General features: G+C 41.7%; 52 protein-coding genes and 2 pseudogenes (2 of these 54 only partly in view). 43 read left to right on the top strand and 11 right to left on the bottom strand.

Annotation, left to right across the window (positions count from 1 at the left end; genetic code table 11):
• A protein-coding gene (locus tag ACZ5XR_RS24920) for a PhoX family protein (RefSeq protein ID WP_464499160.1) crosses the window boundary here: on the top strand, positions 1-1,500 show its 3' portion. It extends 438 nt beyond the left edge of the window; 1,500 of the gene's 1,938 nt are visible here — the last part of the coding sequence; its start codon lies beyond the left edge, outside the window; the stop codon is at positions 1,498-1,500.
• An 85-nt stretch (positions 1,501-1,585) separates the two neighbouring features.
• On the opposite strand, the pseudogene ACZ5XR_RS24915 reads toward ACZ5XR_RS24920, so the two are convergent.
• Both ACZ5XR_RS24915 and ACZ5XR_RS24910 read right to left on the bottom strand, forming a co-directional pair.
• Positions 1,586-1,939: pseudogene (locus tag ACZ5XR_RS24915) on the bottom strand (cytosine permease); the annotation flags it as partial.
• A 411-nt stretch (positions 1,940-2,350) separates the two neighbouring features.
• On the bottom strand, positions 2,351-4,264 hold the full coding sequence (locus ACZ5XR_RS24910) for a sigma 54-interacting transcriptional regulator (protein WP_464499159.1): 1,914 nt from the start codon (positions 4,262-4,264) through the stop codon (positions 2,351-2,353).
• A gap of 261 nt (positions 4,265-4,525) precedes the next feature.
• On the opposite strand from ACZ5XR_RS24910, the gene ACZ5XR_RS24905 reads away from it, so the two are divergent.
• The 5 genes from ACZ5XR_RS24905 to ACZ5XR_RS24885 are packed head-to-tail and all read left to right on the top strand — an operon-like array spanning position 4,526 to position 10,333.
• On the top strand, positions 4,526-5,200 hold the full coding sequence (locus ACZ5XR_RS24905) for a class II aldolase/adducin family protein (protein WP_464499158.1): 675 nt from the start codon (positions 4,526-4,528) through the stop codon (positions 5,198-5,200).
• Positions 5,201-5,230: 30 nt separating this feature from the next.
• On the top strand, positions 5,231-6,256 hold the full coding sequence (locus ACZ5XR_RS24900) for a zinc-dependent alcohol dehydrogenase (protein ID WP_464499157.1): 1,026 nt from the start codon (positions 5,231-5,233) through the stop codon (positions 6,254-6,256).
• A gap of 23 nt (positions 6,257-6,279) precedes the next feature.
• Entirely contained in the window at positions 6,280-7,551 is a 1,272-nt protein-coding gene (locus ACZ5XR_RS24895) for a ribulose-bisphosphate carboxylase large subunit family protein (protein WP_464499156.1), read from the top strand.
• 55 nt (positions 7,552-7,606) lie between these two features.
• Positions 7,607-8,914: an MFS transporter gene (locus ACZ5XR_RS24890; RefSeq protein ID WP_464499155.1), complete on the top strand. Its 1,308-nt coding sequence runs from the start codon at positions 7,607-7,609 to the stop codon at positions 8,912-8,914.
• A 24-nt stretch (positions 8,915-8,938) separates the two neighbouring features.
• On the top strand, positions 8,939-10,333 hold the full coding sequence (locus ACZ5XR_RS24885) for a four-carbon acid sugar kinase family protein (RefSeq protein WP_464499154.1): 1,395 nt from the start codon (positions 8,939-8,941) through the stop codon (positions 10,331-10,333).
• A 69-nt stretch (positions 10,334-10,402) separates the two neighbouring features.
• Here the strand turns inward: ACZ5XR_RS24885 and ACZ5XR_RS24880 are convergent, their stop codons facing one another.
• Together ACZ5XR_RS24880 and ACZ5XR_RS24875 are read right to left on the bottom strand one after the other, a co-directional pair.
• Positions 10,403-13,063 carry a phosphoenolpyruvate synthase gene (locus ACZ5XR_RS24880; protein WP_464499153.1) on the bottom strand — a complete coding sequence of 887 codons (2,661 nt, stop codon included), beginning with the start codon at positions 13,061-13,063 and terminating at the stop codon, positions 10,403-10,405.
• A gap of 992 nt (positions 13,064-14,055) precedes the next feature.
• Positions 14,056-14,394 carry a DsrE family protein gene (locus ACZ5XR_RS24875; RefSeq protein WP_464499152.1) on the bottom strand — a complete coding sequence of 113 codons (339 nt, stop codon included), beginning with the start codon at positions 14,392-14,394 and terminating at the stop codon, positions 14,056-14,058.
• Between the two features lie 215 nt (positions 14,395-14,609).
• Between ACZ5XR_RS24875 and ACZ5XR_RS24870 the strand changes: the two genes are divergently transcribed.
• A complete protein-coding gene (locus ACZ5XR_RS24870) occupies positions 14,610-15,290 on the top strand; it encodes a TerC family protein (RefSeq protein ID WP_464499151.1) in 681 nt (226 codons plus the stop codon).
• A 450-nt stretch (positions 15,291-15,740) separates the two neighbouring features.
• Positions 15,741-16,664: an HPr(Ser) kinase/phosphatase gene (gene hprK, locus ACZ5XR_RS24865; protein WP_464499150.1), complete on the top strand. Its 924-nt coding sequence runs from the start codon at positions 15,741-15,743 to the stop codon at positions 16,662-16,664.
• Between the two features lie 7 nt (positions 16,665-16,671).
• Here hprK and ACZ5XR_RS24860 read toward each other — a convergent pair whose 3' ends face one another.
• The 3 genes from ACZ5XR_RS24860 to ACZ5XR_RS24850 all read right to left on the bottom strand — a co-directional run bounded on the left by ACZ5XR_RS24860 (position 16,672) and on the right by ACZ5XR_RS24850 (position 18,732).
• Positions 16,672-16,821, bottom strand: a complete 150-nt coding sequence (locus tag ACZ5XR_RS24860) for a hypothetical protein (protein WP_464499149.1) — start codon at positions 16,819-16,821, stop codon at positions 16,672-16,674.
• 87 nt (positions 16,822-16,908) lie between these two features.
• Positions 16,909-17,805, bottom strand: coding sequence for a PhzF family phenazine biosynthesis protein (locus ACZ5XR_RS24855; RefSeq protein WP_464499148.1), 897 nt, complete (start codon positions 17,803-17,805; stop codon positions 16,909-16,911).
• Between the two features lie 249 nt (positions 17,806-18,054).
• Positions 18,055-18,732 carry a helix-turn-helix transcriptional regulator gene (locus ACZ5XR_RS24850; protein WP_464499147.1) on the bottom strand — a complete coding sequence of 226 codons (678 nt, stop codon included), beginning with the start codon at positions 18,730-18,732 and terminating at the stop codon, positions 18,055-18,057.
• A 157-nt stretch (positions 18,733-18,889) separates the two neighbouring features.
• On the opposite strand from ACZ5XR_RS24850, the gene ACZ5XR_RS24845 reads away from it, so the two are divergent.
• The 30 genes from ACZ5XR_RS24845 (at position 18,890) to ACZ5XR_RS24700 (ending at position 46,851) form a co-directional block, all read left to right on the top strand.
• The gene (locus ACZ5XR_RS24845; RefSeq protein WP_464499146.1) at positions 18,890-19,228 is read left to right on the top strand and encodes a hypothetical protein; all 339 of its coding nucleotides are present in this window, start codon (positions 18,890-18,892) and stop codon (positions 19,226-19,228) included.
• Positions 19,229-19,243: 15 nt separating this feature from the next.
• On the top strand, positions 19,244-19,705 hold the full coding sequence (locus tag ACZ5XR_RS24840) for a DUF2231 domain-containing protein (RefSeq protein ID WP_464499145.1): 462 nt from the start codon (positions 19,244-19,246) through the stop codon (positions 19,703-19,705).
• 15 nt (positions 19,706-19,720) lie between these two features.
• Positions 19,721-20,164 carry a COG4315 family predicted lipoprotein gene (locus ACZ5XR_RS24835; protein WP_464499144.1) on the top strand — a complete coding sequence of 148 codons (444 nt, stop codon included), beginning with the start codon at positions 19,721-19,723 and terminating at the stop codon, positions 20,162-20,164.
• Between the two features lie 440 nt (positions 20,165-20,604).
• On the top strand, positions 20,605-21,297 hold the full coding sequence (locus ACZ5XR_RS24830; protein ID WP_464499143.1) for a FadR/GntR family transcriptional regulator: 693 nt from the start codon (positions 20,605-20,607) through the stop codon (positions 21,295-21,297).
• Between the two features lie 25 nt (positions 21,298-21,322).
• Positions 21,323-22,642, top strand: coding sequence for an FAD-binding oxidoreductase (locus ACZ5XR_RS24825; RefSeq protein WP_464499142.1), 1,320 nt, complete (start codon positions 21,323-21,325; stop codon positions 22,640-22,642).
• Positions 22,642-23,967 carry a (Fe-S)-binding protein gene (locus tag ACZ5XR_RS24820; protein WP_464499141.1) on the top strand — a complete coding sequence of 442 codons (1,326 nt, stop codon included), beginning with the start codon at positions 22,642-22,644 and terminating at the stop codon, positions 23,965-23,967. Before ACZ5XR_RS24825 ends, ACZ5XR_RS24820 begins: the two co-directional genes overlap by 1 nt.
• The gene (locus ACZ5XR_RS24815) at positions 23,964-25,421 is read left to right on the top strand and encodes an FAD-linked oxidase C-terminal domain-containing protein (RefSeq protein ID WP_464499140.1); all 1,458 of its coding nucleotides are present in this window, start codon (positions 23,964-23,966) and stop codon (positions 25,419-25,421) included. The genes ACZ5XR_RS24820 and ACZ5XR_RS24815 overlap by 4 nt, the downstream gene beginning before the upstream one ends.
• Positions 25,422-25,788: 367 nt before the next feature.
• Complete coding sequence (locus ACZ5XR_RS24810) at positions 25,789-27,969, top strand: malate synthase G (RefSeq protein ID WP_464499139.1); 2,181 nt, start codon at positions 25,789-25,791, stop codon at positions 27,967-27,969.
• 218 nt (positions 27,970-28,187) lie between these two features.
• The gene (locus tag ACZ5XR_RS24805; RefSeq protein WP_464499138.1) at positions 28,188-28,355 is read left to right on the top strand and encodes a hypothetical protein; all 168 of its coding nucleotides are present in this window, start codon (positions 28,188-28,190) and stop codon (positions 28,353-28,355) included.
• Positions 28,356-28,404: 49 nt separating this feature from the next.
• Positions 28,405-28,743 carry a hypothetical protein gene (locus ACZ5XR_RS24800; RefSeq protein ID WP_464499137.1) on the top strand — a complete coding sequence of 113 codons (339 nt, stop codon included), beginning with the start codon at positions 28,405-28,407 and terminating at the stop codon, positions 28,741-28,743.
• A gap of 2 nt (positions 28,744-28,745) precedes the next feature.
• Complete coding sequence (locus ACZ5XR_RS24795; protein WP_464499136.1) at positions 28,746-29,753, top strand: hypothetical protein; 1,008 nt, start codon at positions 28,746-28,748, stop codon at positions 29,751-29,753.
• 15 nt (positions 29,754-29,768) lie between these two features.
• On the top strand, positions 29,769-30,011 hold the full coding sequence (locus ACZ5XR_RS24790) for a hypothetical protein (protein WP_464499135.1): 243 nt from the start codon (positions 29,769-29,771) through the stop codon (positions 30,009-30,011).
• Positions 30,012-30,284: 273 nt separating this feature from the next.
• Positions 30,285-30,980 carry a FadR/GntR family transcriptional regulator gene (locus ACZ5XR_RS24785; protein ID WP_464499134.1) on the top strand — a complete coding sequence of 232 codons (696 nt, stop codon included), beginning with the start codon at positions 30,285-30,287 and terminating at the stop codon, positions 30,978-30,980.
• 263 nt (positions 30,981-31,243) lie between these two features.
• Positions 31,244-32,020, top strand: coding sequence for an alpha/beta fold hydrolase (locus ACZ5XR_RS24780; RefSeq protein ID WP_464499133.1), 777 nt, complete (start codon positions 31,244-31,246; stop codon positions 32,018-32,020).
• 39 nt (positions 32,021-32,059) lie between these two features.
• Positions 32,060-32,968, top strand: a complete 909-nt coding sequence (locus tag ACZ5XR_RS24775) for a fumarylacetoacetate hydrolase family protein (RefSeq protein WP_464499132.1) — start codon at positions 32,060-32,062, stop codon at positions 32,966-32,968.
• Positions 32,969-33,051: 83 nt separating this feature from the next.
• Entirely contained in the window at positions 33,052-33,306 is a 255-nt protein-coding gene (locus ACZ5XR_RS24770) for a hypothetical protein (protein WP_464499131.1), read from the top strand.
• A 180-nt stretch (positions 33,307-33,486) separates the two neighbouring features.
• Positions 33,487-34,770, top strand: coding sequence for a metal-dependent hydrolase family protein (locus ACZ5XR_RS24765; protein WP_464499130.1), 1,284 nt, complete (start codon positions 33,487-33,489; stop codon positions 34,768-34,770).
• 87 nt (positions 34,771-34,857) lie between these two features.
• A complete protein-coding gene (locus ACZ5XR_RS24760; RefSeq protein WP_464499129.1) occupies positions 34,858-35,085 on the top strand; it encodes a DUF1450 domain-containing protein in 228 nt (75 codons plus the stop codon).
• Positions 35,086-35,262: 177 nt separating this feature from the next.
• Positions 35,263-35,952, top strand: coding sequence for a hypothetical protein (locus ACZ5XR_RS24755; RefSeq protein WP_464499128.1), 690 nt, complete (start codon positions 35,263-35,265; stop codon positions 35,950-35,952).
• 117 nt (positions 35,953-36,069) lie between these two features.
• Positions 36,070-36,609: a GNAT family N-acetyltransferase gene (locus tag ACZ5XR_RS24750; RefSeq protein WP_464499127.1), complete on the top strand. Its 540-nt coding sequence runs from the start codon at positions 36,070-36,072 to the stop codon at positions 36,607-36,609.
• Positions 36,610-36,761: 152 nt separating this feature from the next.
• Positions 36,762-37,940, top strand: a complete 1,179-nt coding sequence (locus ACZ5XR_RS24745) for an N-acetylmuramoyl-L-alanine amidase family protein (RefSeq protein ID WP_464499126.1) — start codon at positions 36,762-36,764, stop codon at positions 37,938-37,940.
• Between the two features lie 344 nt (positions 37,941-38,284).
• Positions 38,285-38,455, top strand: a complete 171-nt coding sequence (locus tag ACZ5XR_RS24740; protein ID WP_464499125.1) for a hypothetical protein — start codon at positions 38,285-38,287, stop codon at positions 38,453-38,455.
• A gap of 258 nt (positions 38,456-38,713) precedes the next feature.
• Positions 38,714-39,328 (top strand): MerR family transcriptional regulator, encoded by a 615-nt coding sequence (locus ACZ5XR_RS24735; protein ID WP_464499124.1) that lies wholly within the window; start codon positions 38,714-38,716, stop codon positions 39,326-39,328.
• A 438-nt stretch (positions 39,329-39,766) separates the two neighbouring features.
• Positions 39,767-39,892 (top strand): hypothetical protein, encoded by a 126-nt coding sequence (locus ACZ5XR_RS24730; protein ID WP_464499123.1) that lies wholly within the window; start codon positions 39,767-39,769, stop codon positions 39,890-39,892.
• 415 nt (positions 39,893-40,307) lie between these two features.
• On the top strand, positions 40,308-40,592 hold the full coding sequence (locus ACZ5XR_RS24725; RefSeq protein WP_464499122.1) for a hypothetical protein: 285 nt from the start codon (positions 40,308-40,310) through the stop codon (positions 40,590-40,592).
• Between the two features lie 196 nt (positions 40,593-40,788).
• On the top strand, positions 40,789-41,409 hold the full coding sequence (locus ACZ5XR_RS24720; RefSeq protein WP_464499121.1) for a YARHG domain-containing protein: 621 nt from the start codon (positions 40,789-40,791) through the stop codon (positions 41,407-41,409).
• Positions 41,409-42,194 carry an N-acetylmuramoyl-L-alanine amidase family protein gene (locus tag ACZ5XR_RS24715; protein ID WP_464499120.1) on the top strand — a complete coding sequence of 262 codons (786 nt, stop codon included), beginning with the start codon at positions 41,409-41,411 and terminating at the stop codon, positions 42,192-42,194. Before ACZ5XR_RS24720 ends, ACZ5XR_RS24715 begins: the two co-directional genes overlap by 1 nt.
• A gap of 814 nt (positions 42,195-43,008) precedes the next feature.
• Positions 43,009-44,157 (top strand): cell division protein FtsZ, encoded by a 1,149-nt coding sequence (ftsZ, locus tag ACZ5XR_RS24710; RefSeq protein ID WP_464499119.1) that lies wholly within the window; start codon positions 43,009-43,011, stop codon positions 44,155-44,157.
• Between the two features lie 198 nt (positions 44,158-44,355).
• Complete coding sequence (locus tag ACZ5XR_RS24705) at positions 44,356-44,844, top strand: DinB family protein (RefSeq protein WP_464499118.1); 489 nt, start codon at positions 44,356-44,358, stop codon at positions 44,842-44,844.
• 306 nt (positions 44,845-45,150) lie between these two features.
• On the top strand, positions 45,151-46,851 hold the full coding sequence (locus tag ACZ5XR_RS24700; protein ID WP_464499117.1) for a pyruvate oxidase: 1,701 nt from the start codon (positions 45,151-45,153) through the stop codon (positions 46,849-46,851).
• A 279-nt stretch (positions 46,852-47,130) separates the two neighbouring features.
• Here ACZ5XR_RS24700 and ACZ5XR_RS24695 read toward each other — a convergent pair whose 3' ends face one another.
• Complete coding sequence (locus ACZ5XR_RS24695) at positions 47,131-47,457, bottom strand: hypothetical protein (protein WP_464499116.1); 327 nt, start codon at positions 47,455-47,457, stop codon at positions 47,131-47,133.
• Positions 47,458-47,670: 213 nt separating this feature from the next.
• Here ACZ5XR_RS24695 and ACZ5XR_RS24690 point away from each other — a divergent pair, with 213 nt between their 5' ends.
• The gene (locus tag ACZ5XR_RS24690; protein WP_464499115.1) at positions 47,671-51,897 is read left to right on the top strand and encodes a tetratricopeptide repeat protein; all 4,227 of its coding nucleotides are present in this window, start codon (positions 47,671-47,673) and stop codon (positions 51,895-51,897) included.
• Between the two features lie 135 nt (positions 51,898-52,032).
• Here ACZ5XR_RS24690 and ACZ5XR_RS24685 read toward each other — a convergent pair whose 3' ends face one another.
• The 3 genes and pseudogenes from ACZ5XR_RS24685 to ACZ5XR_RS24675 form a co-directional block, all read right to left on the bottom strand.
• Positions 52,033-52,725 carry a DUF421 domain-containing protein gene (locus ACZ5XR_RS24685; protein ID WP_464499114.1) on the bottom strand — a complete coding sequence of 231 codons (693 nt, stop codon included), beginning with the start codon at positions 52,723-52,725 and terminating at the stop codon, positions 52,033-52,035.
• Positions 52,726-52,969: 244 nt separating this feature from the next.
• Positions 52,970-53,131, bottom strand: a pseudogene (locus ACZ5XR_RS24680) (LCP family glycopolymer transferase); the annotation flags it as partial.
• Positions 53,132-53,379: 248 nt separating this feature from the next.
• Positions 53,380-53,862 carry a sigma-70 family RNA polymerase sigma factor gene (locus ACZ5XR_RS24675; RefSeq protein ID WP_464499113.1) on the bottom strand — a complete coding sequence of 161 codons (483 nt, stop codon included), beginning with the start codon at positions 53,860-53,862 and terminating at the stop codon, positions 53,380-53,382.
• A 321-nt stretch (positions 53,863-54,183) separates the two neighbouring features.
• On the opposite strand from ACZ5XR_RS24675, the gene ACZ5XR_RS24670 reads away from it, so the two are divergent.
• The 4 genes from ACZ5XR_RS24670 to ACZ5XR_RS24655 all read left to right on the top strand — a co-directional run.
• Positions 54,184-54,996 carry an alpha/beta fold hydrolase gene (locus tag ACZ5XR_RS24670; protein ID WP_464499111.1) on the top strand — a complete coding sequence of 271 codons (813 nt, stop codon included), beginning with the start codon at positions 54,184-54,186 and terminating at the stop codon, positions 54,994-54,996.
• Positions 54,997-55,066: 70 nt separating this feature from the next.
• Entirely contained in the window at positions 55,067-55,855 is a 789-nt protein-coding gene (locus ACZ5XR_RS24665; protein WP_464499110.1) for an IclR family transcriptional regulator, read from the top strand.
• 297 nt (positions 55,856-56,152) lie between these two features.
• Positions 56,153-57,430: an MFS transporter gene (locus ACZ5XR_RS24660; protein ID WP_464499109.1), complete on the top strand. Its 1,278-nt coding sequence runs from the start codon at positions 56,153-56,155 to the stop codon at positions 57,428-57,430.
• A 167-nt stretch (positions 57,431-57,597) separates the two neighbouring features.
• On the top strand, positions 57,598-57,671 hold the 5' end (the start) of the coding sequence (locus ACZ5XR_RS24655) for a cupin domain-containing protein (protein WP_464499108.1). It continues 463 nt past the right edge of the window; 74 of the gene's 537 nt are visible here — the first part of the coding sequence; it begins with the start codon at positions 57,598-57,600; its stop codon lies beyond the right edge, outside the window.

Raw genomic sequence — 57,671 nt, 5'->3', positions numbered from 1 at the left:
GAATACCAGACTATTGATGCTGCAGGAAAGTCGGCATATGGAATCGTCCCTGCTTCGATGTCATTATCTACTATGGAACAGGATAAAGAAACCGGTGAATTAACACCGAAAGCAGTTAAGAAAATTGATTTTTCAAGTGTGAATGGTCTTTGGATTCCATGTAACGGTTCCCTATCACCATGGAATACCCATTTAGGTTCCGAAGAGTATGAGCCGGATGCACGCCGATTTGAATTAGAACCTGCTTCATCTGTAAGATCTCAGGTTGAAAGCTTTGACCAGCTATATTTTGGAGATAAATCGAAAGCTAATCCTTATTTCTATGGTTTTATTCCAGAAATTAAAGTAGACAATCATGGAGATGCTTCCGTTTCTAAACATTACAGTATGGGACGTTTTTCTCATGAGTTAACGAAAATGATGCCTGATAACCGCACAGCCTTCTTTGGTGATGACGGCTCCTACACAACCATGTTTATGTATGTAGCTGATAAAGACAAGGACCTTTCAGCAGGGACCCTTTATGCAGCAAAATTCCACCAAACTGGTACGGAAAATGGCGGTTCTGGTAACTTGGAATGGATTAAATTAGGGCACGCTTCTGACAAGGAAATCAAAGCGATCATTGATAGCGGCGTGAAATTCAGCGATATTTTTGAAACTTCTGATGTGCCTAAGGAAGGATTTAAGGCGGTTAAGCAATACTCTTATGGCTCGACAGAATACTTGAAAGTAAAGCCGGGTATGGAAAAAGCTGCTGCGTTTTTAGAATCCCGCCGTTATGCTGCAACGCTTGGTGCTACCTCTGAATTTAATAAAATGGAAGGTGTCACTTTAAACGAAAAGGATAAGAAAGTATACATTGCAATATCGGATCAGAGCAATGGAATGGTTTCAAATCCAGCAGACCCGACGGATGATATGCAACTTCCAAAAATCAAGTCTGGTGTAACCTATCAACTTGATTTAACCGATAGTCAAAAGGACAGCACGGGGAAAGAGATTAATAGTGAATATGTTGCTGCTAAAATGTCTGGATTAGTCGTTGGTAAAGATATGCCAACCGCAGATGCTTATGGAAATACAGCAGATGTGAATTCAGTAGCAAATACGGATAACCTAAGCTACTCCGAAGCATTAAGAACCTTATTCATTGGTGAGGACAGCGGTATGCATACAAATAACTTTGTATGGGCTTATAATATCGATACCAAGCAATTATCGAGAATTTTATCCGTTCCTGCTGGTGCAGAAGCTACAGGTTTGTTTGCTGCAGATAACCGTAATGGTCACTCATACATTATGAGCAACTTCCAGCATCCTGGTGATGAATTGGAAGGTAAGAAAATTACAGCCGTAGATAAAGTAGAATTAGAAAGGGCAATGGAAAGAGAAATTGGTATTGATCGTACTGGTGGTGTAGGCTATATTTCAGGTCTGTCTTCACTTGAAGACTTGCAAAATACGAATCGTGATGTAAATAGCGTATTTAAAAAATAAATAATTATCTACCAAAGATTTGAAATAAATGAAAGCCATAGCCTTTATCAGGCCTATGGCTTTCATTTATTCTTAATCGGTTTGTTTACAGAGCCTTCTCTCGGGGCTCAAATTCTTGCAGCTCTGATGCTAATTTTTTCTTCATTGGGAAGTAGTATAAGTCAGCTGGAACAATCAATCCTACGACCCATGCCAGATCGGCTCCGCCGAATGCTTTAGCGATTGGACCGACATATAAGGTCGTGTTGATAAAAGGAATTTCTGCAATAATGGATGCCAAAAAGGCTAACAAAGTAACCATATTCACTTTTCCATATTTTCCGTTAACATCAAAAATGTCCTTTACACTATACTTGCCGTGGCGAAGAAAATAGTAGTCTACCAAGTTGATCGCAGTCCAAGGAATTAAGAAGTAACTCATAAACCATATAAACTCTAATCGATTTCGGTCAGTATCGGGCTAGATAGATGACTAGATTTTTATTTTCAAAGCGCATTCGGTCACCAAGAAGCCTTCTAGATGCCCGGTTTCTTAAATTCGAAAGGATTTCGGTCATCTAGAAGCTTGATAGATGCCCGATTTCTTATATTCGAGAGGATTTTGGTCATCTAGAAGCTTTATAGATGACCGGTTTCTTATATTCGAAGGGATTTCGGTTATCTAGAAGCAGGCTAGATGCCCGGTTTGTTATTTCCAACCAGGTTAACTAGACTATAGGCGACCTTTCTTAAGAAGAAGCTGGTCATTTCTTCATTAATCTTTTTATAATTTCAAAAGTGTCCTTCAAGCTCGATGAAGGACACTTTTGTTGTTTCGAAAACTGATTTGGGTCTTTCATGTTATATAGAACTATAATTCTTTCAATTTTCTCCACAGTGTTGCCCTGCTGATACCTAGTTTTTGAGCAATTAAGTCCTTGTTTCCATTAAACTTCTCAAGATTTTTAAGGATTACTTGTTTTTCAATGTCTCTAAGAGATCCATCTAAAATAGGGTAATGGTCTGCCTGGTCCACTGAACCATCCCGTTTAGGCTCATTATGTTCCTCCAAATCTTGTATTATTTCTTGTAAAATGACTTCCTCGCTCATTTCAGCCTGGAACAATACAACAAGTCTTTCTAAAACATTCTCTAATTCCCGAATGTTCCCTGGCCATGAATACCTTGAAAAAGTATCGATTATTTCATTGGGCAGAGTCGGTATGGCAGATCCGTAACGTTGGCAAATTTTTTCTAGTAATCTATCAATAAGTAATGGTATATCCTCCTGGCGTTGGCGAAGGGGAGGAAGTGGGATGTTTAAGACGTTTAGACGATAATATAAGTCAGCCCGGAATCTCCCTTCCTTTATATCTATTTGTAAGTCACGGTGTGTGGCGGCGATGACTCGAACATCTACTTTAATAATAGAGCTTCCGCCAATCCGCATAATTTCTCGTTCTTGAATTACCCGTAAAAGACGCGATTGCAATTCAAGCGGCATTTCTCCGATTTCATCGAGGAAAATCGTTCCGGTATGGGCAAGTTCAAATATACCGGCTTTACCATTACGATTTGCACCTGTAAAAGCCCCGGCTTCATAACCAAATAACTCACTTTCAAGTAGATTACTAGGCAGTGCACCGCAGTTTATCGGTACAAAAGGGCGATTCTTCCGATGACTTTGGTTATGAATACTTTGTGCCACCAACTCTTTTCCTGTGCCCGTCTCCCCCTGTAAAAGAATGGTAGAATCTGTTTTGCTAAAATGGATCACTTTCTTCATCACATTTTGCATTTTAGGAGCAACCGCCACCATTTCGGATAGGTCTTGTTTTGCCATAAACCCTGTATCGGTTAACTGTCTGCGGATTTTCCGCTCCAGTTTTTGAATTTGGGTGATATCTTGAAAGGTGACAACCCAGCCAATTTTGTCCTCATCCACCCAAATCATCCGTTTAGATATCGTCACGACGGAGTCATGAAGTTTGGCGATCTTCCCGTTTATTTCCTCTTTCTTTTGAATTAACTCAAACAGTTCCTTTTCGGTCCCGAGAACGTTTTCAATCTTCTGATTGATAAACCCTTCCCGTTCATGATTGAGGAGATGAAGGGCTCGGCTGTTGGCTAACACAATTTTGTCTTCGTTAGAAACGATAAAGATGCCATCTTGAGCAGTCTCAAGAATCATCCGTAATTGTTCACTAATCTTTCTTTCCTGAAAACCGGCAAAGATTAGATTTTCTGCAATGTCTAATGCTTCTGAAACGCTTCCTTTTGATGGCATTAATTTAATGCCTGGTAAGCCAAATTGTTTGGCGTAGTCAATCGACATTCCATCGCCTACGATAAAATCTACTTGATCCGCAATCGCTTCTCTTACTCTTATGTCTAAATCATGCTCGTACGAGAAGACAGGATATATTTTTATATCGATATAACGGCCAAGTTCGCGGTAATCACAAATGATGTTTTCTACACCTATTAGGCCAATGCGTTGATATCTTGTTTTTAATGAGTGCACGGATCGGAGGATATCAAGTACAGTCATTTTTACTTCTACAACTGGAATGTTCACTTTTTGTCTTAATAGAGTAGCTTGACCGCCGCGCGTGATAATAACCTCTGCACCAAGATTTTCTTCCTTTTTGGCGATTGGAATGGTTTCATGAAATGAAAAGTCTCGATCACTATCAGGAGCATAAATTTTGATTTGGTCGCCGATGGCTGTTCGTACGACGTCAGCAAATTCTCTTGATGGTGCGATCACAACAATTTTGCTCATAACAGCCTCCTTGTTATTACGGTGGTTTCAAAATGAAACGTAGGATTTCAATTTAATACAATTATATCATAATAGATCAACCTATTTGTTCGTTCTAAAATGAAAACGCTCTCCCTTTTTTAATAGTGAAAAAATAAAAAAATCACCTTTAAATAAAGGGTTTTCATGAATAATTCATAAAAAATTCAGGTGGTGTTCACAGTTTTTCGATAAGTTGGCACGCTTCTTGCATATTAAGATAAGTGAAAGGGAGGTTAAATTATGAATGAGGATCAACTGAAGATTTCCGGGCAGCTAATCGATACAGGAAAGTATTTGTTGGATCATCAACTTGCTTGGGGGACATCGGGTAATATCAGCGCACGCTTAGATGATAAGCGAATGCTCATAACGGCTTCAGGTACAGAAATGGGAAATCTCAAACCAGACGATTTTGCTTTATGTAATTTTGAGACAGGCTCATGGGAAGGAAACCGGAAGCCATCTAAAGAAGTGCCCATGCATACTGGAATCTATCAGGTGCGAAAGGATGCCAATGTGATCCTTCATTCTTCACCTTTTTATACAACACTTATTGCTTCAAGTGAAGAACCTATTGTTTCTGAGTTGTTTGTAGAAACGATGTATTACCTTGAAGATATCGCATATGTGAATTATTACCATCCAGGTACGGTGGAGCTGGGCGAAGCCGTTAAGAATAAAGCGGAAGAAGGACATGTGATTATTTTGAAAAATCACGGAGTCATCCTTTTTGATGATTCGTTTTCCGATTGTCTTATGCGTTTAGAAACACTGGAAATGGCATGCCGTATGATTGTAACGGCAAAGTCAGCAGGGATTAAGTTTACGAAAATACCAGATCATGTGGTCAGAGATTTCTTAGAAAGTGGCAGATATAAACCACGGAAACTGGTCAATCGAAAGCAGCATTTATAAAAAATTATATTTTAAGGAAGTGCAGTCAACATGAAAGCGATTATGATCGATCGCCCTTATTCAGTAGTAGTTACAGATGTTAATAGTGCTCCACTTGGGGAACACGAAGTTCGAATTCAAGTGAAAGCAGCAGGAATTTGTGGTTCCGATATTCATGCTTATAAAGGTCTTCATCCATTTCGTAAGCCGCCAGTCATCATTGGTCATGAGATCTCTGGAGTAGTCGTTGAACATGGTCGTTTAGTTACTCGTGTAAAAGTGGGAGATCGTGTAACAGTGGAACCGCAAGTTGGCTGTGGCAAGTGTGAACATTGTTTACAAGGAAGAACCAATTATTGTGATAACCGTCAAGCACCTGGTATTGGCAACTGGTATGGTACGATGGCTGAAGACTTTGTGGCTCATGAAGACATCGTGTTCGTTTTGCCACAAGATATGGATTATCATCTCGGTGCTTTATCAGAACCTTTAGCAGTTGGTGTTCATGCTGTACGTCAGGCTGACATTCAAATCGGCGAAAAAGTGGCGGTTCTTGGTTCAGGTCCAATTGGACTATTGGTATTAGCTGTTGCGAAGGAAGCTGGGGCAACTACTATTCTTGCAACAGATGTCTTTGACTATTGCTTAGACACGGCTACAACAATGGGCGCTACTCATACGGTTAACATTAAAGGTAAAGATAACTGGATCGAAGAAGCGAAGGAAATGATCGGCGGACAATTTGATAAAGTCTTTGTTTGCATTGGCGTACCGGGAATTGTCAACCAAGCCCTTTCACTTGTGAAAAAAGGCGGACGAGTCGTTACGGTTGCCATGTTCCATGAAGAGCAATCATTAGATATAATGCAGCTTCAAGGACAAGAAAAACAATTGGTCGGCTGTTTCTGCTATACTCGTCAAGATACCATCACAGCTGTCGATTTACTTGCATCAGGGCGTATTGAGACAGATGCGATTATTACTCATGTATTACCATATTCTGAAGCGGCCGAAGGCTTTAGGATGATGGACAAGAAAGAGGGAAATCCGCTTAAGATTCTGGTTACTTTTGACTGAGAAGATCGATATGAAAGGGAGGGATGAAAGTGGAAAATGTACGCGTTCTTGCAAAGTATCTTATTGAAACGCCTTTCACTTTGGAATACGCCGCAGCTGTAATGGCTGGAGAGCAATCAACGGGTACCTTTGTTTCTGTACCCGGTGAAACGGAAGCGCTTAAGCAAATGCACGGTGCACAAATAATGGCGATTAATGAACTTGAACCGGTAGAACGACCTACTTTGCCAGGCGTAAAATGGCCACATCATGAAACGAATTCCATTTTTCGCCGAGGAGAGGTTACTCTTTCCTTTCCTTATCATAATTTCGGACCCTCCATTCCTAATCTCTTGGCGACGGTAGCGGGTAATCTTTATGAATTACAGGAGTTTTCCGGTCTTAGATTGATTGATCTAGAGCTGCCTGATGCGTTTTTGGAAAAATATTCAGGGCCGCAGTTTGGCATTGAAGGAACGCGGAAACTGACAAATGTATATGGCAGACCATTGATTGGAACAATTGTTAAACCAAGTATCGGACTTCCACTTGAGGAATTGCGCGTTTTGGTACGGGATTTGGCCCTTTCAGGAATTGACTTTATTAAAGATGATGAACTTAATGCCAATCCACCCTACGCACCATTAAAAGACAGGGTCAAAGTAGTGATGGAGGAGATTGAGAGGGCTGCAGACATGACGGGTAAAAAGGTTATGTATGCGTTTAACATCACTGGGGATATCGATGAATTGCGGGAAAACCATGATACGGTTGTAGAAGCTGGTGGAAATTGTGTCATGGTTGGAATCAATAGTGTCGGTTATGCAGGAGTAGCTTATTTAAGAAAGTATGCCCAAGTCCCGATTCATGGCCATCGTAATCAGTGGGGAGCGATGACCCGATGTCCGCTATTAGGAATGGATTTCGAAGTCTATCAGAAATTATGCCGCATAGCGGGAGTTGACCATCTCCATGCAAACGGATTAAACAGCAAATTTTTTGAATCCAACGAGTCCGTCATTCGATCCGTGAAGAGTTGTCTGACGCCGATATTTGGGAATGATACAGTTATGCCTGTACTTTCATCAGGTCAATGGGCAGGGACTGCGATGGACTCTTATAAAGCTATGAAAACAATAGACCTTATTCATTTGGCTGGCGGCGGTATTGTGGCCCATCCTGGCGGCGTATCTGCTGGAGTGGAAAGCATGAAACAGGGGTGGGAAGCCGCTCTTGCAGGTACAACAATAGAAGATTATGCCAAAACTCATCGGGAACTGGCACTTGCCATAGAAAAGTTTGGTCAAAAGAAATAACGTAAGCGTTTTTAGAAAGCGCTTTAAACGAAAAAATATCATTAGGGGTGTATTTATGCTGGCAAATCAAAAACAGCAAGTGGTTGAGGAGAAGAAACGTTTTACTCTGCCTGGATTACGTTGGTGGATGTTCTCATTCTTTATTTTAGTCATGATTATTAATTATATTGACCGTTCTTCCATTTCGATTGCTATGCCATTGATAAGTAAACAATTTCATATTAGTTCCGTTACAATCGGTATTATCCTTAGTTCTTTTAGTTGGACATATGTTCTTATGCAATTACCTGGCGGATGGCTCGTTGATAAACTGAAGCCTCGAAAGGTTGTTACAACAAGCTTAATTGGCTGGGGGATTGCTGAGGCTCTTACAGGACTTGCTTCAGGAGTTGCAAGTTTGATTGGTATTCGTATGTTATTAGGTGTTTTTGAAGGACCGGTTCAAAATGGCGCAAATACGTCTTTAATCCGTTGGTTAAGAAAATCTGAAATTTCCCGTGGGAGCACACTTGTCGATGGCGGTGGCCCACTGGGTACTGCATTTGGAGGACTTTTAGTTACTGCACTGATCGTTTGGCTTGGTTCATGGAGAATCGCGTTTGGAGTCGTTGGGGCAATTACCGTTCTAATTGGTGTAATCGCTTGGTTGTTTATGCGTGATAATCCTGCTGATCATCCAATGATTACTGAGGAAGAGAAAAAGTATCTAGCTAAAATTGAAGAAGATGAGGATGAATCAGATCGTTTAGCAACTGGTTCTGCTATTAAATACTTTAAGCACTCAAGCCCATGGATGTTACTTTTAGCTTTCTTAGGCTATGACATTGTTCTATTCGGACTGCTTACTTGGGCTCCGACTTATATTAGTCAAGCACAGCACGTCTCTTTTGGAATGACAGGTATTTGGACATTTGTTATTTTTGGCGCAGGATTTGTAGGTGAATTATTTGCAGGACAATTAGCAGACCGTTTGATTCGAAAAGGTGCTTCTGTAAACAAAGTATTGAGGACCATGCTTGGATTTGCTGGTGTAGGTGTTGCAACCGCAATTATGTTGGTTAGTCACGTATCCACCCCGACTGCGGCTATTCTTTTAATTACTCTTGCTAACTTCTTCCTTCGCTGGGGTGGTTTGTATTGGAGTGTTCCAGCAAGACTTGCGGCAAAAAAACATGTTGGTCAGTTAACTGGTGCCATGAACTTCTCTGGTAATGTTGGAGGTTTGATCATTCCAATTGTAATCGGATATATTGTTCAATCTACTAATAGTTATACTGGCGTTTTCGTCATCTTTGCTTTCGCAGGTTTACTTATGGCGGTTGGATCAATTGCTATTAACTATTCACGTAAAATTAAGATTTAAGATTTAGGTTTGGGGGATATAGTCATGCAGGATGAAACTCAGAAAAACAGGAAAATGGTTCTCTCCTTTTATGGGGATGACTTTACCGGTTCAACGGATTCAATGGAATCCCTCACCATCAATGGACTCCCAACTGTGTTGTTTCTTGATGTTCCGGATCAAACAGTATTGAGTCGTTTTCCTTATGTCAAGTGCATCGGTGTCGCGGGTAATAGCCGGGTGATGAGTCCGGAGGAAATGAAGCAGGCATTGCCTCCCATTTTTACAAAGCTGAAAGAATTGGGCAGTGATTATGTTCATTACAAAGTTTGTTCAACCTTTGATTCCTCCAAAAATATCGGAAACATTGCAACCGTTTTAAAAATTGGAAAGGATGTCTTCGATTCTCAAGGGTGTGTTCCAGTGTTCGTGGCTTCACCGGATTTGAAGCGTTATACGATATTTGGAAACCACTATGCAGCAATGGGGAATCAGGTGTATCGATTAGATCGGCATCCGGTGATGTCTCGTCACCCGATTACACCGATGTCGGAAGCGGATTTGCGGGTGGTTTTAGAGGAACAGGGCATAAACGGAAAAATGGAATTAATCAATGTAGTCGATCTCGAACAGCCAATGAGTGAATTACAGGAAGTTTATAAAGAAAAAGTTTCTGAGGATACTCAGGCGTTATTGTTCGATGCCTCAAGGAAAGAACATGTTGAGAAGGTTGGGGAACTCCTTGCATTCTCTCGGAAACCTGAAGAGTCTTTATTTTTGATCGGGTCATCAGGTGTGGGACATGCTGTTGCTGCTGCTCAGAAGCAATCGGCTGTCGAAGTGAAAAGCGATGAACGTCCTTCTTTTAAAAAGGTTGATCAACTTCTTGTAGTTTCCGGAAGCTGCTCTCCAGTAACGGAACAGCAGCTTCGTTGGGCCATGAACAATGGTTTTGAGGGTATTCATCTGTCTCTTCAGGAAGTAATGGATGAGGTTCACGGACAGGAAGCCATGCAGAACCTAGTTGCAAAAGCAGCCGAAATCATTCAAAGAGGTCAGAGCGTAGTCATCTATACGGCGTTAGGACCAGACGACCCAAGCATCAAGGAAAATCAACGCCAATTCACCGAAAGCGGATCTTCGATTTCAGATTCTAGTAAAATCCTAGGTTCCTATTTAGGTGATGTGGCAAGAATGGTGATTCAAGAGACTGGTATTGAACGATTAGTGATTGCCGGCGGGGACACATCCAGTTATGCCACAAGGCAGCTAGGTGTGTATGCGCTGGAGATGGTCACATCGATCTCGCCAGGAGCACCACTTTGCCGTTGCTACTCTGATGATTCTAGTATTGACGGCCTGGAATTATCATTAAAAGGCGGGCAATTTGGCAGTGTAGACTATTTTGGTAGAGTGTTAAATTGTGCTCCAACAAATTAACTGAAAACACAAATTATAACAGCAGCGGTTTGACATAACCGCTGCTGTTTTTGTGATAGTCTAAGGGAATCATTCAAAGCTTTTCGGTTCCTCCAAAACTTGAACGTAGCCATGGGTTCCATCTACCCGAATAAAGCATCCGTCTTTTAGAGTTTTGGTGGCATTGTCAATCCCTACTACGGCAGGAATCCCATATTCGCGGGCCACTACAGCCCCGTGTGTCATCATTCCACCAACTTCCATCACCAAACCCTTTGCCGAATGGAATAAAGGTGTCCATCCTGGATCCGTAAAGGGGGCAATCATAATTTCACCGGGCTTGAGTTTGGCCTCCTCCGGCCGTAACACCACTTTTGCAAACCCTTCCACTACACCGGCTGAAACAGGCGTCCCAATCAATGAACCTTCTGGAGCATTTACATCACGCTGCCTGCCTGAAACCACTTCTCCATCACTTGTCATGACGCGGGGAGGGGTAAGCTTTTTATTTCCTTGAAACTCCCTCTTACGATTGACAATCAATTTTTGAATGCTTCCATCAAATGTACCTTCTTTAATCGCTAAAAGCTCATTTAAAGACAGAAAGAATACTTCAGATTCGTTATATAGTTTTCCGTTCTTTACAAGTATGCTGGCTTCCTCCAGGATGACGCGCTTATAGATGTCGAAATGCCGAATCATGGTGTATTTGGGTAACTCCCGAAGCCCTAATAAATTACGATAGTTGCGGATCAACTTAGCAAGGATTCTCGCCTTCACCATTCCCCCTGGTGTCCTGCGAACGTCCGAGACGATTTGAATTTCGGCTTCTTGCGCCTCTTTTTCGCCTTCAATGAATTTATCCCGATGTTCTCCCGGTGCAAGAGTATGAATGTGGCTCAATATGGAAGGAACGAGTGCCGTGGGATTTTCCCGCCACCGTATATTCGCAATGTCAATTTCACCTGGACACCGCATCCCGTATTGGCTCATGAAATTTTCGAATGCCTTTCCGAAAACATCGCCTCCTTTAACCAGGTACAATCCATCCAGATCTTCCGCACTCTGTAAATATTGGACGAGCTGCGGATACTGTCTGGCAATATCGGCCAAATCCCCAATCATTAGGCCAAGCTCGCTGGTAACGTTGCCGGGCAAGGATTTATTGAGCAAATGAACTCTCTCGTCATCACCCAGCCACTTTTTGACCAGAGCTTCCGTCAACACTTTAGAGACAATTCCTGAAAACATGTAGGGAGCCATTTTTCTTATGACCGTAAACATGACATTGCCGAGGTTTTCTTGAAGCCTCGAAATACGTTCAGCACCAGAAACTTCAGAAAGAAGGCGTCGACTTTCTTCCACTTTTTGATCCATATAGATGCTAATGTTTTGCCTAGCGGAGGCGTAATCTTTTACAAACAAACCGGGTAGTACAGTCCTGATGGCAGTTCGAGCGATTCGAAATACCGTTTTCTTAACCTTTTTGTCTGTCGAACGTTGAAATTCAGGACGATGAATCACTTCCTCAATGGCGCTGCCAATTTGTTCGTCGACCAAGCGCAGGACTCGGGGGAGTATTCGTCTGAACGGTTTCAGGTGCAGCAATTCAGTCGGGTCGAAAAACAAATGGCTGGCAGCTTCTAGGACGGCTGGACTCTCTAAATGATACGACCCGGATTTTCCAAGTGGAAAAAAAGTACGAAGGACTGAAATGCCCAAAGGACTTATGGCATCCGTCATCATTTGCTGATGCCCCATTGAGAAAAAGACGTGAAGACGGTCATCCGCAATCTTCGGTATAGGGTAGAGTGAAGTGATTGGGCGGCTTTGTACAATGTAAAAATCTCCGTTTACTAAACACCACTCAATGTCCTGTTCGACTCCGTAATGATCTTCAATCTTCCGGCCGAGCTCGGCTAATTGCAAAACCTTTTCGTCCGAAAGTGCTTGGGCCTGTTGTTGTTCAGGAGGCAGATTCTGTGTTACTGTGCCACCATCCGGAACAGAGTATATGGCTATTTTCTTGTCTGAAATCTTCTTTTGGAGGATTTGGCCGCCTTTCACCTGATAGAGGTCTGCGGATACCAGCCCTGATACCAAGGCTTCTCCCAATCCGAAACTGGCATCAATCGAGGTGACCTTCCTGTTCCCCGTAATCGGATCTGCTGTGAACATAATTCCGGAAACGTCCGGGAAGACCATTTCTTGAACCACCACGGATAGGAGGACTTGCCGGTGATCAAAGCCATTCTTCGCCCGGTATGAAATGGCCCGATCCGTGAACAGTGATGCCCAGCAGCGATGAACGGCATCCATGAGCTGCTGCATTCCCCGCACATTGAGATAGGTTTCTTGTTGACCGGCAAAAGAAGCCCCGGGCAAATCTTCCGCGGTGGCACTCGAACGAACCGCATAGGATTTCCCCATACCGTTATGCTGCCACGCCTCCACAATAGCCGTTTGTACATCCCATGGAATGGTGAGGTTCTCTAAATGCTCACGAATCTGCCTTCCTAGCTTACAAATTTCATCCAAGTTATCCGCCTCAACATGGTCAAGCTCGGAGAAAAAACGCTCCATTTCATTGCTGGATTTAACGAGGGCCTGGTAAGCGGATGTAGTCACGCAAAAGCCCTGCGGTACAGGGAAGCCGGCCTTCGTCATCTCCCCAAGGTTTGCTCCTTTGCCCCCAACAAACGGTAATGATTCTTTGTCAACATCATTAAAGTGCAAAACAAAGTTATTCACGTTTTTCACCCTTTCTAGCCAAACACCACCAATATGACATTTTATGATTGGGGTTGTTGCATCATAACAAGGTGGGAGTAGGCATGCGGTTTTGTCTTATTAAAGAAAATTCAAGATGCCTCTTTTAAATTCCTCTATTAATTTCTAGAGGACCGCATCCTTCGACAGCTTTCTTACAAGATTTTTCTGAAAAAACCTGTTGTGATGGGTTTTTGAGGAAGTTTAATCAAACGTTTGATTAATACGATTTTTTGTCAAATGAGAGAAAAGATTGTAAGGGTGAAAATTTTTTGTTGGTTTTGAGAGATTGGTAGAAGAACCAACACAAAGTATTCGACAAAAAATTTTCTCGGAAATAAGTAAAAGTTCGTTTTTCCCAAGGGCTTGGACTGTTATTAATCAATCGTTTGATTAATAGGGAATGGTGGGGGTTATGGTCGAAAGATAAGGGTTGGATGCTAATTCCATGTAGAAGTCGAGATGTATTTGAAGCAAAAATAATGCGATTCCCACGTCAGGGATCGTGAGGGTACGCTCTTATCGGTTGTGGGATCAGGTTAAGCACACGATCTGGTAAATAGACGGAGGAATTCCTCTTAATAAGTAAGTTTCACTGAAAATAGCTAAAATAGACGGAGAGATTCCGCCTATTGACTCAAAAAACGTGAAAATGGGTCATTTTTCTTTGCATAGTCGGAAAACTTCCGCTTATATACCTCGAAAAGAGATCTATTCTGCATTTAACCGAAAAATCTCCGCTTATTTTACTATCGCTGGTTCCTCAAATTTAGGACAAGATTTCTTATTTAAAGGAAGTGAGATGAGTGCTTTGATTTAGCATTTTATTAATCCAAAAAAACCTCATTTAGATGTGTCGCGGTAAACCGACCATAAGTAAATGAGGTTTTTGCTGAAACTTTCAACAGTAATAAACTGCACCTAGTACGATCTAATCATTGTAGGTGCAGTTTTTCTATGGCTAAATTTCAAAATCAAGATAATGTAATGACTTCATACTTTGAGGCTAACTCAATAAAGTGGGCCATCCCACTGATTTTCCCAGCTACAAGCTTGTCATTTAGCTCATAATAGTCGACACATGTTTTACAAGCAAGAACATCAACGCCCTTTTCTTCCAGTTCTTTTAATTGGAGAGAAACAAGCGAGCTTTCCGTTAATGTAAACACACCGCGGTTCATGCAAAAAACAGCCGCAGGCAGTTCTTCCTTTTGCTTAATAATAGTAAAGAAGGTTTCTAATATTCCTTCGCCTAGTTCAGTTTCTCCTTTGCCAAGCTGATCGGAAGTAAGTAAAATTACTTTGTTTTTCAATGTCTCCACCTCACTGATTTAATAATGCAATGTTAGCATATTTGAAGCATGGTTTAGGTAAATCAAATATGTGTATTTTGGTACAGTATTTGAATCTTGTTAGGAGATGTATTCATAGAGAGAGAGTGCCTGTCACCATCCGGGGTTTTATCATTATTCACCAAAAAAAGGAATATAAATAGTTAAAAGAAGGTGATAAAGGAGATTTCAATTAGATGCAGGATTTTTTCAAAGTGTTTTTTATTAACTTAATTAGTGATATAGATAATCTGCTTATCTTAGGAACTATTTTACAAAGGTATTCGCACCTTAATATTACAGCTCCTGCCGTAATCGCTCTAACTTTTTCACGAACGATTTATATATTTTTGATTCATAGAATTTCAAATCTGCCATTGGTGAATTTGGTTATAGGGGTCCTTTTGATTTTTGTTGCATTAAAATTGGTTAAAACATCAATAAGGAATGATGATGACTCGAGACCTTCAAATCATTCCCTCTATTTAAAAATCAAGGCATTGATCATCTTTGTATCCACAGATTTTTTAATTTGTTTGGACAGTGTTATGGTCATTTCTCGAATTTCCAAAAATATGAAATTAGTAACATTAGGAATCTTTTGTAGTCTTTTGATTTCGTTCCTTTTTTTGCCGTTGATTATCAATCTAGCTAGAACCTTTTTTTGGATCAATATTATTGCGGGAGGATTTATTGCTCAATATGCCGTAATCGGAATGTTAAAGGATCCATGGTTAGCCGACTGGATAACGAATATTAATAAGATATTTCCAGGTGCTAACATTGTTAACTTAGCGGCTAATGGTACAGTAATTATTATAGTGGTAATAGGGTTATATTCGTATATAAAGCAACACCGGATAACGATACATAAATAATAGAGTAAGCACCCAATCTGATAAATAGACGGAGAAATTTCTCTTAATTAGTAATTATCATTAAAACTAGCTTAAATAGACGGAGAGATTCCGCCTATTGACTCAAAAAACGTGAAAATGGGTAATTTTGCAATGCCTAATCGGAAAACATCCCCTTATTTACCACGAAAAGAGCTCTATTCTGCATTTAACGGAAAAATCTCCGCTTACTATCGATGTTTACTTATATTATGGACAAGTTTTCTTATTTAAAGGAAGTGAGATTTTTAAAAGAGTGCTTTGATTTAGAGCCTCATTTAGATGCGTTAGGGTGATCCTTATCGTAAATAGAGGCAATTTTTATAATAAGTCATTGTCCAGCCTTTCAGGAGGAGTTTGTAAATGGGTGACGATTCCATTATTCTTAAGTATAATTCAAAATAAAAAGGCTAAATAGGGCGTGAATATAGGGTGAAAAATTTAACAGTTGAAGACTTGGTTAAGAAGTTTTCATTGAAAGTATTTGCTGGTGAAAGTCATCTGCAGAAAAGGATTACACAATGCAGGGTGCATCGTCCGGGCCTGGAATTTGTTGGCCATTTTGATTTTTTTCCAACGGAACAAGTCCAAATTTTAGGAAGAAAGGAAATTACCTATTTACATAAGTTAAGTAGAGAGGAACGAAAAATTCGAATCGGAAATATTGTCCACTATCATCCGCCATGTTTTATTGTAACGGCCGGTGAAGAGGGACTTACCTATTTAATTCATCATTGTACAGAACAGGGTATCCCTTTATTAGTCACAAACATCCCTGAGACAACCTCAGAGTTCATCACCAAATTGGATGCGTATTTGGTGAAGGAATTAGCACCAGAAATTGCGGTTCATGGCGTTTGTATGAATGTATACGGTATTGGGATTTTACTTCGCGGAAGCTCGGGAGTAGGGAAAAGCGAGACCGCGCACACCTTAATTCGCCGGGGACATCGGCTTGTGTCGGATGATATTGTTGTCCTTAAGAAGCTTAGTCCACAGACCCTTTTGGGAACTCATGATGGGAAAACGAAAGAGTTTTTGGCTCTCCGTAGCATTGGATTATTGAATGTGGTCCGCTTATATGGTCGCAGGGCTTTTCAAGATGAAACTCGAATCGTTCTTGATATTCATTTAACGAAATGGGAGAAGGATGCCTTGTATAATGAATTGGAACAGGAAATTCTCTATAACGACTACATGGGTGTTAAAATCCCTTCCATTGAAATCCAACATCAGCCAGGACGTGATGTGGCGGGGTTAATTGAGGCAGCTGCAAATAACTGGTACTTGAAGCAGCAAGGATACAGCGCCGCAGAAGAATTCATGAGCAGAATTGAGGCGGATATGAACCGGTAGGTGCCTGTCACCACCCGGGGGAAAGCGGCTCAACTGTCGGATAGAGTGCTCCAACTGTCGGATAGCCAACGCCAACTATCGGATAAGCAGCTCCAACTGGCGGATAACGGGCTCCAATTGTCGGAAGGCGGTCCAACTGTCGGATAAGCAACTCCAACTGTCGGATAGCGCACCCCAATTGGCGGAAAGCAATCCAAACACAAAATCAGCTTGAATGAAGCCTCTTCATTCAAGCTGTTCCTATTTATATGGTTAATACCCCGCGGATAGTGATGGTTGCTGCTCCTGCTACTTTGATAACTGGTCCTGATTCATTCGGAGTAACGGTCACGTAAAGCGTTCCAGGTCTTCCAATCGCATCTCCTTGAGCGATTTTAAGATGCGTCGTTTCACTTTGAGGAATCACACCTTCTAAATAGAAGAATCCAGCTAACGCACCGTTTGCTGCTCCCGTTACCGGATCCTCAGGTATACCAATCCCTGGTGCGAAATCTCTGGTATATAAATCAAAGTCATTCGAGGTGTTAAAAGTATAAAGGTGTGTGGTGCTGATATTATGTTCTTTATTATGCTTCGCTAAAGCCGCTAAGTCTGGCATAGCTTCGTCAATGTCCGTTTGATTTTTTATCGGAACAAGTAAATGCCAGTTACCGGTATTCGCTAGTTTGATTGGGTAACTTAGATCGATGCTCTCCGTTTTGACACCGATCAACTGACCGAGCTCATCCAGGTCAATTATGAAATCTTGCGTTTTTGGCGTTACTTGTGTCATTTCCACATCAATTATGTTTCCATTTTCTTTATGCCAAACAACCGGTACTTTACCTATATTTGTTTCTAACACAATCCCTGCTTTTTCCTCTGCTAGACCAAATTCATTTGCCAAAAGCCAGGTTAACCCAACTGTTGCATGGCCGCAGAAGTTGATTTCTTCAGCAGGTGTAAAGTATTTCACTTTATAATCAATGCCCTCGCTATTTGAAGGCAGTAAAAATACGGATTCCGGTAAATTTAATTCTTTTGCGATACTTTGCATTTCATCTACCGTTAATTTTTCTGCATCTAACACAACCCCTGCTGTGTTGCCTCCAAATTTTTCTGTTGTAAAAGCATCCACATGATAAACTCTTATTTCGCGCATCCTATGAACTCCTTTCAAACATTTTTGATATCTCCATACTATGCCTTGATCATACATTAGTAAATTGAATCTTTTCTAGTAGTTCCCTTGCCCGATGACGAATTTCTTGGAGAAAGTAGTGATCATTGATGGGATTTTATGTTCGCTAGAACTCGGCTGTGAAGTGAAAATCGACATCCATGCATTTAGTAAAATAGGTTAATAGACTTTAAGAGGTTTCAGTTTAGTGAAACCTCTTTTTCATTGCCATTATTTTTCAAGAAAAAAGGATGTAGTGTCAACCGGTTGATTCGGATGAATGCTGAAAACACAGCGGCCGTCGCCGTTCTGAAAAGTTTCTTTCCTTACTACGCGCAATCCCAGCAGCCTTGTGAGCACATTAACCGTGACGCTGCAAAGAATTGGCCGCTTCATGGCCACATTGGCGTACGGACAATTCCGCTCAATCAGTAAAATTTCTTCCTCATTCTGTTCCATTTCAATAAATGAATCGTTTTCCATATAAATATCTTTTAAAGCAGCCACTCGTTCATTCAAACTTAATCCTCGCAGCCGGCTTTCCCATTGTTGAACTCGACTTTCCGTCATGCTGATCAGGACCTGCTTTAAAGGTTCTTCTCCTAGCTGCGACATGACCGTGTCAATTAGTTCCATCGACAGCTCGTCGTAGCCTTTAGGAAAAAGATGCTCACCCTCGGATGTCAGACTGTAAGTTAAAGTAGGCCGGCCGGCACTTACAGCAGGGGTTCTTTCCGATTGCCTTTGAATATATCGGTCTTGTAAAAGCTGGAGGAGATGCTGGCGCACGGCTTCACCCGTCATCTGCAAATGGGAGGACAGGTCAGCAACCGTTGCCTGGCCAAACTGTTTCAGATAATACAAAATATCTCTTCGAGCGCTTGGGAACTGATTTACGTTTATACTCACATCGGTTACCTCCATTTTTTTTCAAAAAAAACAATTAAACAAGTAATTATTTGATTAATACAAAGTATATTATGGAGAATGTATTTTTTTCAATATTTTTAATTAATCAAATATTTCATCGGTTAATTAGGATTATTAAATGGAGGAGATGGTAAAGATGCTTGAATTATCTGCTATTCTTTTTGCGGTTGCTGCGCTTGGCGGTTTGGTGCTAGGGGTATCAGGGCTTCGTCAAAGGAATTTGCCCATATGGCTGTCACTTACCCATGGTGTCGTAGCAGCAGCTGGTCTTGTTACTTTAATTATTGGGATCGTGCAGGGGAGTGCCGGATCCCTTCTGATTGCCTCCCTGGTTTTCTTCCTCATCGCTGCACTCAGCGGGTTCGTACTCTTTTCTTTTCATTTACGCAGAAAGCCTCATCCTAAAGCTTTAATCGTCATTCATGCCTTAATGGCTGTCATCGCCTTTATCCTTTTACTTATCGGACTCTTGTAAGAGGTGGGCGGTCACATGAAACAGCGGAGCAAATTAAGGCTCTTCGGGCATCCAATACACCCAGTGGTTACGCATTTTCCAATGGCTCTGTTACCTGTGTCGTTACTCGGCGATCTGCTTGGAGCCTGGACAGAGGCTGCATTCTGGTGGAGTTTTTCGTTTTATAGTCTTGCCATCGGACTGATTATGTCGATACCTGCGCTTATTACCGGTGTCATTGATTTCCTGGCCATTCCTCAAGAGGGGCCAGCCGAGCGCACTGCAATGCGCCACATGACTATCATGATACTGGCCATTATGATGTATACGGGCAGCTTTATTATTCGTTTTGGTGTGGAAATTCCATCCGGTTGGCGGTTTATCAGTCCCGTTTCCTTGTCATTTTTAGGGCTTGTTTTTCTTCTAATCAGTGGTTGGTTTGGCGGCCAACTTGTTTACCGCTATGGCGCAGGAAGCACAGAATCGGAGAAATCTTAAGAGGGGGAATTTCAAATGAAAAAACGGCTATTTTTCATGACAGTTTTCTCAGTCTTCTTATTGTTAGCGGCTTGTAGTAATGCGACAACAACTGAAAAGTCTAGTTTACAATTATTAGATAATGCGAATATTGGAAAATACTTGGCGGATTCCAATGGCAGGGCACTGTACTATTTTACAAAAGATCAACCTGGAATAAGCAATTGCAGCGGGCAATGTCTAGTCAACTGGCCGGCTTTTGCTGCCAAGGATTTCGCCGTGCCAAAAGGCTTTAATCAAAGTGATTTTAGTACGATCAAAAGAGAAGATAATGGTCAGGAGCAAGTCACCTACAAAGGATATCCCCTTTACTATTTCACTCAAGATAAGGCAAAAGGCGATGTAACAGGGCAGGGTGTAGGGAATGTTTGGTATATCATTAATCCGCAAACGACATTCACCAATAGTTCCAACTATTAATAGAGATGGGGGAAAAATCATTTAAGATTTTTCCTCTTTTCTTTGCTAAAGGTAAATACGCAAATAAATGGCCGCAATCTGCAAATAAAAGCCTTGGATTCGCAAATACGAAGCCGTTACGAGCAACCTATCAGCGAATTTTTGAACTTTATCGGCGAATCGAAGCTACTTATCAGCGAATCCTCGCAATTTATCAGCGAATCAGTTTTGACCGCGTCCTTCGACAATTCTCTCACAAGCTTGATCCGAAATTTCCTGTCATGATGACCCTTCCGCGAAATTTAATCAAACGATTGATTAATAGGGAATAACGTCGAAATTGCTCTTATCCGCCAAGGTGAAAATTAAATTCTGAAAATTTATTGTATTTTGAAATTAATGGTGATTTAATAAGGTTAGCTTATCTGATATGTGATAACTGAATGAAAGGGGGTAGATGTGTGCAGGTAAAAAAAATCCCGGTCAAGAAAGTGTCCGATTCGGTAGCAGAGCAAATTGAAGACATGATCCGGTCTGGAACGTTTCAAACGGGGGAAAAGCTTCCTTCTGTCAGGGAACTATGCGAGCTGTTTGGTGTGGGCCGTTCCGCTGTCCGCGACGCCATCACCACATTAAAAGGGAAAGGCATGGTGAATGTAAAGCAGGGGGAAGGAGCTTATATCCAAGAATCATCCGGGTTCTTTCATCATCATCTATTGCTTACAAGTCCCAAGGATATCAGTGAACTTTATCAGGTCAGAAAGCTTTTGGAAGTGGGAATCGCTGAAATGGCGGCCGTTCATTGTACAGAGGAGGATTTGCATGTAATGGATGTGATTTTTTCCACTCCATCCATGAAGGGGTGGGAAGCGGATTATCAATTACATACCGCCATCGCCAAAGCGGCAGGTAATGAAATGATCGTCCAGCTGATGCAGCATATCACGAAGACAATGAAAAACGCCATGATCGATCTTTACCACTCTATCGAGAAAAATCCAGCCACAGCTCAGATGATCGAAAACCAGCATTTGGAAATCTATCAATCCATTAAGCTGAGGAATCCTCTAAAAGCGAAACAGGTGATGCTGGAGCACTTGGATTTTGTTGAAAAAGAGCTTTTGAACAGTCATGTCATTCATCAAGGTCAGTAATAGAAATGCTGGAGGTGTCGATTTTTTGATTGCAACAGAACTTTTAACAAATTTAAAAGCTCTTTTATCAACTGGGCAGGTGATGGAAGGGGAGAGAAATCATCCGCTAGGGAATAGCGGAATGGTGAGGGTTTTTCCGCAAACAGAGGAAGAAATCGCTGCCGTTCTAAAATACTCCAATGACCGTGGCAAAAAGGTATTCGTTGAAGGCAGTGGATCCAAAAGAGGGTTTGGCGGTTTGACCGAATCAGCCGATATTTTGCTATCTCTAGCGAACTATAAAGGCATTGTGGAGCATGTTGCCGGCGACATGACGTTAACCGTGAAGGCTGGAACTAATTTTAAGGAATTGCAAGAGTATTTGGCGCCCTATCATCAAAAAATCGCGCTCGATCCTTCCTGCCCAGAGTCGGCTACTATGGGGGGAATCGTTGCCTCTAACGATAGCGGTCCCAAGCGGCTGGGCTATGGCTCATCAAGGGATATTGTCATCGGGCTGCGAATCGTTTACCCGGATGGCAAAGTGATTCGCACCGGCGGAAGAGTGGTCAAAAATGTGGCAGGCTATGACATGAACAAATTATTTATCGGTTCGATGGGGACGCTGGGCGTGATCTCCGAGGTAACCATGAAACTCCGTCCGCTGCCTAAATATGAAAGTCTGATTCTAGTAAGTTTCCCGCAAGGAAATGCGGAAGAAATCCGGGCGTTTGCCGGCAAGCTCCTTGATACGAAAATGGAGCCAGTCACGCTGGAGCTGCTAAGTCCAACATTGGCCGGAACCTTAACCGGCAAAAGCTGTTACACGCTTGCAATTGGGCTCGAAGATGTCGAGACAGCGGTTCGCTATCAGGAAAATAATCTCCAAAGAATCCAACCGGAGCATACGGAATTGAACATTCAGGCCGGACAGGATGCACAATTATTTTGGCACCAATTTTACTCACACTCCTCTTATTCCTCAACAGATGACAGCATTTCAACTCAGGCTTCTTTGAAAATTGGTGTTCAGAGCACAGATGTAACCCACATGATAAAAGAAAGTCATCTCCTTAGTGATTCTCACAATTTACAAATCAAGGCCCATGGTGGATTGGGCCACGGCTTATGTCAGATACACCTGAAGGGTGCAAAGGAAGATATCCTCTCCGCCATACGGCAAATGAGGGAAACGGTAACAGGACTTGGCGGGTACACGGTCGTTACACATCTGCCGTTTGCCTTACGACTGGAAGTAGATACTTGGGGTAAAAAACCTGCGCATTTCTTCCTCTTGGAAGGGATCAAATCCAAGGTGGATCCGAATCGCGTCCTTAATCCTAAGCGATTTGTGGGAGGGATTTGATGATGAGTAATTTCTGCGCAACCGGTGTTAGTAATTTTTCCATTAAGGATCACCCGGATGAAAGCAAATGGGCGGATTGTGTTCATTGCGGCATGTGTTTGGAATCATGCCCCACTTATGAAATTACAGGCCAGGAGCAGCATTCCCCGCGAGGACGCGTCCATTTGATTAAATCGGTGGCGGAAGGAAAACTCAATGTCAATGAATGGTTTCAAGATCCTGTTTTTGCCTGTCTTGACTGCCGAGCTTGTACAACTGCCTGTCCCGCCGATGTGGAAGTTGGTGGCCTGATTGAAGAGGCCCGCGGCCAAGTTCGCCAGGCCATACCGTTAACTGGATTAAAAGGAGCGGTAAGCAAGATGCTCCTGCAAGGGGTGTTCCCGGATCAAAACCGGCTGAATCAACTCGGAAGCCTGCTCAAATTTTATCAAAAAAGCGGTTTACAAAAGGTAGTCCGCAAGACAAAGCTGATCAATATCCTGCCGCAGCATCTCGTGGACATGGAAGCGATTATGCCCGAAGTGAAAGAACCGGTACGTAAAAAATATAAAAACGTCATTAAAGCGAAGGGCACAACCAAGAATGAGGTCGCTTTTTTAACGGGCTGTGTGATGGATGTGATGTTCAGCGATATTAATGAAGCAACAATCAATGTATTAACTCGAAATGGAAATGACGTGACGATCCCCAAGAACCAAACCTGCTGTGGGGCACTCCATGTTCATGCAGGTGACCGTGATACCGGTAGAAAGCTCGCCAAACAAAATATTGAAGCTTTTCAAGAGGCCGAGAAAGTGATTGTCAACGCGGCAGGCTGTGGTTGTGCCCTAAAGGAATATCCCGAATTGTTCCGTGATGACCCGGAGTGGCATCAAAAAGCAGAAGAATTCGCAGCCAAGATCGAGGACATTTCCAAGTACTTGTATGATACCGGCTACGAGATTCCAAAAGCGGAGTTAAAAACAAAGATTTCCTATCATGATGCCTGCCATTTGGCCCATGGACAGGGAATCCGGCAGGAACCGCGCGATCTGCTGCTCCATATTCCGGGAGTGGAAATGGTCCATATGCCCAATTCGGACCGTTGCTGCGGCAGTGCAGGAATTTACAATATAACGAATCCGGAAATGGCCGCAGCTGTCCTTGATAGTAAAATGCAAAATGTCCCGGAAGAGGTGGAAATGATCTCGATGGGAAACCCGGGGTGCATGCTCCAGATGGCCATGGGCGTACAAAAGGCCGGAAGAAATCAAAAAATCGTCCATACCGTTCAGCTGCTCGACTGGGCTTATCAAAAAGAAGACGGCAAGGGGGAAGGATCATGAGGGTCAAGGGAATGAAATCAAATGATCGGCATATATTGAATTTGGCCAACATTGTAGGCGGTCCCGGCTCCATCCTTTACCAAAAGGAAGATCTCATCGCTTATGATTGCGATGGCTTCACCTTACACAGGCATTTGCCCAAAGCGGTTGTTTTTCCGAAAAGCACTGAAGAAGTCGCAGCCGTTGTGAAATATTGCGCCAAGCATCAGCTGCCATTCCTGGCCCGCGGTGCCGGAACCGGCTTAAGCGGAGGGGCCATTCCCTTAAATGGAGAAGTGATCATTAGTCTGGTTCGCATGAAGAAGCTGCTAAGTGTAGACTTTGAGAATAGACGTGCGGTCGTCCAGCCGGGTTTCGTCAATTTAAAGCTGACAAACTCCATTTCAGATCGGGGCTATTACTACGCTCCCGACCCATCAAGTCAGTATTGTTGTACAATAGGTGGGAATGTGGCCGAAAATGCGGGTGGTGCCCACTGCCTTAAATATGGGGTGACCACCAACCATATTTACGGACTAGAGGTGGTGCTGCCGAACGGTGATATTATTGAAATTGGAGCGAATGGCATTCCGGATGAACCGGGCTATGATTTGCTCGGCCTGTTAACAGGGTCTGAGGGGACATTGGGGATTGTCACGAAAATAACGGTGCGCATTGTGAAAGACCCGGAAGCAAAGAAAACGGTGTTGGCTTATTTTGATAAAGTAGAAGACGGCAGTCAGGCGGTGTCTGATATTATTTCAGCCGGGATTGTTCCGGCTGCACTGGAAATGATGGACAAAACGGCCATTGAAGGGGTAGAAGCGGCAGCATTCCCCGTGGGACATCCAAAGGATATCGAAGCCTTGCTCCTTATTGAAGTGGATGGGATTTCAGCAGGATTAGACGAACAAATTAATCATATCCTGGAGGTTTGCCAAAAAAGAAATGTGCGTGAAGTGAGGGCCGCAAAGGATGAGGCCGAACGCGGCAGATGGTGGGCGAACCGGAAAACGGGTTTTGGGGCAATGGGGGCGATTTCGCCGGATTATTTAGTCCAGGACGGTGTGATCCCCCGGAGCAAGTTGCCGGAGGTTCTAAAAAGAATTAATCAAATAAGCGAGGAATCCGGCCTGCTCATCGCGAATATTTTTCATGCAGGGGACGGGAATCTCCACCCGTTAGTTCTCTTCGATGCCAGAATTCCCGGGCAGAGTGAAAAGGCTTTGGAAGCTGGCAGTGCCTGTCTGCAGGTTTGTGCAGATGTAGGCGGCACCATCACCGGTGAGCATGGAGTCGGCATTGAAAAAAGAGAAGAAATGCGCTTTGTCTTTACAGATGAGGAAATTATCGCACAAACGGATATTCGCGAGGTGTTCAATCCGGATCATCTACTAAATGCAGGAAAACTATTCCCGATGCCAGGACGATGTGTGGAAATGAAAAGAGAAACGGCAAATTTATCAAAATCTTAGTCTATATTCTAAAAGAAGATTGGTTCTGTTATGATTCATTGTTGATTTTCGTGTAGGTATGGGAATCTATAGGCGGAGAATTTCCGGTTAATGTATCTAGAGGTAGCTTAAGAAGCAGATATAAGCGGAGATATTCCGATTAACTGCTCAAAATAAGACAAAATCTAAAGATTTGGATCATATAAACGGAAAAACTCCCTTTATTTTTAAGGAAATATGGGTATTTCCCGATTTAAACGGAATTTTACGTTTATTTTTTCAAACACACGGAAATCAACATTCAGTTATAACTGTGCCTATTGGTAAAATAGCGGCAAAGTTTACGAAAACAGCCAAATCTTGAGAAAACAAGGAGGAAAAACGGACGATGACAAACTATGTGAAAAGAGGAAATCTGCAAGTAGCTCAGGAACTCTATGAATTTATTAATTCGGAAGCCCTTCCGGGAAGCGAAGTAGATGCCGCTTCATTTTGGTCCGGCTTTGACAGGTTAATCCGCGAGTTAACCCCTAAAAACAAGGAACTGCTAGCGGTTCGTGATGAACTTCAAGCCAAACTGAATGCATGGCATCGCGAAAACAGAGAAAACGTTGACTTCCAATCCTATCAATCATTTTTAAAGGAAATCGGCTATCTTGAACCGGAAGTAGAAGATTTTGAGATTACGACGGCGAATGTCGATGAAGAAATCTCCATACAGGCCGGCCCGCAGTTGGTGGTACCGGTCAATAATGCCCGCTATTGCCTCAATGCAGCCAACGCCCGTTGGGGAAGTCTGTATGATGCCCTTTACGGAACGGATGTCATCAGTGACGAGGATGGTGCGACTCGTCGAGGCGGCTACAACCCTGTCCGCGGTGCAAAGGTCATCGCGTTTGCCAGGAATTTTTTGGAGCAATCCGCTCCATTAAAGGATGCCTCTCATAAGGATGCCGTTTCCTACACGGTAGCAGATGGCAAACTAAATGTGGCTTTACGAAACGGCCGAGTGACAGGACTAGTCGACGAAGCAAAATTTGTCGGTTATCAGGGAACAGTGGAAAACCCTTCTGCGATTTTATTAAAAAATAATGGACTGCATTTTGAAATCCAAATCGACCGGAATCATCCGATTGGCCGAGCCGATGCGGCTGGTGTGAAGGATATTATCCTTGAATCGGCGATTACAACGATTATGGACTGCGAAGATTCTGTCGCGGCTGTCGATGCAGAAGACAAAGTGCAGGTTTATCGAAACTGGCTGGGCCTGATGAAAGGAACCCTGTCTGCTGCCTTTGTTAAGGGCAATAAAACGGTGAACCGGACGCTTAATCCGGACCGCTGCTACTTATCTCCAAATGGAGAGGAATTTTCGTTGAAGGGACGTTCCCTGCAATTTGTCCGAAATGTTGGCCATTTGATGACCAATAGCGCCATTCTCGATCAAAACGGTGAGGAAGTTTTTGAAGGAATGTTGGATGCCGTTTTGACCAGTCTTGTGGCTAAACATTCGCTCTTGGGAAATGGCCGGTACCAAAACTCGGAAAAGGGCTCGATCTATATCGTAAAACCGAAAATGCATGGTTCGGAAGAAGTGGCTTTTGTCAATCAGCTGTTTGACCGTGTCGAGGATTTGCTTGGACTGGAGCGCCATACCTTGAAAGTCGGTGTCATGGATGAAGAAAGAAGAACCAGTTTGAACTTAAAGGCATGCATTAAACAGGTGAAAGGCCGGATTGTGTTTATTAATACCGGGTTCCTTGACAGAACTGGGGATGAAATTCATACTTCCATGGAAGCGGGTCCGATGATTCGCAAGAATGATATGAAATCATCTGGGTGGCTGCAAGCCTATGAACAAGCAAATGTGGTTGCCGGGCTTTCCACCGGTTTTACCGGCCGTGCCCAGATTGGCAAAGGGATGTGGGCCATGCCGGATTTAATGGCGGAAATGCTCAAGCAAAAAATTGGCCATGTCAAAACCGGAGCCAATACCGCTTGGGTGCCGTCTCCAACGGCTGCGACGCTGCACGCCCTCCACTACCATGAGGTGGATGTCAAGAAAGTGCAGAACGGGATGCTTCATCAGACTGGTGACTTCCTGGAAGAGATTCTACAATTCCCGGTGGTTAAAACTCCTTCTTGGTCACCAGAGGATATCCAGGAAGAGCTCAACAACAACTGCCAAACTCTATTAGGCTATGTGGTCCGCTGGGTCGACCAGGGGGTTGGCTGCTCGAAAGTGTTGGATATCAAGAACGTGGGATTAATGGAAGATCGCGCCACATTGCGGATTTCCAGTCAGCACTTGGCAAACTGGCTTCACCATGGGGTTTGTACGAAAGCGCAAATTCTTGAAACCCTACAGCGCATGGCGGGAGTGGTGGATGAACAAAATGCGGGAGATCCATTGTATCGGAACATGGCTCCGAACTTTGACGACTCCGTGGCATTCCAGGCAGCCTGCGACTTGATTTTCAAAGGCTATGATCAGCCAAATGGCTATACAGAGCCGATTCTTCACCGCAGACGGGCGGAAGCCAAGACTAAATTCGCCGTGAAAAAATAGAGATAATCGACCCAAAACAAACAACCTTCCCCCATACAAAAATGGGCCTGTGGTTGTTTGTTTTTTTTGTCCCAAAATCCTGCAAAAATTGTCTAGTAGACACGATTGACTCTACGAAAATTCTAAATTATTATAATAATCAGATTAATAATATTATAATCTTTATTATAGTGTTAATCTGGTTTTCTCTCCAAAATTCACTGAAAGGAGGTGAGACGATGAAAAGTGATATCTATGAGATGAGCCCTGTGGAGCTGGAAACAGGGTCCCTTCCTCTGTTTAATTCTTTTAAATGGGCGATTTGTTTTCTTGTGTTCGGTATTGTACTGAGCATCATCTTCGGCATGACGATGCCTGAATTTTTTAAAGCTGCCTATGCCAAATAATACTTAAAAGTGGTGACCGATTGATTAATCCATGCAGAGGGGGATTCATGTGAAGCCAGCATTAAAGTATGCATTAGCTGCCATTTTGTTTGAAGCAGGCGAAGAGGGAATCTGGGAATATGAATTGTATGATCTATTGAGGAGTCGATACGAGCGTTCCAGCATTTGCAGTATGCGCGATGATTTAACGGGATTTGCCAACATCGGCTGGCTATCCGTTTTAGCCATACGTGAAGAAAATGGCTATCTGCTAAGAAAATACCGCCTTCAATCCAGACACAATTCGTTTATTTCGTATCAATTAGATGTTACCGGCATTCTTCAAGATCTAAACATTGAAAAAGAAGAGATTCAAAGCCTGCAAATGAATCCAGCGATAGGGGGGTAAATATGCACTCTTTTGAAAGCGCTTTACAAAAATCCATCAAATCAGATTCAAAGAAAACAAGAATGGGGATGCTTTATGCCATTTTGGCCGGGCCTGCCCTGGGACTTGCCTTGGGATTGCTTGGTGTCCTCGCCGGAAAGGCTCCCTTCAACCTGGAATACCCTACAGGCTCCTTTGCCATTGTTGTATTATTGCAAGTACCATTCGGACTCCTGGGGGTAACCGTCTTTGCGCTTATCTCAGGAGCCTATCGCGACATTTGGAGGGTGTTTCGAAGCCGTATCTCCGGCTGGAACCTTTTTGTAGCAACAGGAGGATTCTTGGGAGATTTATGTTATGCCTGCTCCGTTGTGTTGATTGGTGGGGCCATCGCCGGACCTATTGGCGGATTATTCGGGGTTGTCGGTGGTTTGATTGTGGCCTGGCTGTATAAGGAAAAAATCAATCGGTGGTCGACATGGGTCGGAATGCTCGCGATGGGGATCGGCATTTGGATTGTGCTCTCCGGCGGAGCATTGGTATCACCGACTCATGGGGTTTATGCGTTTGTCGGCGTCCTGATTATTATTCTCGCCACTTTAGTCTGGGGATTTGAAAATTTCGCCATCGCGGCCGGAACGGACTTAATGCCAGCTGAATCCTTCTTATTTTGGCGGGTCGGAGCCGCGTATATCATCGGCTTTATTTTAATGTGGTTCTTGTTTCCTGCCTCCCACGAAATTGCCAGGTTAGTCTATTCCAATCCGAAATTGATCGCGTATGGGGCGGTTATCGGCATTGGCTGGTCCATTTGGATCATCATGGGTTACTATATTGCCATTGCGTATGCAGGTGGTGTACGCGGAGGCGTGATGGCCGGGACATTCGGATTCTTTTTTATCGCCTTCTTTTCGATGACAGTTTATGGTGTTCCGTTTAGCAGTATTGTCATTATAGGTTCCATCGTGATGTTCATTGGGGCGATTCTGATTATTACCGAACCAAAAGAATTACTGGCCACACGAAGATAACAAGGAGGAGAATACATGCAAAAAGATGAAACAGCCCTTATCTACGAATATATTAAAGTAACAAATTCATTCAAGATTAGACGATTAATCGGTTTAATCGTTCTCAGCGTATTGCTGATGATTCCCCTTGCTATCATCTACGCCAACGGATGGTCCAATCTGACGGGAGACTCCTCGACAGGCTGGCTTGTGGTTGGTATGTTTGTCGCAATCTCATCGATCGTAGCTGTTCTTATTGACCTATTCTGGAGAAAATAATCTCTAGGATACTCCATTATTAACCTACAACTATGATACCCTCGTAATGTTTATTGAATAGAATCGTAACAAAGAGCATCCGGTCCTGCCGGATGCTCTTTTCTTGTATATTAAAATGATATGGAATTTTATAAAAATAAAAAGTATAATTATTCGAATAACATAGTTTATTTAGAATTGTTGGTCTTCTTTGGAAGATAATGTTATAATTTTAGTATAATATTAGGTAGATTTGATATAGATATCTAGCGTTTTAAGGGGGGCCAATTGATAGTGGCTATTTATAATCTAACCGATCAAGTAATTCATGAACTTGGAAAACAAATTATTAATGGAGATATAAAACCGGGGGATACTTTGCCTAAAATCGAAACATTGAGTGAGAACCATGGGGTTAGCCGGACCGTGGTTCGTGAGGCCTATAAGGGACTGGCCACCCGGCGTTTAGTGAAATCCGTCCCCAGATTAGGGACGATTGTTTCACCACGTTCTGAGTGGCAATGGTGGGATACGGATGTATTAACGTGGGCATCGGATTCAGGAAATAATCGAGACTTTTTATTTAAACTAAACGAACTTGGCTTTGCCATCGAACCGATTGCGGCGAAATTGGCTGCAAAGAACGCGAAACAAGCAGATATTGAAAAAATGACAGAGCGCTATAATCGATTGGAAAATTCGTTAGGGGACAAAGATGCCTGGGCTCAGACCGATTATGAATTTCATATGAGCATATACGAAGCTTCCAATAATGAGCTTTTGGTGAATATGTTACAAATGTTGTTTAAAGTGCAATTAGATTATCGTTATGCAACGATCGAAAGCTTGGATCGTCTCCAAGATGAAACAGAAAACTATTTACGGCTCCATAAAGAGCTGCTGCTATCCATTTGCAGCCGCGATGAAAATCTAGCCCAGCGCAAGATGTATGAACTGCAAGAAGAGCTAGCGTTTATCCTTTCCAATTAAATCAGCAATTTAAAAAGAGGCGTACCTTAAGGGTCAGACCCCCTCACTCAACACTCAATAAATAGCTTTTAAGATAAGTTCAGCTATATATTGATGTAGTGGGGTCTGACCCTTTGTTATGGGACAGTCTCTTTTTTTGTTGAAATTTGTAGGAAAATAAATGATATTTAAATAATTGACAATTTTAAAATAAATAATAAAATAATATTTGTTAGAATATTTGAAAAAATAATTAATAGAGTAATAGAATTGGAGGATTTGTGATGAGAAAGCAAATTGGAGATATTCAAGTTAATGTTGAAAGTAAAGGAGCAGGGGAAGCTGTTGTCTTTGTCCATGGTCTAGGGGGAGATCTGAATATTTGGCATAGCCAGGTCAATGCATGTTCCCGCTTCTTTAAAACCGTTGCCTATGACCTGCGCGGTTCAGGCCGTACGGATGTATCACGGCCGGAATATTCGATTGAGCTTTTTGTTGAAGATTTGAAAGCGCTTTTAGACCACGAATCCATTGAAAGTGCACATATTGTCGCTCATTCAATGGGCACACTGGTGGCCGAGCATTTTGCGGTAGCCTATCCGGAAGCCGTCAAAAGCCTGACGCTTGTTGGTGGATTTACCGAACCTCCGGAAGGAGCAAGAAAAGCTTTGGCCGATCGTTCCACGGTGGTAAGGGAGAACGGAATGGAGTCCATTGCCGATGCACTTCTTGAAGGGGGGTTCTCCGCTACCTCCAAAACCAATCAGGCGGCGATGGGACTGGTTCGCTCTTTACTTCAGAAGAATGACGCAGAAGGATATGCCGCATCCTGCCGAGCTCTTGCCGAAGCGAAGGCCATTCATCACAAGGAAGTAACGGTTCCTGTCCTACTCATTGCCGGGGACGAAGATAAAACGACGCCGCTGCCGATGGAAAAAGCTCTTTATCAAAGCTTCCCTAACGCCGAGCTGGTTGTTCTGCCAAATTGCGGACATTGGGCCACGATTGAAAAGCCGGATGAGGTAAATGGAGCCATTTTAAGATTTTTGCATGTGATTTAGTTCAGAATTACATATTTTAACGACAAAAGGAGAATGAACATGTATCTAGCATCTTTTTCACACAGCGGGGTTTTGAAATATGGATTTAGAACATCGGACGAATCCTCCATCATTGATGCCGTCGAGGCGGAAAAGCAACTGTACTCACCGGCCATCCTGCCGGACACCTTGCAGGGAGTTATTGATGACCCCGAAGCATTGGTACGCTTAAAAGAAATAAGCCGGAGGGAGTCGGAAGTTCATAGAAAAGTGATTCTTCCTTTATCTGAAGTCGTGCTGGAAGCTCCGATTCAACAGCCTAAGAGAGATATCATTTGTTTAGGCCTAAATTATCGGGAGCATGCCGCGGAATATACAGCCGCAATGGAAGAGGAACAAAATCTTCCGAAACATCCGATTGTCTTTACGAAGGCAACCACAACGGTTATTGGTCCGAATCAAAAGATCAATAGCCACCGTCATGTCACGAACAAGGTGGATTACGAAGCCGAGCTAGCTATCGTCATTGGAAAAGAAGGGACAAACATCTCTGAGGATGAAGCCTACGACTACATTTTTGGCTATACCATCCTGAATGATGTGTCCGCCCGCGACCTCCAAAAGCAGCATAGCCAATGGTTTTTAGGAAAAAGTCTCGATACCTTTGCACCAATGGGCCCCTTCCTCGTGACGGAAGACGAGATCGAACGTCCGGTTCAACTCGATATCCAATGCCGGGTGAATGGGGAGTTAAGACAGAATTCAAATACGGGACTCCTCATTTTCGATATTCCTACTATTATCAAAACGCTTTCCGGTGGAGTCACGCTTAAGCCCGGAGATATCATCGCAACCGGAACACCAAAAGGCGTAGGTCTTGGTTTCGACCCGCCTAAGTTCTTGAATGAGGGCGATGTAGTAGAAGTGGAGATTGAAAAACTCGGAGTCTTAAAGAACGTTGTTTCATAAGTGGCGTGTTTTGAGTTGGAATAAAGGATGGGGGGCTTCCCCTTTCCTTTTCAATACTAATCAAGGATAGGATGGTAGAGCCCATGTTAGATAAATTACTTTTAGCCAAAAATACTGTCTATTATACCGAGGAACAATTAGAAGCGATTTCTAAGGGGTTTTGCCCGAAGTGTTTACCTAATCTTTCCCCTTACCGCATTCTCGGAATCTATTATGATGAAAATCTAAAAATGAATTTGTACCATGTAAAATGTGATAATCTCGTTCAATGCGAATGGGACGATGAGGTCCCAGCCGTCCGGGTTGATCCGGGACTAGAGGGCTTTTTTGAATCATAAAAGGCTGCCATCACGATCAATCGATACCACGAATTCCCCACATAAACTGCCATAATCCTACAACACGAATACTGCATTGAGAGTCTATCCGATATTGGTTTCAAAACTTGTCCGGGAGTATTAGGGAACAAGTGTTGAGCATATAAAAATTCATCTCCATTTTTGAAAGGGGTTTCATGAATGAAAGCAAAATTATTAAAAAATGGCTTATTAATCGATGGAACAGGAAATGAAGTTAAGCACGGTGTGGATGTACTCATTGAGGGGAACAAAATCACTGCAGTAGGAAAAAACCTTTCTGTTCCTGAAACCTATGCTTCAAATGAAGTAGATATCATTGAATTAAATGGGAAAACCATTATGCCGGGGATGACGGAGGCACATACTCATTTAACTTGGCAGGATGCCCTTTATATTCAGGATATTGATTTTAAACCGATTGAAGAAACGATGGTTAGCGCTATCTTGAATGCTGAAACGTTGATTAAGAGTGGATTTACTTCGGCTGTAAGCGCTGCTGCCAGAGGGCGTGTCGACATTGCCATTCGCGATGCCATCAATCGCGGAGATTTAACGGGACCTCGGATGCTTGCCAACGGTGCGGAAGTTTCAGCGACAGGAAGCTTTGTCGACCTGCAGCCAAACCATGTTCGGGTCCACGGCCTGGCCATTCTTGCGGATGGTGAAGATGCTGTTCGCCGGACGGCTCGAAGTCTATTTAAAGAAGGGGCCGACCTTGTTAAATTGAACGTGAGCGGGGAAAGCCTTTCTGCCCACGCACGCGGTGAAATGACGCTGTACACGTATAAGGAAGTAAGGGCCGCTGTAGAAGAAGCCCATGCCCGCGGCAAAAGAGTGTATACTCATGCCAGATCATCAGACTCCGTCAAAATTTGTGTAAATGCCGGTGTTGATATTATCGGCCATGCTGATTTTATTAATGATGAAGTCTTTGAAATGGTCGTGGCTAACAAAGATCGCCTCTTCGTTGTTCCAGGCTTAAACTGGCTTGTATCGACACTGGAGCATGGGGCTGACTATTTTGGACAAGAAGCGATTGATGCCACGGGTTATGCAGAAGGGTTACAAATTGCCCTAAAAAATATGAGCCGGCTTTATAAAGCGGGAGTCCGTGTTTTACCAGGCGGAGACTATGGATTCAAATGGTGCCCGCATGGCGGTTATGCCCGTGATTTAGAGCATTTCGTTAAGCTGGTCGGGATGACGCCGATGGATGCCATTGTTTCCGCTACCAAATACGGCGGCCAAATCATGGAAATGGAAGATCAAATCGGTACGATTGAAGTTGGAAAGCTCGCTGATGTGCTTGTCGTAGATGGAAATCCACTGGATGATATTACAATCCTGCAGGATCACAGTAAATTAAATGTCATTCTGAAAGATGGCGAATACGTTGTACGTACACTTGAAGTCAGCCATAAAGTTGAAACGGCGGCAGTATAAAGATTCATAGTGATGGACAAACGAACCCCTTTTTCCCTGGCTTTTTGCAGAAAAAGGGGCTTTGTTTTATAAAGGATGAGGAAGAAGATGACCGAAAGAATTTTGTATTGTTTCCGAAATCGAATCAAACAATCAGAAGAACAGATTCGAGAAAAACTGGAGGAAAAAGAAATTGAGTGCTCCATAACTCCTACCTATTGCATGAAACTGTGCATGTTTTGTGAAAATTTAAATGTAGCGATCGTCAATCAAGAAATTGTAATGGAGAAAAATAATGATTTGATCGTTTCGAAGATATTGGAGAAGTTGGATTAGGGGGTATATCCTTCCATTATAAGACATTAAGGGAATTTTCAGAAAAAGTTATCATTGCTTTAATAAAGAATTAACGTGCATTTTCCCAAAAGAAATAATTCCTTTCATAAATAATTAAGATACATGTCCCATAATGAGACTTGTAAATCTTAAATCGAAAATTTAGGAGGAATTACAATGCGAGTAAGATCAAGTTTGATTGTACCTGTTTTAGCAGCATCTATTTTAGTACCAACAGTAGGAAATGCCGTAGCGAATCATAAAACGGATACCTCTAAGTCCGCCACGATGCAAACGACGGTTCATAAAGGAGAGCATCATAAATGGGAAAAAGGGGAAAAGCAAAAAGAGCTTACGAAGATTATTAACCAATATGCTTCTCCTCAATTAAAGGCTCAACTTACAAAAGATCTTACAACTGAGAAAGGCTTAATGAAGCAATTAAGACAAAAAGATAAAGCTCAAGATGAAAAATTTTACCAAGCACATAAAAAAGAAATTCAAGCTATTAAACAGCAAGTAAAAGACGGAAAATTAACGAAGAAACAAGCGCATAAGAAATTAGAGGCCCTATTCAAAAAAGAGCATGTTAAAGATCAAGATCATCCATTTTTCCAAGCTCATAAAAAAGAAATTGAAGCGATCAAACAGCAAGTGAAAGAAGGAAAATTAACAAAACAGCAAGCTCATAAGAAAATAGCAGCCCTATTTGAAAAAGATAAAGGCGAACGTGGTATCTATAAGGCCTTAAAAACAGCCGTTCAAAAGAAAAACAAAACCGCTATTAACGCTGCACTAGAGAAATTTGATAAACAATTAGAACGTTCAATTAAGGAATTGCAAAAAGAGCTAAGCGCTAAAAAATAAAATACAGCATACCAAAAGCTTGGGGATTATCGTTCCCAAGCTTTTTTCTGTGCCTGTCACCACTCTAATTTCTGATATAATATAAATTGTAAAAAACTAATATTGGAGATAAAAACGATGCTGAAAGCCCAAAATATCTATATAAGGTTATTTACATTAAATGATGCAAATGATCTTCTTCAATTAGAAAAAGACAATCAAGAATTTTTTCAAACCTATTCCATGAAACGCTCTCCCAATTTTTACACGATCGATTTTCAAAAAGACTTAATTCAGCAAAAAATAGAAAAGGCCCAAAATGATAGTGATTACAATTTTGGGATTATTACATTAGATAACGATGAACTAATTGGAACGATTGGACTTTTTCGTATTTTGCGTGGTTCATTACAGAATGCCATCGTCGGTTACAGTTTAAGCAAGAATCATAATGGTAAAGGATATGCCACTGAAGCCTTAAAACTAATTGTAGACTATGCATTTACTACGCTTAAATTGCATAGAATTGAAGCTGGTGCTATGCCGCATAACATCGGTTCCATTCGAGTTTTAGAAAAGGCGGGTTTTGAAAAAGAAGGGATTTCCAAGAGCAATGTTAAAATTAATGGCAAATGGGAAGACCATCAGGTTTTAGCCATCATAAATCCGAATGAATAAATTTTGTATGTGATCCACTCTATATTAAGAAGGAGTGGATTTTTTATTTAATCCATTCAGAAAAAACTTTCAAGAATTTAATATTATAGTATAATAGTTGAAGGATTTACTTTTTTTAGTAGATTTTAATACATAAAATAGGGTGATAATGAATGAAAAAACGGATGGCTATCTTTGTTCTGGCGCTGGCATTGGGAATTTCAACAACCAATCCGACTGTTTTTGCAGCCACATCAACAGGATGGAAATCAGTAAGCGGTCATATGTATTACTATACCGCTAAGGGAAAGGCGACGGGTTGGCTGACAATTGGCGGAAAGAAGTATTATTTTGATTCAAAAGGCATCATGAAGAAGGGCTGGGTTACGGTAGCGGGCAAAAAATATTATTTTGATTCAAAAGGCGTTATGAAAACCGGCTGGGTTACGATAGCGAGCAAAAAGTATTATTTTGATTCGAAAGGCGTTATGAAAACGGGCTGGGTTACCGTAGCAGGCAAAAAGTATTATTTTGATTCGACAGGTGTTATGAAAACGGGCTGGGTTACAATAGTAGGCAAAAAGTATTATTTCGATTCGACTGGCGCCATGAAAACCGGCTGGCAGACCATTGGCGGAAAGCAATATTACTTCTATAGTACTGGCATCATGGCCGTCAATACGATGATTAGCGGAAAAATCATTGGAAGTGACGGGGCAGTAAAACCGTCTACACCGTTAAACAAAGCGCTCTATGATGCAACCGCAGCTGGGGTAGTCGCAAAAGTGCAATCAGACGGCTCGTATAATCTTTATAAAAGCAACATCGCTATCGGCGACTTTGATCCCGTCTACGGTGTCGTAGAAGGAAACAATCAATTCACCTCTTTATTCGAAAAGATGGCTTTAGACCTTGGCTTCCAAGCGACGGCAGTAGAATTAAAGAGCTTAGTTGACCAAGTTCAAAAGGAAGATGCCAGCAATTATAACGTTTTTGATGATGGCAAAACGGTATCCATCAATTGGTCTCCGAAAGTGCCGGCGGCAACCGCTCCGGTCCTAAAAGCCTTGAGTGACATTCAGGCCGCGGGTGTTGTGGCCAAACCAGGTGCTGATGGTACGTATAATCTTTTCAAAAACAATGCGTATGTTGGGTATCTTAATCCCGACCAGAAATATCCTGCTGTAGAAGGAAACGGTTCCTATGCTGTGCTTCTTCAGGCAGTTGCATTAGATCTAGGATATACTGGTACTTCAACAGATTTACAGAACCTCGTCCATCAGGCTATGTATGGCAGCAATAACGACGATTACGTTTTCTATGATGGATATACTTTATCGATTTTATGGTAAACAAAAAAAGCTTGCGGTGATCTGCAAGCTTTTTTGTTTTGCTCTATAAATTTAACTCTTATCACATTTAATGGGAGGAAGAAGTAAACGCCCTTTGACAGACCCTAATAATTAAGTTATGTCGCATATGGAAGGATATGGATGGGATTGTAAGGATGTTAGTGTTATTTTTTCAGTATGGATGATATTCCCTTTATACCGTAAAATACACCGTTTTTTCGCTTTTGTGGGATCTGGAGATCAATGTTAAGATGAACACGTTGTTAAAAACACCTCGCCCTTGTGAAAAGAACCGAAAGGAATGAATTGTTATCAATCATTTACAATTAAGGTACACGAGCGAAATGGAAAAAGCGATGTGGAGTGCCAATGGTGTAGGCTATGAGATGTATTGTCGATATCATTCAGTGAGAATGGCAGTCGAGAGACGCAGGAAACAGAATGATATGAAGTGTCGCCGGATGGTGGCAGAGTTTGATCGACTTGTTCATTTTAATAATGAATTAAAGCCATAAAGAATGTGGGAAACCAATGAAATAATATTGTAATAAAATTGCTACTTATGTTAACAAATTAACATATCCCTGTTCTTTGTCTCAGAGATTTCAATGATATGATTAATCCGAGTCAGCAACAATCAATTTTGGTGTAAACTTAAAGATTTTAAATGAAGCTGCCGATCCAGGCAGTTTTTTTTTGCAAGTATAAAGATTTTCTGAAAAAAAAGGAATTTTTTCTGTTGTAGAGAAGTGTTATAAAGGAGGTGTTGTGTTATGACAGTAATATATTCACCTAGTGACGTACAGGAATTGCTTGGAATAGAAAAAAATACATTACGGAAGTATGCCACTCTCTTAGAAGGGCGTGGGTATCAAGTTCAACGTAATCATAGAGGCCATAGAAGCTATTTAGAAAAAGACATTATGGTGCTCAGCAAGTTAATTGAATTTAGTAAACAGGAAGGTATGACAATGGAACGTTCAGTTGAAGCAGCGATGACATGGGTTGCTGAAGAAAATGAAACAATCACTGATACAGAAGCAGTGCCGGTACAGAATACAAATCCAGAAGCAGTGCCGGCACAGAATACAAATCCAGAAGTAGTGCCACTACAGAAGACAGATGACCAGGTTGTAGAGCAGGATCGTAATCATGAAAAACTGCTGGAAGGTATGGAACATTTAGAGCAAATTAACATAGAATTAATCAACCATTTGAAGGAAAAGGCCATTAGGGATGCTAGACAGGAAGAAATGATTAATCAAATTCTGAAGTATATAGAAAAAATGGAACAACTTGAGACAGCACGATATAAAGCGATGGAAGAGGAAACATTGAAACAAATCGCCGCCGCCAATCAAAAGAAATGGTGGCAATGGTGGAAATGAGTTAGGAGGGGGCAGGGAATGGACAAACAAAGGGCAGCCATGCATGGGGCAGCTCTTTTTTGTTTTTAGATTTGGATTGTCAAAATTATAAATGTGGGGACGGATTACAAAATATTTGTAATTATTTTATGACTATCGAACTACCAATCCCCTTAAATTACCATTGAAGGCTAGTAAAATAGTTTGGTATTTTTATAAAGGCTCTCAAGCTCTTATGGGGGATTTTTAGTCATGGTCGCGGAAATAGGAAGTAAAGTAATTTATCATTCAAAGATTTACGTTATAGTATGGATTTATGAAAGTGGACTTTGTGAAATACAAAAAGATCGTACAACAGTATTAGTTAATCTTACTGAACTTACACCTCTAGAATAAGACAACAAGTTATGGAATTGCTTGGGGGCCAAAAAAGCACTCTTTTCAGGGTGCTTTTTATATTTGCTTAAGAAGAAGTGCATAGACGGTCAAAGCAGCCTGGCTGCATTGCCCGTAAAGAGTAAAAAGGAGCATAGACGGTCAAAGCAGCCCGGTTCCATTGCCCGCGAAGAAGAAAAAAGAGCGTGAGCGGTCAAAGCAAAGCGGCTGCATTGCCCGTGAAGAGGAAAAAAGAGAATGAGCGGTCAAAGCAAAGCGTCTGCATTGCCCGTGAAGAGGAAAAAAGAGAATGAGAGGTCAAAGCAAAGCGGCTGCATTGCCCATGAAGAGGAAAAAAGAGAATGAGCGGTCAAAGCAAAGCGGCTGCATTGCCCGCGAAGAAGAAAAATGAGCATTGACGGTCAAAGCAGCCTGCCCCTCTAGATCTGTTGGCAGGGTCATTCTTTGGTTTTGTGAGGCTTTATGTCTATCCTGATCTGCTGGGTTTAAACTATTTGAGAAATTTGATGAAATTGGATATACTCCAAGGGATATTCAATTGATCGTATACATTTATAACATGATAGAGAAGCATAAAATAAATAAAGTTTTGAGGAAGACGAAGATGACCACTATTCAATCACAATCAGCGCATACCAGCGTAATCATTGAAATTCACTACAGAGCAGGAAGCAGCAGAATATCGCAGAAGGGTTCTTTTAGATTAAGCGGTAAAAAACCTGAACATGTAGCTTTTGAATTCTGGCAGCAGCTAAGAACAAAGCTGCCATACTATATTGAACTAGAAAGAATTATTGTAAACGGTCATCAGGAGATTACAGAATTAGTTAAGGAAATAGAATCACAAGAATTGAAAAATATTGATTCAATGTGGACTCTTCCATTTTAGCACTTTAAACCAGCGGGGGACTGACCCCCGCTGGATGACCCCAGAAATGAAATGCTGCTGTTACATCAGTATAATCTGATTGAAATAATTACATCCTCTTTTTGTACTATAATATTTTATGTATGAAAGTATTGTATTTTGGATGTTCTTTACTGATTGAATGGTAAGGAATGTTCAATGGAAAGGGGATGTTTAAATGGTTTTATGCCCGAAATGTGATGAAAAATTATCTGAATCAAGTCGATTCTGTACAAACTGCGGTGCCAGGGTTGCCGAAGATAACAAGAATATGTCTTCAAGCCCACAATCGCGGATAGAAAAAAAGAAATATTATTTGAGGAAAAAGAGATTCATGGCAGTGGGTGGATCGATTGTTGGTCTGCTGCTTCTCATAGGTGTTTTTTCCTTCATCGTGAAAGGTTCTCATAAGCATGAACCTAAAACGGATGTGGCAGCCACGACTACGGTTAACCAATCAAAAGATAAAGCTACAGTAAAAAAGGATGCTTCTGGTCATAATACTACCAAAGAAAAAATTAATAACACTCCAACTCTTTCTTCTACAGATTATATTTTATCTGCGAGTAATCAGAGAGTGATGAATGATCAGGACATGGCGAGTCTTTCAAAAGGGCAGCTACGGTTAGCCAGAAATGAAATTTACGCACGTCATGGATATATTTTTAAATCGAAGGATTTGCAAAAATATTTTGCAAGTAAATCATGGTATCATCCAGATCCAGCCTTTAAAGGCGCTTTAAGTGAAGTAGAAAAACAAAATGTAGCCATTCTAAAGGCGAAAGAGGATAGTCTATAGTGACCCATTTTTTTAAAAGATATGGTTCGGTTTTTTTCATCCTTGTGATGGTTTTGAGCACATTTGGTTGTGTTACGGAGGCTGAAAAAACGGAACCGCCAGCTAGAGTTGACAAGACATCACCACCGATAGCAGCCATCCCTAAAAGGAAACCTCTCATCATCTGTATTGACCCTGGCCACCAGCAGAAGGCTGATTTATCGACTGAAAAAATCGGTCCAGGATCCAATCAGGTAAAACCGAAAGTAACGGGAGGAACCAGGGGAATCACAACAGGGACTCCTGAATATAAACTGACATTAGAGGCTTCTGTTATTTTAGGTAAACTGTTAGAGGAAAAAGGCTTTACAGTAGTGTATACCCGAACCACGAACAATGTGAATGTAAGTAATAAACAAAGAGCGGAAATGGCCAATCGCACCAAGGCGGCATTGTTTATTCGCCTTCATGCGGACGGGTCAACCAATCGGAATGTCAGAGGTTTTTCGATCCTAACCCCGTCAAGCAAAAATCTTTATACGAAACCTATCTACAAGGGGAGTTTGAAGGCTTCCGAACTGATTCTTGATAACGTAAAGGCTGATAGGAATGTCATAGTAAAGGGAATTTCCTTTCGTGACGATTTGTCTGGGACAAACTGGTCCCATGTCCCTACCGTTTTAATCGAAATGGGCTTCATGACCAACCCGATCGAGGATCAAAATCTTTCGAACCGAACCTATCTTACTCATTTAATGGGGGATATCTCTCGTGGAATTGCCGGTTTCACTGGTTATAAAAAATAAGCTTGGATAAATTGGGCCATCGATTAATAGGAAAAAAGAAAGCTACATCTAACGGGTTTACTTTAGAGATGCAAACATTGTAAAACGCACCTGAATTCACAATATCATTCACGGTGCGTTTTTTATTGGTTTATCAACATTTTGGCGAATTTTAATGCCTTAATTGAGTAAATACTGATATTTAACATAAGCGGAAATTTTCCGGTAAGACTGCAGAATAGAGCTAGTTTCGGGGTATATAAGCGGAGGTTTTCCGATTAAGCAAAGCAAAATTACCCATTTTTAACGTTTTTTGAGTCGATAGTCGGAATCTTTCCGTCTATTTAGGCTATTTTCGGTGTTATTTCTTAATTAAGAGGAATTTCTCCGCTTATTTATCAAACTCGCTTTAGCGTCTAATGAACTTGTACAACTTGAAAACAAAAAAGTCTTAGAGATATTTGCATCTCTAAGACTTTTTGACTGTGCACTATACTGTGAATTGTGTTGTGAAATTTATGTGATTTACCGTTTTGCACCTCACAAGTAAACCCGTTAGGCTACATCACCTACTACTTTTTATTTTTCATAGGACTCGAATAGTGAATTTCTCATAAGTAGATGGTCCGCTTTTTCCCCATTTTTCTTCCTATTGAATAGGTTAAACTTAACTAGACAATAGAATGAAGGTTAAGTAGACTATAAACTAACCAACTGTGTAATGGTAAGATAGCCATTCTAACAGCTTATTTTGTTCTCCTAATCTACTAAACTTTTAAAAAACAGAAAATTCAAAATATATTACCTAGCTATGGATAAATGAGGAGGAATCATCATGTTGGATTTTGATACAAATATCGACCAATACGCCACGATTAAAGTCATCGGTGTTGGCGGCGGGGGAAACAATGCTGTAAATCGGATGATTGAGGCTGGCGTCGAAGGTGTAGAATTTATAGCGGTTAATACAGATGCACAGGCTTTAAATAAATCAAAAGCAGCGATCACGATGCAAATCGGCGGATCGTTGACTAGAGGTTTAGGTGCGGGTGCAAACCCGGAAATTGGCCGAAGAGCGGTGGAAGAAAGCAAACAGCAGCTCGAAGAAGTGTTAGCGGGCGCTGACATGGTTTTCGTTACGGCTGGAATGGGCGGTGGTACAGGCACAGGGGCTGCCCCTTCGATTGCAAAAATTGCCCGCCAGTTGGGTGCCCTGACCATTGGGGTTGTCACACGTCCGTTTAAATTTGAGGGTAAAAAACGCGCACAAAACGCAGAAATGGGAATCAACGCCATTAGGGAAGAGGTGGACACCCTCATCATTATTCCAAACGATCGCTTATTAGAGATTGTCGATCGAAATACACCGATGGTCGAAGCTTTCCGTGAAGCAGATAATGTTCTCAGACAGGGTGTTCAGGGGATTTCCGATTTAATTGCAGTGCCTGGCCTCATCAACCTCGATTTTGCTGATGTGAAAACGGTCATGTCCCATAAAGGAACAGCCTTAATGGGAATTGGGATTGCCAAGGGGAAAGATCGTGCCGCTGAAGCTGCACAAAAAGCCTTAAATAGTCCGTTGCTGGAAACGTCCATTAACGGAGCCCATGGTGTGATCATGAACATAACGGGCGGCCGCAATTTAAGTCTATTTGAAGTACAGGAAGCGGCCGATATCGTGGCCTCTGCTTCTCACGAGGAATTAAATATGATTTTTGGTTCGGTCATTAACGATAACCTTAAAGAGGAAATTATCGTAACGGTCATTGCCACAGGCTTCAATGAGCAAGAGGCCCCAGTATCACAAATTACTCCCGAGCCTGTATTCGAAGAGAAGACGAATCCCTATCATAGGGAAGAACGGATCCAACGTGAATCAATCTACCGAAGTGAACCAGTTCAGGATTATGACCGAAATCCTGAACCTCCAAAAGAATCGTTGGATATCCCGTCGTTTTTGCGCAATCGAAAAAGACGATATTAATACGATGCCTGTCACCATTTGTAATTTTTCGAAAAAGCTCTATTCGTTATTTAAGTCGGATAGGGCTTTTATATTAATTGAAAATTGATAGGGATTTCGCGGCAAGCAATTCCAGTCCAGTTGCATAGTTTCCTTTAAAAAGGATTATATTTACATATTCGGAATATGTATTAGTATTCTTTGAAAGCAGGTGGTTTGATGCAACAAATGGAATATGAATGGGTTCGACAGACTCGAAGAACACTCTTAGACTTTTGCAGGGAGCTACAACCCAATGATTTTATCCACCATAATGGATTTGGCTGGCAAAGTGTGCGGGACACATTGGTCCATATAGCAGATTGCTATTATGCATGGCTTGGCTCATTTGTTTTATTAAAGACTAATACACCCCTTACGCCAAAGAAAGAACTAGATCATTTCAATTTGGATAAAATAATAGCACGCTTTGAAGAGGTCGATTCTATTGTAAATGAGGTATTTGAACAGCATGGAAATTATTTAAATGAGCGGATTGAAAGAAAGATTCCTTGGAGAAAAGCAACCGAAACGATCTCCCTCACGCCTGGTAAATTGCTCATGCACACTATCACTCACGAGTTCCATCACAAAGGGCAAATTGTCGCTATGTTACGCCAGATGGATTATGAAGTCCCGAATACAGATGTATTAGGAACAGAAGATTGATCCGGTGCCTGTCACCAACTGTTATCTGTTGAAAAGGGTAGCAGAACAAGAACCAAGTATTCGACAAAAAATTTTCTCGGAAATAAGTAAAAGTTCGTTTTTCCCAAAGTTTCGCTTTGTTTTTAATCAAACGTTTGATTAAAAGGGAATGATCGGGATTTTCGTCGAAAAATAAGGGACAGTGTTTAGAACACAAAAAAGGCAGCCAAAACTATTTGGCTGCCTTTTTCGAATGGAAATATTGAGTAATTATTAGAAATAAGTACCACACTACTAGTATCTCTATTTTCAAAAAGGGTGGGTCCTATGTTTAAGCAAACGGCTGGTGAGAAGTTGATTGAGCTATTAATCGAGTGGGGAGTGGATCATATTTATGGGATGCCGGGTGATTCCATCAATTCGATTATCGAACCGCTCAGAAAGGCGAAAGACAAGATTAAGTTTATTCAGGTAAGGCATGAAGAGGCGGGGGCACTAGCGGCAGCAGCCTATGCGAAGCTGACAGGGAAGCTCGGGGTTTGTACGGCTATTGCCGGGCCGGGTGCGATTCATCTTTTAAACGGATTGTATGATGCGAAGCTCGACAGGGTACCGGTATTGGCGATTACCGGGCAGGTGGAATCGGATCTGCTTGGAACGGACTTTTTTCAAGAGGTGCATTTAGAAAGAATGTTTGATGATGTGGCCGTCTACAATCAACGAATTATGTCGGCAGAACAGCTTCCAGCCGTTGTCAATCAAGCGATTCGGACGGCTTATGTTAAAAAGGGCGTTTCCGTTCTTACGATTCCGGATGATGTTCCGCGCTTTGAGGTAGGGAAAGAAGCGCATGTAACCTCTTCTTTTACGGTGAAACAGGAAATTTTACCGCATAAGGGAGATTTGCGGCTTGCGAAGGCATTGATTGAAAATGCGGAGAGGCCGATCATCCTTGCCGGAAGAGGAGTACATGGGATTCGAGACACTTTATTATCCTTCGCTGAAAAAATCGCTGCACCGATTGTGTTAACTTTACCCGGTAAGGGGGCGATTCCCGATAAGCATCCCTATTGTTTGGGCGGGCTGGGGTTGATTGGCACAAAGGCCGCCTATGAATCGATCCATGAAACCGACCTGCTCATTATGATTGGGACATCGTTTCCGTTCACGGGATTTTTACCGGAGAAGACCGCCACGATTCAAATTGATATCGATCCTTATCAAATTGGGAAGCGGTATCCAGTGGATGTTGGTCTGGCGGGAGAGGCGGGTCTGACGCTTGAATGGCTAACGGAAAACGTTCGGAGAAATACGAACCGCGACTTTTTAGAGAAAAGTCAGGAACGAATGAAACAGTGGTGGAGCAAATTAGAGGATCAGGAAGAGAATGATTCGGTTCCGATTAAGCCGCAGCGTGTGATTTGCGAATTGCAGAAGGTAGCTTCCGATGATGCGGTCTTATCGGTTGATGTGGGGAATGTGACCGTTTGGATGGCCCGGCATTTTCATATGACCAATCAAAAGTTCATTATTTCGAGCTGGCTCGCGACGCTTGGGTGCGGTCTCCCGGGTGCGATTGCCGGAAAAATCGCTTATCCTGACAAACAGGTATTTGCCGTTTGCGGCGATGGCGGCTTTGCGATGACGATGGCCGATTTCGTCACAGCGGTTAAATACCAATTACCGATGGTTGTCATTGTGTTAAACAATCATAAGATTGCCATGATCAAGTTTGAGCAGGAGGTTATGGGGAATATTGAATTTGGCACCGACCTGCATAACCCTAATTTTGCAAAATATGCGGAGGCGTGCGGAGGTGTCGGCTATCGTGTGGAACGCCCCGAAGAACTCCTTCCGGCCATGCAAGAAGCCGTTAAGCAAAGCAAACCAGTGATCATTGATGTCGTCGTGGATGCGGAGGAAGCACCGATGCCGGCAAAAATCACCTTTGCCCAAGCTGCCGGATACACGAAGCATATGTTAAAAGAGCTGTTTGAAGAAGGAAAATTGGATTTGCCGCCTTTGTGAAGTAGGGGGCCTGACCCCCCACTTAGGGGGCGAAAGATCAATCAAAAAGGAACATTCTTTTATGCAGATGTTCCTTTTTAAAATTGTTGCTGTTTTTTGATTCGCTGATAAAACGCTTTAATTCGCTGATAAAACGCTTTAATTCGCTGATAAAACTCATTAATCCGCTGATAAATGTCTTGGAATCGCTGATAAAAACTAAAAGTTTGCCGGTAAAAGCTAGAAGTCAGCCAAAACGGAGTTAATTATCGTTAAAATCATCATAGTTTACGAAAAAAATTACAATTTAATATGTGAAGATAACATCTCCCCATCATCGGTAGGATCAAATACTTCAAAAAATTGATAGGTTGGTTTCTCGCTTGTAATGTTTTGCAGTTCAGATTCCAATTTAGGAAATAAGACTTTATGAGCCTGCAAAGCATCGTTTTTTGTATCCCAATAATTTAGCGCTCGATATTCGCAAAGTGAGTCATTAAAAAAATAGACATTCCCTCTAAAGCCTGAAAAGGTTCTGCTCAGTTTATCAAATTTTTTCGTTAACTCTTCCGCAACCGCTCTTTTTCCCGAGTCCAATTTGAATTTCACCAAACGTGCATAATACATTGTCAGCCCACCCTTCAAGTTACTGCTTATAAGTTTATGAAACTTATTTTTAAATATGAAAAGTGAACCCTAAAAAAGTGGTTCTTGATTGCACTTCGAAAAGTGTCTATTTTTTATTGTCTTTATAGGGAGCAGGTTTTTCATGAAAACTCGAAGAATTAATAAAGAGAATATTATTTTTCCATATTGTTATGTCATGAAAAGGAGAACGGTATGATCACAAATACATACAAAGGTCTGCTTGAGAACAAAAATTATCAGGGCGCGCTTGAACTCTTTCTGGAGCCATTCCAAAACGATATAAACCAACCTAAATTAACGGAAATCAGAAATCTTATGAATCTACCGGAACAGCATGTGAAAGATTTGCTTCGTGTCATGGACCTGGCCCTAATGGACCGGTGGGGCCGGATCCTCGTTAGGCACAGCTACAGGAGGCTGAAGTCTCCATTAACCACCATTTGGTATGCTGAGGAATTGATCGCGGAACATAAGCTAATCGAAGCAGAAGAGCTATTAAAGGAGCTGGAAAGGGAGGAGTTATCCTCCGAATTAGCCGAAAAGCTGTATTTCAATCTGGCGGTCGCCCTCATTAACATGCGGCGCTTTGCGGAGGCTTTTTCCTATATGGAAAAATGTGAAGCAGCTGCTAAGGACTGCATGAATACGAGGTGGGCTTATTTTTACCTTCATAAAGGTGAATGGGACAAGGCACTCGAGCTACTTGAAAAAGGTAAAAAGGACCAGAAAGATGGGGCACTTGCTTATGCCATACTTGTCCAGCATTACTCGATGCAGGGAGAAATGGCGAAAGCGGAGAGGGTTTTAGAGGAGGGATTAACGGAGCATCCCCAATATCCGAAGCTGCTTCTGGAGAAAATCAGGATTCAGTACAAGCAAAAGCAGTGGGATGCGATGAAGGAATCGATTGCCCAGTTAGCGAGTATTTCTCCTTATCATGATTATCAGAAAATGTGCGCTTATTACGAAGCGGAAGCCTATTATGAGGAAAATAAACTAGAGCTGCTTCAGCAGCATCTACTTTCCCATCCAGATCTCAAAGTACACACCCATTTTATGCATTTCAGCGGCAGCAAGAACAAGCCTCAGAAAATCTTGGCTTACAAACCTGTCGTCCAAAAATATAATTTCTGCGTCCCTGCCTGCGTTCAAATGACCTTGAACATGTTTTCACATGAAATCAGCCAGGAGGAAATTGCAGCGTCCATCTTTGATATAGCCGGCTCAAGAATCTCTATGGCCATCGGTTATTTTGAAGGAAAGGGCTTTTGCTGCCGCCTCTTTTTGGGGAATGAGGAAAGGTTTAAGCGATTGGTCGACTTGGGTGCCGGGGTTATCGTGACGATTGATTATCCTATCTCCTCTCATGTTCAAATGGTAACGGGGTATGATGATAATTTGCAGGTGTTTCATATTCAGGATCCGAATTTCAGAGAACCTCACCAGCTGGAATATCAGAACCTTGAAAAAGAGTTTGGCAATAACTTTGCCCTCTCCATGGCGATTGTTCCTGCCAGTGAAGTGGATAAGCTTCATTTTCTGGATCCAGACGAGCATGAAACGAGGTTAAAGCTGCTGCAGCTTACGGAGGAGGGTGACCACCCGCTTGAACCCGAAGATCTTCTCTTTTTAAAAGAACATGTGGAAGATCGCCTTGTTGCGGTCTACTCCGTCAAATATTTGGCTGGTCACCTGGAGGAAGGGCTTTTAGAGAAGCTAATCACCACAACGGAGCGTCAGTTGACGAACTCCCATTACCGAAATCTGATCCTTGCCATGGCCTATGCAGCTGTCAAACAGGAGGAGCGCGCCGCACAATCCCTTAAACAAGTGGAACGCCAAAATGATCCTGCTTATCGGTACCTAAAAGGCAGATTGGCCTATGACATGGGTGAATATCTTGCGGCTTCCGATGAGTTTAAAAAAGGAATCAAACGGGAACCGGATGATTATATTCTCTGGTCGTATCTGGCGCTTTCCACCTCCTACCTGGGCGATAGCGGAGAGGCATTAAGACTTTCCGAGATTGCGCTGGATATGAATGACCGTGATGTTTTTCCATTAACCAATCATGGAATCATTTTATTTGATAACGAACAGTACGAGGAAGCAAGGAATGTCTTTACCACCACTCTGAAAATGAAAAAAGGGAGCGCCCATCTTTGGTATGAAAGAGCTCTTTGTGACAGAAGGCTTGGCCGCTATCAAAAGGCGGAAAGAGGATTCAAAGTTTCGATCGGCCTGGAGCCGGATGTTCCGCTTCCTTATCGTGAATTAGCCAGTCTCTATGAATTTGCCTTTGAAGACCGTAAAACGGCAGAAGAAACGTTGAAAAACGGACTTAGTAAAACGGATGAATCCGGTCTCCTCCTTATGGATCTTGGCGAATTTTACGAAAGAAAACAGCAACATGATCAAGCAAGGACTTATTATTCAAAGGCGGCAGACAAGAACCCTAAGGAGCCCGATGCGTTTCTTTCACTTGCCGCATTACTAAAGGAAGAAGGAAAAACCACTGAGTTTTTCTCCTACATGAACAGCCTTTATGACCAATTTAAGGATCATCATGAATTTTTGATCAACGGTGGAAAAATCATGTGGGAAACTGCGCTCGAAAAGGATTTGGATGAATCGTATCTTGAGCAGTCCCTATCTTACATGGAAAAGGGAATTAGGGGGACAACTTCCAATCTGGAAGAGGCATTGGAATTGTACACCGTGAGTATCGAGGATACCCCTTTTTACAGGAGAGGGATTGAATTTTTGGAAGGGGAGCGTGTGCAGCGAGAAGAGGAGTATCTATTCCTCTGCTATATTGGCTGTTTGTATGAGCAGAATGGGTATTTGGTCAAAGCAAAAAGCTATCTTGAGCGTGCACTGACCTTGAAAGAAGACCTCCTGGCACTGTTCCGGATCGGCGAAATTTATTATAAATCCGAAGAATATGAGAAAGCGAGAGAGTATTACCAAAAAGTGATTCAGCTGGATCCCCATCATGAGCAGGCCATGCTGAATTTAGCCAGCATTGCCTACCGGAAAGACAATAAGGCAGATGAGCTTCATTACCTAATGGAAGCCTTCCGTATCAATCCTTATAGTATTTCGGTTGAAGGGGCCACCCAGTTGATGGACGAACCGCCCATGCTGGAGGACTTTTTGCAAAGACTCAAGGAGCTGGAGCAGGGGAAGAAAAAATATGACCAGGCGTTTTTATACGATTCCATGGCTTATGTTTACGGTAAGCTCGGTGACATAAAGGAAGAAGAAGCCTATTTAGCGAAGGCATTGGCGCAGTCACCAGATTTGCCGCAGCTTTTACACCATCAGGTTCAGCTTTTTCTAAAGAAAGGTGATGTAAATCGAGCCAAACAGGAATGCTTGTTTGTCATTCAGAACGATTTTAAGGAGAGGGAATGGTATGAAACCCTTATCGAGATCTATTCGGTAACCAAGTCCATGGCTAAACTTGAAAATGATTTGAAAAAACTTCAGCTGAAAGATCGCGAAAAAGCGATTGTCTTTATGAATAGTGCGTCGGCTTATGAAAAAGTGGCCATCAATTTGGCTGAGGAAAGAGCGAGTCAGAAGCGGAAAGGCTTGATCAATAGACTGACAGGTTTTACAAAATTGAGTCACCATGCAGGCATCGTCGTTACTTTTTACGAAACAGCCATGAAACTGGACCCTGAGCACCATTTTGCTGCGGCAAGATTGGCTGATTTTTACCTGCAAATGGCCCTTCCTGAAGATGCCATCAAGGTGTTAGAACAAGCGCTAAAATCGCAATGGGATGCTGAATTGGCCTATAAGCTTGCTTACCTTTGTGTGAATGAAAGGGAGGAATTTAGCGAGAAGAAACAAGGGAAGGTTTTAGCCAAAGCCGAAAGCTTAATGAACATTCTTTTAGAGGAATACGATGAGCCGGAGTATATGAATATGCTTGGGTTTATCCTATTTTTACAGGGAAGGCTGAAGGAAGCAGAGGAAGTGTATGTTCAATGTCTTGAACTGGAGCCTGGTGTTGATAATGGGTATTATTACCTTGGTCGAGTGTATCTTGAGCTTAAGAACTATCCGGAAGCGGAGTGGGCCATGAAAAAAGCCCTGGAGCTTCAACCGGAAGATCCGGGTGCCCTCAATGACCTAGCCCTCACCTATCGATTGCAAAAACGGGTCGATGAAGCACTGCAATGTATTGATCATGCTTTAGAGCTTCACCCTCAGGATTTGTACTTTCACTATCAAAGAGCCTGCTACCTTACTTTGCTAGGCCGATTAGAAGAAGCCGCAACAGAGCTAAGAGAAGTGTTTGAGTTGGATGAAGAAGGTGGTTTTCTGGAAATGTCAGAGAATGAGAGAGATCTTCTTCCACTTAAAAAAGCCGGTTTATTCCCACGTAAAGGGATATCGGTAAGATAATAGTTTAACAAAAGCCCAAACATGACCTCAGTACCCTCTGGTACTGAGGTCATTTATTTATTAGGGTAAATAGGAGAAGCACTAAATGCCCGAACAAGGAGGAAAAGGGAATCCAAGGTCCCTTATTAATGGGCTTTATTCAATTATTTGATCCCTAAACAAATCAACGTACAAATTTCCTTTCGTTCCTACGACCGCATACGCAATGTCGTTAACATTAAGGTTTCTTTTTTTAAGCTCAGCCATTAACCAATCTTCGTTATAGGAGTGATGGGATAGGTTTTCATGTAGGATATTTCCATCATAAACCAGCTCTACCGGTACAGATTCAGCGGAAGGCAAAATATTTAAATCCTGCTTGGTGGTATTTTGGTATTGGGGTTTTTTTAATACAGAGAGTGAGCCGTTTATCTCTAAAATCGCGCACTCCACCTCTTCGATGTTAAAGATATCCTTGCCCCTTAATGCCTGTTTAAGAGTGTCCAATGAATACCCGATTTGGGCCATGGACTTTTCGAGAATTTGTCCTTTATGTATTAAGGTTGTTGGTTCTCCGGCAATCCATTTCCTGAAGTGCGGATTTCGAACAGCCATCAGATTCAAGATAAAAACGATGATCCCCATAAGCATAATCGAGATGATAAAATAATGGAGCTTAATTTTAATATTAAATGCCAGGTTCCCTGCAATTGTCCCCATTATAATGGAAGCAATATAAAGATGATAGGTCCTTTGGGTAATCGTTTGTTTACCGAGAAGCAGGACAAATACCCATAATAAAATGAAAGCTGCAATAGTTCGAAAGATGATTTCCATAGATGCTAGCATTGCTGAAACTCCCTTTTAAAATCTTCTAGATAGTATGTTCAGACAGCCACCCATTATTCTGTAATATTGATGCAAAAAAAAACTGATTGGATTTCTCCAATCAGTTTGCTTTCTTATTAAGTTCTAATTGTGTCCTCAGAATGCTCTGAACCCTTTGTTTTTCTGCCGGTGAAACAAGGCCGTAATAGATTTTATTGAACATCGCGCCTTTTTCTTGGATCTCCATTTGCTGAATGTTTTTTCCGGCATCCACAACATCTTTAAATGCTTCCATATTAATCTGGATATAGTAGTCGATCGGGATATTTAGAAATTTTTCAACGGTATTCATAGACATTGGCACACCACCGAAGGCATATGCATGGTTAATTTTATCATTAGTTAAATTAAAATTAGGAATTGTAATATTTACAAACTCTTTACCATTTCTTCATTTATTCTTTACTCCTTTAAGATAAGATGAAAATATAAACGGCGACCAACCGTTTCCATAAGACCTTTTTTCTTATCCGGCATATGCCGGATCTTTTTTTATTTTGGCTCTGTTAACCTTGGTGGTTGATTGCAGCGAAGGGTCTCGCCCTTCGCTCCAATAAACAGTTGTAAAAAATCAATATTCTCCTTTAACACAGCATTTATTTAAAGCAGAACCCCTTACGAAATAACCATTTTTCTTATTTTCTCCCTTGCCCCGGCCCGCCAGCTTTTCACGGCGGAGAGGGATACCTTTTCCTTTTCGGCGATTTCTTGGACGGTTAAAAAGTCTTGAAAGGTATAGAATACCCATTTTTGCTGGTTGGGGGTCAGGGTTTCGCAGTAGGATTGTAAAATCTCCTTTTCCAATAGATGTGACGTCGAGTCATCCACCACTGAATCCCAGTATTCACCCTTCGGATAGATACTTATTTCCTCCTGTTTGTTCATTTTTCTCAATTCCGTCTGAAGGAAGCCTTTGATATAGGTATAGGCGTAGTTGATGAAAGTTCCTTTGGCCGGATCAAACCGATTGCTAGCTTCCCAAAGCGCAATGAGACCGCTCTGAAAAAACTCCTCCTGGTTCTTATAAATGTAAAGAGAATGGATAATTTTATAGATCATCGGTTTATATTGTTTTGCTAATTGTTCAAAGCTTTCCACTTGGAAATCCCTTCAGGAAAGCGCGCTTTTCCATGTATTCCCGGGTACCTCTACCATATCGGGAAAGGTGGATTCGAGCGAACGGAGCTTTTTCACTTTTGGAAGGGGATTTTAGTTAAAAAATTGATTTTCGGGGTTAAAAAAGATGTTTTGGAAGCGTTTTTTGCTGGTTTTATTCATTTTTAATAAGAAATTTGGTTTTTTTTGAGTAGTTAATGAAACTTCTGAAAATTCTGTTGACTTATCCAGAAGTTGTTTTGATATAATAAATAAAAAACATTGTTTCGCCAATGAAACAAACGGGAGATAAGGAGGAAGAAAATGGCGTTCTTACAAGTAGAAGATTTGACGATTCATTATGAAATGGCAGGGCAGGGCCCACCATTACTCATTTTGCATGGTATGGGAAATAACTCGCAATCATGGAAAAAACAATTGAAGGGACTCTCCGAACAATTCACCGTTATTGCGTGGGATGCTCCCGGATATGGTAAAAGTTCCGACCCAAAAGAGGAATTAACTGAATTTAAACAGTTTGCCGATGTATTAAAAGGTTTTATTGAAAACTTACATTATCAGTCTGTTACCCTTCTGGGGCATTCGATGGGATCGGCCATTGCGATTGATTTCTGTTGCCGTTTTCCCCATATGGTGGATGCGCTTATTATCTCAGATGCCACAAGAGGGTCAGCGGCCTTAAGTAAAGAGGAGAATGAACGGAAATTAACCAATCGTTTACATAATATAGATTCATTAACACCAGGTGAATTGGCAAAAATGCGTGTCAAAGAGCTTCTTTCACCAGACCCAAACCCAGAGATATTGAAAGAAGCAGAACGAATCTATTCACAAATAAGGCCGATGGGTTTCCGTTCAGTAGCTTATTCATTATTCCATTTGAATAATATGGATATGCTTTCTTTGATCAATGTTCCAACCCTTGTTATTTGCGGGGAATTGGACAAAGTAACACCAGTAAGTGAATCGAAAGTCTTTCATGAACACATTCAACATTCACAGTTGGTTACCATACCAAATACAGGACATTTATGCTATCAAGAAGACCCGGAAAGCTTTAATTCCATTATCATGAACTTCTTAACATCTAATAAAAGCTTGTCCTTCAATCAATAAAATCTGTCCTTTTCTCATTAAACTCTGATATGATATGAAAAAAAGCAAACAACGAGATGGTGAATAGTAAATGGCGAAAGAAGAAAAAGAGCGTTATAATGCCAATTCCTTGGTAAGAGGATTAGAAATTTTAAAGCTGTTTAGTGAGGAGCGACCGACATTATCGTTGGTAGAAATCGCGAAAGAGCTGGATGTTAGCAGAACGGTTCCCTTCCGGTTATTATATACCCTTCAAACATTAGGATATCTTCACCAGGATGAAAATACGAAACGATATAGTTTAACGCCAAAGGTTTTAGAATTAGGTTTTGCCTTCTTAAGTACATTAAAACTTCCGGAAATTGCGCAGCCCTATTTGGAAAAATTAAGAGATGAAATAGGGGCATCCTGTCATTTATCTATTTTGGATGGTCATGAAGTGGTCTATGTGGGGAGTGCACCGGCAAGAGGTGTCTCGGCCGTAAATGTGAACATCGGGCTAAGGCTGCCGGCACATGCGGTGGCAAATGGAAAAGTCCAGCTCGCTTATCAGCCTCAAGAACGATTAAATCAACTATTATATGGTTCCAACTTAAAACCATTTACGGAGAGAACTCAAACCGATTTTGTTGATTTTCAGGAAGAGTTGGCTTCGATTCGGGAGAAGGGGTTTGCCATCACAAAAGGGGAACTGCATCATGGCATACAATCTGTAGCCGCTCCCATTTTTGATCGAAATGGAACGGTTATGGCTGCGATTAATATGGTCGCAACGGAGACAATTTTTCATAGTGAATATATTGAAAAGATAGCGTTACCAAAAGTACTTGAAACTTCAAGGATTCTATCCGGTTTTATGGGATACCATTCTAAATTTTAAATGAAAAGATGAGGCTTGCGAATGATCGCAAGCTTTTTATTATTATTTTAAAATCCACAAAACGTTTGATATACAAAACGCATTTTATTTTATAAAACAAAATACGCAATAACTGTTGACACAATTTTCTTAAAATTTTAAAATAAACTTAGTAGGAAAACTATGTTTTGTATATAAAACATAAAAGTTTCCTACAAATAATATAAAGGAGGATTGTGTCCATTTAGTCTGTTGATTATTGTATACTAATCTTAAAACTTTTTTTGGAAGCGTGTTCATTCAAAAGGGGGTACTTTGATGTTAAAAGGAAACAAAAGGTGGATTTATATTGCATTACCGATTTTTTTCTTTTGGTTTTTTGGACAAATTGATAAATTAGGCATTTCTATTATTCAAACAGATCCTCAATTCATAAAGGATTTAGGATTAACGGGTGCCGACAGGAATGCAAAAATTGGGATGATCACATTTATTTTTACGATTTCTTATGCCTTATCCAATGTTTTCTGGGGATTTGTCATTGACAGGCTGGGGGCAAGAAAAACCGGGATTCTGGGTCTAATTGTATGGGCCATCACGATGATTGTTGGCGGATTATCTACTTCTTATGAAATGTTTATTATCAGTCGTGTCATCCTCGGTATTGGTGAAGGGATGATGATTCCGATATGCAGTAAATTCATCTCCAACTGGTTTAATAAACGTGAGCTTGGCCGTGCACAATCCTCATGGCTTGCTGGAAATTATTTAGGGCCTGCATGCGGGGCGATTATCTTGACGATCATCATTTCTACCTTCCATTGGCATGCTTCCTTTTTCTTTTTAGCAGGTTTTAATATTTTAATTGTCTTACCAATGTTTATTTTCCTGACCAGAGATACTCCTGAAGAACACCCACGACTTGATAAGCGGGAATTAGCCTATATTCGTCAATCCGATTCCAACGAAAATACGAACAAACAAAGTTTTGCTCAAGACTACCGTTATTGGATTGTTTGGTTCGGCATGCTGGTGGCCTCTTTCTTGTTCTTCGGTATCAGTGTTTGGCTCCCAACTTATTTAGTAGGAGCAAAGGGCTTTTCAAGAGAAGCAATGACTGGAATTACCTCCTTATCATGGCTGTTTGCGCTTGGTTTTGTGTTACTTTGCGGATATTTATCGGATAAGACAAAGCGCCCTAGTTTACTTGCTACGATTCTATTTGTTTTAACGGCATTATTTTTAACAGCTGCTATTCTTTCACCTCAACCCGTTTTGGCCGGTGTTTGCATGGGCTTAGCGATGGGGGCGCAAGGCGGCGTATTCCATTTAAGCAATTTATTTATCGTTAAATTTTCAACTCCTGAAACAGCAGGACGTGCAGCCGGCTTGATGGGCTTTACGAACATCCTTGGCGGTTTTTCAAGCTATATTATGGGCTGGATGGTGGATCTTTCACATGGTGACTTCGGACCTTCAATCGTAATGCTCATCGTTGCTGCTACTCTTGGTTTTGTTGCGTACTTATTTACATTGAAAAAGGAAGCGAAGGATCTCAGGCTTGAAAATTTACCGCCAAATCAGGTAATAGTCTAAATGAGAACCAATGTTAGAAGTTTCATAGAATGTTACGTATATAAAACATATTTTTATATTTAAAATTATCTCAATATTTATAATTGACAATTATAGTGTTGAGATTTAATATTAGGCTATAAAGAAAACAATGTTTTATATATAAAACAATAAAAGGAGTTTTGATAATGTCTCAAGAAAAATTTTCTTTGCCAGAGTTTGAGAAAAAATATGTTGCTAGATTAAAAGATCGTTCATTAGA

The organism is Neobacillus sp. Fa239 (assembly GCF_055395235.1).
The sequence above is the reverse complement of the archived record's forward strand: the minus strand, read 5'-3'. Positions and strand labels throughout refer to the sequence as shown.

Bases quoted from the DNA above. Each gene is read 5' to 3' on its own strand.
- ACZ5XR_RS24690 (WP_464499115.1), top strand. From the start codon at position 47,671: ATGATCACAAATACATACAAAGGTCTGCTTGAGAACAAAAATTATCAG.
- ACZ5XR_RS24855 (WP_464499148.1), bottom strand. From the start codon at position 17,805: ATGCGCGAAATAAGAGTTTATCATGTGGATGCTTTTACAACAGAAAAA.
- ACZ5XR_RS24685 (WP_464499114.1), bottom strand. From the start codon at position 52,725: ATGCTAGCATCTATGGAAATCATCTTTCGAACTATTGCAGCTTTCATT.
- ACZ5XR_RS24765 (WP_464499130.1), top strand. From the start codon at position 33,487: ATGAAAGCAAAATTATTAAAAAATGGCTTATTAATCGATGGAACAGGA.
- ftsZ (WP_464499119.1), top strand. From the start codon at position 43,009: ATGTTGGATTTTGATACAAATATCGACCAATACGCCACGATTAAAGTC.
- ACZ5XR_RS24660 (WP_464499109.1), top strand. From the start codon at position 56,153: ATGTTAAAAGGAAACAAAAGGTGGATTTATATTGCATTACCGATTTTT.
- ACZ5XR_RS24820 (WP_464499141.1), top strand. From the start codon at position 22,642: ATGATGAGTAATTTCTGCGCAACCGGTGTTAGTAATTTTTCCATTAAG.
- ACZ5XR_RS24770 (WP_464499131.1), top strand. From the start codon at position 33,052: ATGTTAGATAAATTACTTTTAGCCAAAAATACTGTCTATTATACCGAG.
- ACZ5XR_RS24910 (WP_464499159.1), bottom strand. From the start codon at position 4,264: ATGAGCAAAATTGTTGTGATCGCACCATCAAGAGAATTTGCTGACGTC.
- ACZ5XR_RS24700 (WP_464499117.1), top strand. From the start codon at position 45,151: ATGTTTAAGCAAACGGCTGGTGAGAAGTTGATTGAGCTATTAATCGAG.
- ACZ5XR_RS24705 (WP_464499118.1), top strand. From the start codon at position 44,356: ATGCAACAAATGGAATATGAATGGGTTCGACAGACTCGAAGAACACTC.
- ACZ5XR_RS24840 (WP_464499145.1), top strand. From the start codon at position 19,244: ATGAAACAGCGGAGCAAATTAAGGCTCTTCGGGCATCCAATACACCCA.
- ACZ5XR_RS24755 (WP_464499128.1), top strand. From the start codon at position 35,263: ATGCGAGTAAGATCAAGTTTGATTGTACCTGTTTTAGCAGCATCTATT.
- ACZ5XR_RS24760 (WP_464499129.1), top strand. From the start codon at position 34,858: ATGACCGAAAGAATTTTGTATTGTTTCCGAAATCGAATCAAACAATCA.
- ACZ5XR_RS24900 (WP_464499157.1), top strand. From the start codon at position 5,231: ATGAAAGCGATTATGATCGATCGCCCTTATTCAGTAGTAGTTACAGAT.
- ACZ5XR_RS24810 (WP_464499139.1), top strand. From the start codon at position 25,789: ATGACAAACTATGTGAAAAGAGGAAATCTGCAAGTAGCTCAGGAACTC.
- ACZ5XR_RS24870 (WP_464499151.1), top strand. From the start codon at position 14,610: ATGCAGGATTTTTTCAAAGTGTTTTTTATTAACTTAATTAGTGATATA.
- ACZ5XR_RS24905 (WP_464499158.1), top strand. From the start codon at position 4,526: ATGAATGAGGATCAACTGAAGATTTCCGGGCAGCTAATCGATACAGGA.
- ACZ5XR_RS24780 (WP_464499133.1), top strand. From the start codon at position 31,244: ATGAGAAAGCAAATTGGAGATATTCAAGTTAATGTTGAAAGTAAAGGA.
- ACZ5XR_RS24815 (WP_464499140.1), top strand. From the start codon at position 23,964: ATGAGGGTCAAGGGAATGAAATCAAATGATCGGCATATATTGAATTTG.
- ACZ5XR_RS24725 (WP_464499122.1), top strand. From the start codon at position 40,308: ATGACCACTATTCAATCACAATCAGCGCATACCAGCGTAATCATTGAA.
- ACZ5XR_RS24750 (WP_464499127.1), top strand. From the start codon at position 36,070: ATGCTGAAAGCCCAAAATATCTATATAAGGTTATTTACATTAAATGAT.
- ACZ5XR_RS24665 (WP_464499110.1), top strand. From the start codon at position 55,067: ATGGCGAAAGAAGAAAAAGAGCGTTATAATGCCAATTCCTTGGTAAGA.
- ACZ5XR_RS24895 (WP_464499156.1), top strand. From the start codon at position 6,280: ATGAAAGTGGAAAATGTACGCGTTCTTGCAAAGTATCTTATTGAAACG.
- ACZ5XR_RS24740 (WP_464499125.1), top strand. From the start codon at position 38,285: ATGGAAAAAGCGATGTGGAGTGCCAATGGTGTAGGCTATGAGATGTAT.
- ACZ5XR_RS24670 (WP_464499111.1), top strand. From the start codon at position 54,184: ATGGCGTTCTTACAAGTAGAAGATTTGACGATTCATTATGAAATGGCA.
- ACZ5XR_RS24835 (WP_464499144.1), top strand. From the start codon at position 19,721: ATGAAAAAACGGCTATTTTTCATGACAGTTTTCTCAGTCTTCTTATTG.
- ACZ5XR_RS24735 (WP_464499124.1), top strand. From the start codon at position 38,714: ATGACAGTAATATATTCACCTAGTGACGTACAGGAATTGCTTGGAATA.
- ACZ5XR_RS24890 (WP_464499155.1), top strand. From the start codon at position 7,607: ATGCTGGCAAATCAAAAACAGCAAGTGGTTGAGGAGAAGAAACGTTTT.
- ACZ5XR_RS24790 (WP_464499135.1), top strand. From the start codon at position 29,769: ATGCAAAAAGATGAAACAGCCCTTATCTACGAATATATTAAAGTAACA.
- ACZ5XR_RS24885 (WP_464499154.1), top strand. From the start codon at position 8,939: ATGCAGGATGAAACTCAGAAAAACAGGAAAATGGTTCTCTCCTTTTAT.
- ACZ5XR_RS24695 (WP_464499116.1), bottom strand. From the start codon at position 47,457: ATGTATTATGCACGTTTGGTGAAATTCAAATTGGACTCGGGAAAAAGA.
- ACZ5XR_RS24845 (WP_464499146.1), top strand. From the start codon at position 18,890: ATGCTTGAATTATCTGCTATTCTTTTTGCGGTTGCTGCGCTTGGCGGT.
- ACZ5XR_RS24745 (WP_464499126.1), top strand. From the start codon at position 36,762: ATGAAAAAACGGATGGCTATCTTTGTTCTGGCGCTGGCATTGGGAATT.
- ACZ5XR_RS24720 (WP_464499121.1), top strand. From the start codon at position 40,789: ATGGTTTTATGCCCGAAATGTGATGAAAAATTATCTGAATCAAGTCGA.
- ACZ5XR_RS24795 (WP_464499136.1), top strand. From the start codon at position 28,746: ATGCACTCTTTTGAAAGCGCTTTACAAAAATCCATCAAATCAGATTCA.
- ACZ5XR_RS24805 (WP_464499138.1), top strand. From the start codon at position 28,188: ATGAAAAGTGATATCTATGAGATGAGCCCTGTGGAGCTGGAAACAGGG.
- ACZ5XR_RS24775 (WP_464499132.1), top strand. From the start codon at position 32,060: ATGTATCTAGCATCTTTTTCACACAGCGGGGTTTTGAAATATGGATTT.